The following is a 56,895-nucleotide window of genomic DNA, read 5'->3' on the forward strand; positions in this document are numbered from 1 at the left end:
TTTGCGTTATTCATCTTAATTGAACCGCCGTATACGGAACCGTACGTACGGTGGTGTGAGAGGTCGGGAGTTAATTCACTCCCTCCTACTCGATTAGTTTAAACATGGATAGAGTAGTAAATGAATAGTGGACTATAGTGTTCTAATTTTAGCAGTCGGAGCTGAACAGGCGTGAAAGCAATTAGATGAGCATTTAAATTGCGTGTTTTTTAATAGGCTGTGTATAATATATTCAAATATAGTCAAAGATAGTCAAAGTCAGTGATGCAAGCGAGGTGGAATTTGAAATGCGTAATATCTCTGACATAATAGAAGGTTATTTGAAAGAGGTTATCGAATTAGGTGGAGAAGGACATATTGAGATTAAACGGAGTGAAATTGCTGATAAATTTCAATGCGTACCCTCCCAAATTAATTATGTGATAAATACACGATTTACCGCAGAGCGTGGCTATTTAGTTGAAAGTAAACGTGGCGGTGGAGGATATATACGGATTTTGCGCGTCAAAGCTAGTTCAAAAGCAGATTTAATTAATCAAGTGATTAAGCAAGTAGATGATGGTGCTTCACAAACTATGACGGATGATTTAATTTTCCGTTTAATTGACGAAGGTGTAATTACAAAAAGAGAAGCTAAAATGATGTTAGCAGCTCTTGATCGTTCTGTGTTACGAATAAATTTACCGGTACGTGATGAGCTACGCGCGCGTATCCTACAAGCAATGCTACTGACTATAAAATATGACAAGCAATTGTAAAAGAGGTGCGAGGGTATGATTTGTGAAAACTGTAAACAAAGACCGGCCACTATCACGGTGACACAAATGAAGAATGGTAAAAAAACGACAAGGCATTTCTGTGAAGTGTGCAATAAACAACTTGATTCTTTCCATTTGAACCTCGACTTTAATGCCGATCCAATTTCAATGCATAAACTTTTTTCAAATTGGTTTGGTACACCGAGTTGGTCAGTTGCAGCACCAAATGTAAACGAACAGAAAGCACAGGAATATGAGAATTGTCCGGAATGTGGTATGACATATCATCAATTTTTGAATGAGGGTAAATTTAATTGCCCTAGCTGTTATGAAACTTTTAAGGAGCAGTTACCTCAGGTCTTAAAACGTTTGCATAATGGAGCCGTGGAACACGTTGGAAAAGTGCCAGGTTCTATTAATGAGTTGTATCAATTAAAAAGACAAATTGAGGCGATTCGTATGGACATGAAAGTGGCCATAGAGGAAGAGCGGTTTGAAGATGCAGCGACTATGCGGGATGATGTCCGTGCTCTTGAAAAAAAGTTACAAGTAGGAGGTGAGTCTCAAGATGAACATTGAGCACTTTTTACACAATCCAACAACTAATTGGATGCAAGAAGAAGGGCAATATGGTGATATCGTCATGAGCACTCGCATCAGATTAGCGCGTAACCTAACGGATTTCCGTTTTCCAAGAGCATTTTCTGATGAAGAGGCAATGCAAATTGATAAAGCTGTTTCAAATGTCTTGATTGATGCAGATGATGAGGAAGAACATTTTCAGTTCTCTTACTTTTCTTTGCATGACATGCCAGCTTTACAGCGTAAAGTATTAGTAGAAAAGCATTTAATCAGTCCTCAGCTAGCGGATAAGGAGAGAGTTGGATCGGTTTTATTGTCAAAAGATGAATCCATAAGCGTAATGATTAATGAAGAGGACCATATTCGTATTCAGTGTTTGCAGCCGGGGTTACAACTAGCAAAAGCGTATGAAAGTGCCGATCAAATTGATCGACTATTAGAGCATCATCTACCGTATGCTTTTGACGATACTTTTGGTTATTTGACAAGTTGCCCTACAAATACTGGAACAGGTTTAAGAGCATCTATTATGATGCATTTACCCGCATTAACGATGACGAACCAAATCAGTTCTCTCATAAGTACGATGCCACGACTTGGTATGGTTGTGAGAGGAATGTATGGTGAGGGAACGGAATCGGTCGGCAATTATTATCAAATTTCCAATCAAATCACACTTGGTAAGTCAGAAAAGGATATTTTATTAGATTTGCAAAGTGTAACTGAACAAATTATTCAAAAAGAGACAGAAGCACGTACAGCATTAATAGAGCATGCGTCAATTGCTTTAGCTGATCGTCTCAATCGTTCTTTGGGAAATTTACTATATGCCAGAATATTAACGAGCGAAGAAGCTGCAAATTGTTTATCTAACGTTCGTTTAGGCATATATTTGGGTATAATCCAGAATATACCTATCGCTGTTTTAAACGAGTGCATGCTTTATATGCAGCCGGGCTTTTTACAACAACATGCAGGTACTACACTTCAAGCAAATGAACGAGATGTGTATCGAGCAAGTTTGTTGCGAGAGCGATTGCAATGCAATAGAGAATTAAAAAAAGGTCATTCTGACGAAGAGGGAGAGGATTCTTATGATGTTTAATCGATTTACTCAACGCGCACAAAAGGTGCTTCAACTAGCACAAGAAGAAGCAATTCGTATGAAACACGAATCAATCGGTACAGAGCACATTTTACTTGGCTTAATTCGTGAAGGTGGCGGCATAGCGGCTAAAGCGCTTGAAGCAATTGATATTAGCTCTGAAATGATAGAAGAAGGCATTGAGGAGTTAGTGGGTATTGGTACAAAAGACGTTGGTCCAATCGTACACTACACACCTCGTGCAAAAAAAGTAATCGAACTATCTGTCGATGAATCACGTAAACTAGGTCACTCGTATATCGGTACAGAGCACTTATTATTAGCCCTTATTCGTGAAGGAGAAGGCGTAGCAGCACGTGTTTTAAATAATTCAGGAGTTAGTTTGAACAAGGCGCGTCAACAAGTGCTACAGCTACTAGGTAGCCATGATCATGCACAAAATGCAAATAGTGCTACACAAGCAGCAAGTACACCAACTTTAGATAGCTTGGCACGTGATTTGACTCAAGTTGCAAGAGATGGTAGCTTAGATCCAGTAATTGGACGGAGTAAAGAAATTACACGAGTTATTGAGGTATTATCTCGCCGTACCAAAAACAATCCAGTTCTAATTGGGGAACCAGGTGTAGGTAAAACGGCAATTGCTGAAGGCTTAGCTCAACAAATTGTCAACAATGAGGTACCTGAAATTTTACGTGATAAACGCGTTATGACACTTGATATGGGAACAGTTGTAGCGGGCACAAAATACCGTGGTGAATTTGAAGACCGTTTGAAAAAAGTAATGGATGAAATTCGCCAAGCTGGCAATGTTATTCTCTTTATAGATGAACTACACACATTAATTGGTGCAGGTGGAGCAGAAGGTGCTATTGATGCATCGAATATCTTAAAGCCATCTCTAGCTCGCGGAGAACTACAATGTATTGGTGCCACAACGTTGGATGAATACCGTAAATACATCGAAAAAGATGCTGCATTGGAACGCCGTTTCCAACCTATTCAAGTAGATGAACCAACTGTTGAAGAAGCCATCCAAATTATTAAAGGTTTGCGTGATCGTTACGAAGCGCATCACCGTGTGAAAATAACGGATGAGGCCATTGATGCTGCAGCAAAAATGTCAGACCGTTATATTTCAGACCGTTTCTTACCAGATAAGGCTATTGATTTAATCGATGAAGCAGGTTCTAAAGTACGGTTACGCTCTTATACAACTCCTCCAAACTTAAAAGAACTCGAGCAAAGGCTAGAAGCAATTCGTTCAGAGAAGAACGCATCTGTTCAAAGTCAAGAATTTGAAAAAGCTGCTTCGCTTCGCGATACTGAACAAAAGTTAAAAGAAGAATTAGAATCTACAAAGAAAACATGGAAAGAAAAACAGGGTAAAGAAGAATCTAAAGTAACTGTAAATGATGTTGCTGAAGTGGTTTCTGTCTGGACGGGAATACCAGTAGCGAAGTTAGCACAAGAGGAATCTGCTAAGTTACTTAATCTTGAAGACGATCTGCATAAACGTCTCATCGGTCAAACTGAGGCAGTTGAAGCCATCTCTAGAGCTATTCGTCGTGCACGCGCAGGGTTAAAAGATCCGAAGCGTCCAATTGGTTCATTTATTTTCCTTGGACCAACTGGTGTAGGTAAAACGGAACTTGCTCGTGCATTAGCAGAAGTAATGTTTGGTGATGAAGATTCTATGATTCGCGTTGATATGTCTGAGTATATGGAAAAACATTCGACTTCAAGACTTGTCGGTTCACCTCCAGGCTATGTTGGGTTTGAAGAGGGTGGACAGTTAACAGAAAAAGTCCGTCGTAAGCCTTATTCTGTAATCTTACTTGATGAAATTGAGAAAGCACATCCGGATGTCTTCAATATTCTATTGCAAGTATTAGAAGATGGTCGTCTAACAGATTCTAAAGGACGCGTAGTGGACTTTAGAAATACAGTTGTTATTATGACATCAAATGTAGGAGCTTCAGAACTTCAATATAGAAAATCACTCGGCTTTAGCTCTGCAAATGCAAAAGACATACACAAAGATAATAAGAGCGTTACGATGGCGGAATTGAAAAAAGCATTCCGTCCTGAGTTTTTAAACCGTATTGATGAAATGATTGTTTTCCATGCATTACAAAAAGAAGAATTAACAAAAATCGTTGCACTTATGGCAAAACAATTAACTAAGCGATTACAAGAACAACATATCGAACTAGAGTTATCTGACTTAGCTTTAGAGAAAATCGCTAAAGAAGGCTATGATCCACAATATGGTGCTCGTCCATTACGTCGAGCGTTACAAAAGCATGTTGAGGACCGTCTATCAGAAGAAATTTTAAAAGGTACTGTATTAACAGGCCAGCGTGTAACTTTCGATGTCGAGAATGATGAGTTTGTTGTTAATATTAAAGAGCTTGTAACAAAATAATTCACTCTAATGATGAAGTTAAGTATATTGCTACTTAATTCATCAAAAGTCAGAGCAAACAGGGCATTCCGAACAACATGTTTGGAGTGCCTTGTTTTATAATGGAGAGAACAATAGAAGTATCAGTGGGAGGAAATATGGTTAAAAAGAAAACGAAATTTTTATGTAATTCTTGTCGCTATGAATCACCTAAATGGATGGGGAGATGTCCAGGTTGTGGTGAATGGAATAAGATGGTGGAAGAAGTTGAAGTGATTTCTAAAGGGCCTAGAGGAGCGTTCCAACATTCATCAAGTACTTCTCAAAAGGCAATGCCGATTATTTCGATTGAAACAGAAGACGCACCGAGAGTTGAAACTGAACTAAATGAATTAAATCGTGTACTTGGTGGAGGAGTAGTTCCAGGTTCTTTAGTGTTAATTGGTGGTGATCCAGGAATCGGTAAATCTACACTGCTCTTACAAGTTTCAGCGTTACTTTCTAATAAAGGCCATCGGGTTCTCTATATTTCAGGTGAGGAATCCATCCGTCAAACAAAATTACGTGCAGAGCGACTGGGTGTAAAGTCTGCAGAGTTATATATTTACTCTGAAACGAATTTGGAGTTTTTAAACCAAACAATAGAAGAAGTCCAACCGAAATTTGTCATAGTTGACTCCATTCAAACCGTGCATCATCCAGAAGTAACATCTGCACCAGGTAGCGTCTCACAAGTACGTGAATGTACAGCTGAGTTGATGCGTATTGCTAAAACAAAAAATATTGCCATTTTCCTTGTTGGGCATGTAACAAAAGAAGGACAAATAGCAGGTCCGCGTATATTAGAGCATATGGTAGATACGGTTCTTTACTTTGAAGGGGAGCGTCATCATACGTATAGAATACTACGTAGTCAAAAAAACCGTTTTGGGTCAACAAATGAAATTGCCATCTTTGAGATGTTACAGGGTGGTTTAAAAGAAGTGTTAAATCCCTCAGAATTGTTCTTGCAAGAACGTTCGCAAGGGGCTGCGGGTTCTAGTGTCGTTGCTTCAATGGAAGGGACACGCCCAATTCTAGTTGAAATCCAAGCTTTAGTGACTCCTTCAAGTTTTAACTATCCGAAACGCATGGCTACAGGCATTGATCAAAATCGTGTGTCGTTATTGATGGCTGTACTTGAAAAACGTATGGGTATGCTGCTACAAGCCCAAGATGCGTATATTAAAGTGGCAGGTGGTGTAAAGTTAGATGAACCTGCAATTGATTTAGCAGTCTTAGCAAGTATTGTTTCAAGCTATCAAGACCGTGCCGTGAGTGCAGGAGACTGTGTTATAGGTGAAGTAGGTTTAACAGGTGAAGTTCGTCGCGTATCACGTGTAGAGCAACGTGTGCAAGAAGCTGCTAAGCTTGGCTTTAAACGTGCGATTGTTCCGGCTTCTAACCTAGGAGGTTGGGATTTTCCAGCAGGCATTGAAGTAGTGGGGGTAGAAACGGTAAACGATGCACTGAAACTTTGCTTCCGCGATTTACGATGAAATCAATGAAAGGGACGGCTAATTGGCCGTCTCTTTTTTAAAAAGATTGGTTATTGGTTTGTAATTGAGAGGCGTTTTCTTTTTCTATAGGTTTAGTAATAATTCCGAAAGGTTTACCTAAAGGTAAAAATTCAAATCCAAAATGTTTGTTCAAAACATTTGCACCAGCTCCGTATAGAGATAAGATTGCGATACTACCAAACTCAGAATAAGCAGCTAGAAGGTGCATACCGTGTTCCATGATGCCTAGCGAACTAAGTGATAAACCAGCGAACAAGAAATTGATTAAGAAGAAAATGAAGAATAGTACTTTATTTGTTTCTAAAGCACCGATGGTCATAAAGATTGTGAAAACAAGGTATCCTATGTATACGAACCCTAATTGATGTACATCAGCGCTTTCTTGAAAAGTTAATCCAAAGGTTCCCGATTGAACAAACCAAGATGTAGCTACTGCCATCCAAAAAAGTCCATAAGCTCCAAAAGCAGTAGTTCCGAATGTATTATTATGTTTAGAATCTAGTAGAGAGGCATAAAATTGTGCAATACCGCCTAGGAATATTGCCCAGGGAATGACTAGGCCTACACCTTCAGTCCATCCTAATTTTTGAGATGAAGCCACAAGTGTAACAATTGCTAGTCCGAAAAGCCCGATGCCCGATGGGTCTGCTGTTGTAATTTTAATATCCTTGGTTTGATTCATAACATTCCTCCTGTTCTGTGTTATGAATTTTCTATAATATGAAGATTGTAACCGGTTTCAAAGTATGTGACACAGCGATGTCACATTTGACTGAAGGATGGTCATTAACGGGAGGGGTTTCGGTTGTAAAGAGCATATTTTATTTAATTTATAAATAAATTTTTTGTGTAAAAATCCAATTTTTCTAGATTATTGATAGTGAAAAGCAGAAAATACACGTTATTTAATTGATTTAATTTGTACGAGGGGTTTGTCGAGCAAATAAAAGGGAAACTATGTATAATTAAAATTATAAAGGAGGTGTTCATATTGTTGAAAATAGTTATTCAAGTTGCTTTCTTATTTATCGGAGGTACGTTGGGTTTATTATTTTTACCGCCATTATACGAAATCATTCATTTATCCTCAAACCCATGGCTAAATAATCCGTATGTATCCGTTGCAATCGGCGCATTCGTTTTATTTGCATTTTCATTTCTATTTTCCGATTCCTGTGTCCGATTTATTCGTTGGATGGAAGATAAGTTATTGAAAGCTCCAGTTGGTGATTTGTTATTTGGTACATTGGGGTTAATTGTAGGATTAATTGTGGCGTATTTCATTGGCTTTGCAATTGATAGTATCCAAATACCTGTTATAACGACAGTAATACCAATATTATTGTCTATTGTTCTCGGGTATTTAGGATTCCAAGTAGGTTTTAAAAAACGTGATGAATTGCTTCAGGCGTTTTCAGCAGCTAGAGCAAGTAATTTATCTAAAAAGAAAAGCACTGATGAAGCGGTTCAAGAAACGCCAGAAACTTCTTATAAGCTGCTAGATACGAGTGTTATTATTGATGGGCGTATTGCTGATATTTCGAGAACTGGTTTTTTAGAAGGTACATTAGTCGTTCCACAGTTTGTATTAACAGAATTACAACATATTGCAGATTCGTCAGATACACTGAAACGTACCCGCGGTCGCCGAGGTCTTGATATTTTAAGGACTTTACAAGATGAACGAGCAACGGATATTTTAATTACAGAAGTGGATTTTGATGATATTCAAGAAGTAGATTTAAAATTAGTTCGTTTAGCAAAAAAAATGAGTGGACAAATTTTAACTAACGATTTTAATTTAAATAAAGTATGTGATCTCCACAATGTTGCTGTCCTGAATATTAATGACTTAGCCAATGCAGTGAAGCCTGTTGTTATTCCAGGTGAAGAAATGCATGTAGTTGTTATTAAGGATGGTAAGGAACACAATCAAGGTGTCGCTTATTTAGATGATGGTACAATGATTGTCGTTGAGGAAGGGAAATCCTATATTGGCCAAGCAATTGTAGTCGTTGTGACAAGTGTTTTACAAACTTCTGCTGGTCGTATGATTTTTGCTAAACCAAAAAATAATGGTAAAGCAGCTTAATAGAAAACAAAAAGAGACAGGGCATTTTGCCTTGTCCTTTTCCATGAGTAGGACGTGAAAATTTTGAAGCAATATGACGTTATTTTACCTGCGGCTGGTAGCGGTAAGCGTATGGGTGCGGGACATAACAAGTTGTTTTTAGAACTGCGTGAAAAGCCGATTTTAATTCACACACTTGAGGTCTTTGAACAGGACTTTGCATGTAAAGGTATTTGGTTAGCAGTGAAGCCTGAAGAGCGAGAATATATCGGGTCACTCCTTACAAAATATAATATTAAAAAAGTAAAAGCACTACCGGATGGTGGCGCAGAACGTCAAGATAGCGTTTATTCTTGCGTTAAAAAAATAGAAGATGGTGAAATTGTACTCGTTCATGATGCAGCTAGGCCATTTATCACAATTCCGGTTATTCATAGACTACTAGCTGTTGCGGAAGAAAAAGGTTCAGCAATTGCGGGGGTGCGTGCAAAAGATACGATGAAAACGGTGGAAAATGGGGTCATAGTAGAGACGGTTGACCGTTCAAACTTATGGATGATTCAAACACCTCAAGCATTCCAGTTTTCAATTTTACAAGAAGCTGAACAAGCCGCTGAAAAGGATCGATTTTTAGGAACAGATGAAGCTATGTTAGTCGAACGTTTAGGACAAGTCGTCCATATCGTTGAAAGTAGCTACGACAACGTAAAGATAACAACAAAAGAAGACTTAGTATTTGGAGAGGCTATTATAAGCCAACGTATAGGAGGATAACTATGTTTCGAGTAGGACAAGGATTTGATGTACATGCATTTGAAGAAGGTCGACCATTAATTATCGGAGGTATTACAATTCCTCACGAAAAAGGATTAGTAGGCCATTCAGATGCTGATGTTTTATTACACACAATAACAGACGCTGCTTTGGGGGCAATCGGTGAAGGGGATATTGGTCGTCATTTCCCAGACACAGATCCTGCATTTAAAGGTGCCGATTCAGCAAAGCTATTAGAATACATTTGGAAAATCGTTGAAAACAAAGGATACGTACTTGGTAACGTGGATTGTACAATTATGGCACAACGCCCTAAAATGGCACCGTATATTGAAACTATGCGTAATCGGATTGCGGAACTTTTGAATGCAGAACCTAACCAAGTGAATGTTAAAGCAACAACAACTGAAAAACTAGGATTCACAGGCCGCGAAGAAGGAGTCGCTTCAATGGCGACCATTTTACTAATAAAAAAATGACTTCCTTTAATTTTTAAACTGGCAGTGGTAAAATGAACGAAGTGGATTTTTGCAGGAAACTAGGAGGATTTTATCATGACTAAAAAAGTTCGTGTTCGTTATGCACCAAGCCCAACAGGACATTTACACATTGGTGGCGCACGTACAGCTTTATTTAATTACTTGTACGCTAGACACCATAATGGAGATTTCATCGTTCGTATTGAAGATACAGATATTGAGCGTAATATCGAGGGCGGCGAAGCTTCTCAATTAGATAATTTAAAATGGTTAGGTATGGAGTATGACGAATCAGTCGATATTGGTGGACCATACGCTCCATATCGTCAAATGGAACGTTTAGATATCTATCGTGACCATGCGAATCAATTAATTGAAAAAGGTATGGCTTACAAATGCTTCTGTACTTCAGAAGAATTAGAAGCTGATCGTGAAGTTCAAAAGTCAAGTGGTGTAGCTGCTCCAATGTACAATGGGAAATGCCGTCACTTATCTGCTGAAGAAGTCGCAGCTAAAGAGGCTGTTGGTGGTGAAGCGTTCACAATTCGTATGCGCGTCCCTGAAGGCGTTACATACAAATTCAACGATTTAGTTCGAGGTGAGGTATCATTTGAATCTAAAGACGTTGGTGACTGGGTACTTGTCAAAGCAAATGGTATCCCAACTTACAACTATGCAGTTGTATTAGATGATCACTTCATGGAAATGACACATGTATTCCGCGGTGAAGAGCATTTATCAAATACACCAAAACAATTAATGATTTTTGATGCGTTTGGTTGGGAAGCACCAAGCTACGGCCATATGACTTTAATTATTAATGAAAATCACAAAAAATTATCAAAACGTGATGAATCAATTATTCAATTCGTATCACAATATCGTGATCTTGGTTATTTACCAGAAGCAATGTTCAATTTCTTCGGTTTATTAGGTTGGTCACCAGAAGGTGAAGAAGAAATCTTCTCTAAAGAAGACTTTATCCGTCTATTTGATGAAAAACGTCTTTCAAAATCACCATCTATGTTTGATAAACAAAAATTAACATGGATGAACAACCAATACATTAAAAAATTATCACTTGAAGAAGTTGTAGACCTTGCGTTACCACATTTACAAAAAGCAGGTCTATTACCAGCTGAGTTAACTGAAGAACAACATGCTTGGGCATCTGATTTAATCGGCCTATATCATGAACAAATGAGCTTCGGTGCTGAAATTGTTGAGTTATCTCAATTGTTCTTTTCGGAGGAACTTGCATACAATGAAGAAGAAAAAGAAGTATTAGCTGGTGAACAAGTTCCTGAAGTAATGGCTTCATTCAAAGTACAATTAGAAGGATTAGAAGATTTTGAACCAGGAACTATTAAAGCGGCTATTAAAGCGGTACAAAAGGAAACTGGTCACAAAGGTAAAAATCTATTCATGCCTATCCGTGTCGCTACAACTGGTGAAATGCATGGCCCAGAACTTCCAAACTCAATCGCATTACTAGGTAAAGAAACTGTCATTAAACGTGTCGAACAATTTATTAAGTAATTTAGTTTGCTTTTTTCTAGCTTCATTGTAAAATGAAGCTACTATCGATATAAAAGCGTTGAAGAGGAGAAGTATGTAGAACAAGCTCTTTAGAGAGGACCATCACTGGCTGAAAGTGGTCTGAGCCAATGTAATACAGAAATGCACCTCTGAGCACTAAGCTGAACGTTGAGTAGGTTTAGTCGGTAAGTCACCGTTATAGACTTTAAGCGGGAAGTGTTTCTTAAATGCTTCCAACCAGAGTGGAACCGCGCATATCCAGCGTCTCTGTCCTATAGGGCAGAGGCGTTTTTATTTTGAAAAAAGAGGGGAGCTTTGAATATATGTTCAAAACTATAAGGGAAGATGTTGCGACGATTTTTGAAAATGATCCAGCTGCACGTAGCACCTTGGAAGTTGTGCTAACTTATTCTGGTTTGCACGCGGTATGGGGACACCGCGTTGCACATGCTTTTTACAAGCGGAAATTTTATTTCATGGCGCGTTTTATATCTCAAGTAAGTAGGTTTTTCACAGGGATTGAAATTCATCCAGGTGCCAAAATTGGCCGCCGTTTCTTTATTGACCATGGTATGGGGGTTGTTATTGGTGAGACTTGTGAAATCGGCAATGATGTTACCTTATACCAGGGAGTCACACTTGGTGGTACAGGGAAAGAGAAGGGTAAGCGCCATCCAACACTAGAAGATAATGTACTTGTTGCAACAGGTGCAAAGGTACTTGGTTCTATAACTGTCGGTGCAAATAGCAAAATCGGTGCAGGTTCTGTTGTGTTAAAAGCTGTACCACCTAATGCTACTGTCGTCGGTATTCCAGGGAAAATCGTCATTCAAGACGGTATCAAAGTAGAGAATAAGCAAAAACTAGATCACCAAAATATTCCGGATCCAGTAGAAGATCGCTGTTCAACTTTAGAAAATAGAATTGAAGAGCTTCAGCAACAAATTGGACTATGCAAAAAGGAGATGTAAATCACATGGCTGTTCAAATTTTTAACTCATTAACTCGACAAAAAGAGGATTTCGTTCCACTTGAAGAAGGAAAAGTGAAAATGTATGTATGTGGTCCTACTGTTTATAACTACATTCATATTGGTAATTCTCGTCCTGTAATTGTATATGATACAGTACGTCGTTACTTAACTTATAAAGGTTTTGAGGTTACGTATGTATCGAATTTTACAGACGTTGACGATAAAATTATTAAAGCGGCAAATGAGCTTGGAGAAGATGTATCTGATTTAACAAATCGCTTTATTCGAGCTTATTTTGAGGATATTACAGCGCTGGGCTGCCAAAAAGCAGATTCACATCCACGTGTTACAGAGCATATGGATCAAATTATTGAATTTATCGCGGTGTTAATTGAAAAAGGTTATGCTTACGAGTCTCAAGGAGACGTATATTATCGTCCACGTAAATTTGAAGGCTATGGTAAGCTTTCTCATCAGTCTGTAGATGACTTGAAAGTTGGAGCTCGTATTGAAACAGGTGACAAAAAAGAGGATGCTTTAGATTTTGCTCTTTGGAAAGCAGCTAAACCGGGTGAAATCTTCTGGGAAAGTCCTTGGGGCGAGGGTCGACCTGGCTGGCATATTGAATGTTCTGTAATGGTACATGAGCATTTTGGTGATACTATTGATATCCATGCAGGTGGGCAAGATTTAACATTCCCGCACCATGAAAATGAAATTGCTCAATCTGAGGCATATACAGGCAAACAATTTGCACGTTATTGGATGCATAATGGCTATATTAACATCGACAACGAAAAAATGTCTAAATCACTTGGTAACTTCATACTTGTGAATGATATTCGTAAGCAAATTGATCCTCAAGTATTGCGTTTCTTTATACTGTCAGTACACTACCGCAATCCAATTAACTTTGCGCAAGATTTAGTTGAAGCTGCAGCTGCGGGGTTGGAACGTATCCGTACTTCTTATAACAACTTGCAACATCGACTAACTGCAACAGCTAATTTAGGTGAGGAAAAAGACGAGTGGTTAGCAAGTATTGCTGAAGTAAAAGAACAGTTTGAAATTGCAATGGATGATGATTTCAACACAGCAAATGCAATTGCAGCACTATTTGAATTATCAGCAACTGCCAATAAATATTTACTTGAACAGAACACGAATGAAGAAGTATTAACGAAATTTGCCGATACTTTACGTGCATTGGCTGATGTGCTTGGTATTGAATTAAATGTAGTAGAAGAATTACTTGATGAAGAGATCGATGCGCTTATTGAAGAACGCATTCAAGCGCGTAAGGATCGTGACTTTAAACGTGCTGACGAAATTCGTGATCAACTAAAAGATATGAATATTATTTTAGAGGATACACGCCAAGGCATTAGATGGAAACGAGGTTAATGGCAGTGGGAGAGCTTCGTAACCAAGATGTCAAACAGTTAAATGCATTAGCATTAGCGTATATGGGAGATGCCGTATTGGAAATCGCAGTACGTGAGCATCTTCTACGCTCTGGACGTGTCAAACCGAATATTCTTCATAAAGAAGCTACTCATTACGTTTCTGCAAAGGCTCAATCAAGTGTTATTCACAGAATGATGGATGAAGAGTATTTTTCAGAAGAAGAAATGGCAGTCCTAAAACGCGGTCGCAATGCAAAATCAGGTTCGGTACCAAAGAATACCGATGTTCAAACATACCGCTATAGCTCGGCGTATGAAGCTGTAATTGGCAGCTTATATTTAACAGGTCAAATGGATAGAGTAAATGAAATAATCCAATATACAATTGATATTATTGAAGAATCAAAAGGAGTGTCAAAAGATGACGGAAGAACAGTCAAATGAGATGATTGCCGGGAAAAACCCGGTATTAGAGGCACTTCGTGCAGCAAGAGAAATGAATAAAATTTGGATTGCAGAAGGTGTTCAGCATGGTAGCTTGACAGAGCTTCTTGCATTAGCGAAAGAACAAGGAATTATCGTACAATTTGTTCCAAAGAAAAAATTAGATCAGTTAACAGATGCTAATCACCAAGGGATTGTGGCCTCTGTTGCGGCTTATAAATATGCTGAATTAGATGACTTATTTAAATTAGCAGAAAGTCGTGGAGAAGATCCGTTTTTCCTTATTCTCGATGAATTAGAAGATCCACATAATTTAGGTTCTATTATGAGAACGGCAGATGCTGTGGGTGCTCATGGTATTATTATTCCAAGACGCCGTGCAGTAGGTTTAACAGCGGTTGTTGCGAAAGCATCTACGGGTGCGATTGAACATATTCCGACTGTTCGTGTCAATAATCTTTCACAAACAGTAGATGAGTTGAAAAAACGCGGTGTTTGGATCGCTGGGACAGACGCAAAAGGCTCAGCAGACTATCGTAAAATGGATGCAACTTTGCCGCTAGCTGTCATTATCGGCAGTGAAGGAAAAGGTATGAGTCGTTTGTTGAAAGAAAAATGTGATTTCCTATACAATTTACCAATGGTCGGTCATGTTACATCACTAAATGCATCAGTTGCTGCTGCTTTATTGATGTACGAAGTATTGCGTAAACGCCAAGAAGTTTAAGGTGAATGCCATGGATATACTGTTGGTTGATGGTTATAACATTATTGGTGCTTGGGAAGAACTCCGAAGATTAAAAGAGCAAAGGCTAATAGATGCGAGAGACCGACTGGTAGAAATGATGGCAGAGTATAAGGCGTATTCTGGCTGGCGCGTCATTGTGATCTTTGACGCGTACCTCGTGCCAGGAATTGAAACAAAAAATGTGCAACATGACGTAGAAATTATATATACTAGAGCTAGAGAAACTGCGGATGAAAGAATTGAAAAACTTACTGCTTCTTTAAGTGGTAAAAGGGTCCGTATTTATGTAGCGACATCTGATATGACAGAACAAAATGTTATTTTCGGGCATGGAGCATTAAGAAAATCGGCTAGAGAATTAGAAATTGAAATGCAATCCACGCAATCTAAAATTACGCAAACAGTAAGAGATATTCAAGTGCAAAAGCCCAGTTCTAAGATACAATTAAGAGATGATATTGCTGCAAAGTTTGAGTTATGGCGAAGAGGAAATAAAATGAATGATTGACTGATATTTTCCAATTCCGTTATACTGTTTTTAACAATGCTAGCGCAATTGGAGTGATACTATTGATTATTAGCGATCATTTACACTTGAAGCAGCAACAACAATATGAGCAATATACTGACGAAGAGCTTGTGGGAATGGTCCATAGTGGTGATAGCGAAGCATTAGACTTCCTCATTACGAAGTATAAATCATTCGTTCGTATGAAAGTGAAGTCGTATTTTCTCATTGGTGCTGATAAAGAGGATATTGTGCAAGAAGGTATGATTGGGCTGTATAAAGCTATTCGCGATTTTAAAGGAGATAAGTTATCCTCTTTCAAAGCGTTCGCGGAACTTTGTATTACACGTCAAATCATCACTGCAATAAAAACTGCAACTAGACAAAAGCATATTCCACTTAATTCATACATCTCATTGGACAAACCGATTTTTGATGAAGAATCCCAACGCACGTTAATGGATGTGCTAACGGGTTCGGTTGTCGACGATCCAGAGGAGCTTATCATTCATCGTGAAGAATTTAGCTACATGGAAGAAAAAATTGGAGAAATATTAAGTGATCTTGAACGTCAGGTGTTGGCACTCTATTTAGATGGACAATCTTATCACGAAATTTCTGCTGAATTGAACAGGCATGTGAAGTCAATAGATAATGCCTTACAACGGGTAAAAAGGAAATTAGAACGTCATTTAGATATTGAGTGATTGCAAGAATGCTAGCTGTAGGCAAGTTGACAGTATTTGTGATAGGTGTTAGTCTTTATAAGGACAAATGCCGAAAAGGTGATAAAATGGCAAAAAAAGTCGTGCTTAGCTGTGAAAAGTGTGGTTCAAGAAACTATTCACTTCCTGCATCTAAAGACAGTACAACTGCAAGGATGGAACTGAAAAAATATTGTTCTCACTGTAATGAACATACATTACATAAACAAACTAGATAATACGATTCGCTTTGTATATATGATTTTATTCGGGGGTTAGTTAGATGGGTAAGATTAGTAACTTTTTCCGCGGTGTTATGTCGGAAATGCAAAAAACAAGCTGGCCTAAGCGTAAAGAACTTACGAAATACACAATTGTTGTAATTTCAACTTTACTTTTCATGGCTGCGTTTTTCATGTTAGTAGATTTAGGGATTTCTAAATTATTCCGCATGTATTTGGATTTATGATTGAATTAATGTTAATATTTTTGAAATGGCCCGTGAATGATCTGTAACGGGTTTTTTCATTTGCCTTTAGCGAAGGAGGGAAGGACGAGTAGTCCTATCTATTATGGAAAAAAATTGGTATGTAGTTCATACTTACTCTGGTTATGAAAATAAAGTTAAAGCAAACCTAGAAAAACGTGTTGAAACTATGGGTATGCAAGATAAAATTTTCCGTGTCATCATTCCTGAACAGCAAGAGACGGAAGTTAAAGATGGCCGCAAAAAAGAATATATGCGTAAGACATTCCCTGGTTATGTATTAGTGGAATTAATTATGACAGATGACGCATGGTATGTAGTGCGTAATACACCAGGTGTTACTGGATTTATCGGTTCATCAGGTGGTGGGGTAAAACCTACACCGTTATTACCTGAAGAAGTTGAATTCATTCTTAAACAAATGGGTATGCAAGAAAAATCACTTGAAATTGATTTCTCTATTGGCGATCTAGTTGAAGTGTTGGAAGGGCCTTTTGCTCATTTCCAAGGTAAGGTCGAAGAGATCGTTGCTGATAAAGGAAAAGTGAAAGTAACTATTGATATGTTCGGTCGCGAAACTAAAATGGAATTAGATTACGATCAAGTGTTAAAAGTATAATTGACAATTATACTTGCCTTAGAAAGTTAAAAGTGTTATCATTTCAAAGGTCAGACTGTGATTTTTTGGACTGGCATATTTATTTTTAATGTTATCGGAATAAGCCGACAGACAGATATTGAGTGGGAGGGGCAACCCAATTACCACATCACGGACTTAAGGAGGTGTGTCTCGTGGCTAAAAAAGTTATTAAAGTTGTAAAACTTCAAATCCCAGCTGGTAAAGCAAATCCAGCACCACCAGTAGGTCCTGCATTAGGTCAAGCAGGTGTTAACATCATGGGATTCTGTAAAGAATTCAACGCTCGTACTGCGGACCAAGCAGGTTTAATCATTCCAGTAGAGATTTCTGTATTTGAAGATCGTTCATTCACTTTCATTACAAAAACTCCGCCGGCAGCAGTTTTACTTAAAGTAGCAGCTGGTATCCAATCAGGATCAGGTGAACCTAACCGTAAAAAAGTAGCTACAGTGAAACGCGATAAAGTTCGCGAAATAGCTGAAACTAAAATGCCAGACCTTAACGCTGCAACAGTTGAAGCAGCTATGTTAATGGTTGAAGGTACTGCACGTAGCATGGGTATTGTTATCGAAGACTAATCCCATTACTTGATAGAAGTATTGTTTTTGAGGGTTGCGAATGTTTCTAATAGTCATATTTGAAACTCGCAGCCTTTATTCGTGGGAGGTTTATTCCGTTACAACCACAATCAAGGAGGAAATTTAAAATGGCTAAAAAAGGTAAAAAAATGCAAGATGCAGCTAAACTAGTAGACCGTACTCAAGTGTATTCTGTACAAGAAGCAGTTGAATTGGCTAAAAAAACAAGCACTGTTAACTTTGACGCAACTGTTGAAGTAGCATTTAACTTAAATATCGATACACGTAAAAATGACCAACAAATCCGTGGGGCAGTAGTACTTCCAAACGGAACTGGTAAAACTCAACGCGTATTAGTTTTCGCTAAAGGCGAAAAACTTAAAGAAGCTGAAGCAGCTGGTGCAGACTTTGCTGGTGATGCAGAATATATTGCTAAAATCCAACAAGGATGGTTTGACTTCGATGTAATCGTTGCAACTCCTGATATGATGGGTGAAGTTGGTAAATTAGGTCGCGTATTAGGACCGAAAGGCTTAATGCCAAACCCTAAAACTGGAACAGTTACTTTCGACGTTGCTAAAGCAATCGCTGAAATCAAAGCTGGTAAAGTTGAATACCGCGCTGATAAAGCTGGTATCGTTCACGCTCCAATCGGTAAAGCTTCATTCGAAGCTGACAAATTAGCAGAAAACTTATCAACTCTTGTTGATGTAATTCTTAAAGCTAAACCTGCTGCAGCTAAAGGTACTTACATGAAATCAGTACATGTAACAACTACAATGGGACCATCAATCAAAGTTGATGCTTCTACTTCAGTTGCTACAAAATAATTTTTGATTGACAAATGACATCATATTTTGATATGATGAACAACGTTGTGAATCATCCATTTGTACCGTAGACCGTAGGGGCAAGTAATTGCTTAATTATCCTACCGAGGACAAAGGAACTCAGACTCTTATTTAAGATGATGACTTTCCGCCTCTTTGTCTACATAGACAGGAGGCTTTTCTTTTGTTGGTATAAATGACCCATTCTTATAGGAGGTGTCAAGATGAACAAAGCAGTTGAAGCTAAACAAGCTGTCGTTCAAGAAATCGCTGACAAGTTCAAAAGCGCTGCATCCGTAGTAGTTGTTGACTATCGTGGTCTTACTGTTTCTCAAGTAACGGAACTACGTAAACAACTTCGCGAAGCTGGTGTTGAATTCAAAGTATACAAAAATACTTTGGTACGCCGTGCTACTGCAGAAGTTGAACAAGAAGAACTTAATGAATTCCTTACAGGTCCAAACGCAATCGCATTCTCAAATGAAGATGTTATTGCTCCTGCTAAAATCATTAATGACTTTGCAAAAGCTAACGAACAACTTGAAATTAAAGCTGGTCTTATCGAAGGTACATTTGCATCTGCTGAAGATGTTAAAGCATTGGCAGAACTTCCATCACGCGAAGGTCTACTTTCTATGCTATTATCTGTGCTTCAAGCACCAGTACGCAATTTCGCTCTTGCAACAAAAGCTGTTGCAGAACAAAAAGAAGAGCAAGGCGCTTAATTTTAAGCGTAGCTTAATCTTCACGGCATAATATGCCAAAACAAAACTAATATTCCGTATAGGAGGAAATTATAATGAACAATGAACAAATCTTAGAAGCTATCAAAGCTATGACAGTTCTTGAATTAAACGATTTAGTAAAAGCAATCGAAGACGAATTCGGTGTTACTGCTGCTGCTCCTGTAGCTGCTGCTGGTGCTGCTGCTGGTGCAGTAGAAGAAAAAACTGAATTTGATGTAATCCTTGCTTCTGCAGGCGATCAAAAAATCAAAGTAATCAAAGTGGTACGTGAAATCACTGGTCTTGGCTTAAAAGAAGCTAAAGAAGTAGTAGATAACGCTCCTAAAGCTCTTAAAGAAGGCGTTTCTGCAGCTGACGCTGAAGAAATCAAAGCTAAACTTGAAGAAGTTGGCGCTAACGTAGAAGTTAAATAATTTCTACTTTCTATTTGAAAAAAGCTCGTCAATTCTGACGAGCTTTTTCTTCATTTTACGTGATGGAGGGCATTTTCTTGTCAGAACATTATTATTCAAAAAAACCTCAAGTCGGAAGTAATCCGAGTAAATGGAAATTCACTCTTAGGGGATTTTCTTTTGTATTTGAAACAGATGCAGGGGTTTTTAGTAAAAGCGAAGTAGATTTTGGCTCCCGTGTGTTAATTGATAGTTTTGAATTGCCTAATGTTGAAGGGTGTATTTTGGATGTGGGCTGTGGCTACGGTCCGATCGGCTTGTCTATTGCAAAAAGTTATCCTGAACGAGTCATTCATATGATGGATGTTAACGAACGTGCGGTTTCATTAGCGAAGAGAAACGCTGAGGTGAACGGGGTACAAAATGTGCAGATTTTTGAGAGTGATGGACTTTCCGCTGTTCAAAAAGAACAAGTCGCTGCCGTTATGACAAATCCTCCGATCCGCGCGGGAAAAGATACAATTTTCCGTTTTTATGATCAAGCTTTTGAAAAGCTTGTGGACAACGGTGAGCTGTGGATAGTTATTCAGAAGAAGCAAGGTGCACCATCGACTATTGCGCACTTAGAAGAGAAATTTACTGAGGTAACGGTCGTGGATAAGAAAAAAGGCTATTGGATTATCAAAGCCAAAAAATAATTTGTTAAAGTTTATAGATTGACTTGACAAATTAGCTGTGATATTATAATAAAATGCAAAAATATTAATTTGAATACGTCTGTCCTTTTGTATAAAAACTATATGAATATGGATAGACTTTTCAAAGTTATGTTTGGTTAATCGAAAATGAGCTCTTTAACGAACTCGTTTTCTTTTTGTCTTTCGATATCATACACCATTTGTATGATTTCGCAAAGACCTATTATCGCTTTATTGAGGGGTGAATGAGTTGACAGGTCAACTAGTTCAGTACGGACAACACCGCCAGCGTAGAAGCTTTGCGCGTATTAATGAGGTGCTGGAACTTCCGAATCTAATTGAGATTCAAACCGCATCTAACGAGTGGTTTCTTGAAGAAGGTTTACGTGAAATGTTCCGCGATATTTCACCGATTGAAGACTTTACAGGGAATCTTTCACTTGAATTCGTCGACTACAGTCTCGGAGAACCGAAATATGATGTCGATGAATGTAAAGAACGCGATGTTACTTACGCTGCACCATTACGTGTAAAAGTACGTTTACACAACAAAGAAACAGACGAAGTGAAAGAACAGGAAGTATTTATGGGCGACTTCCCATTAATGACTGAAACTGGAACTTTTGTTATCAACGGCGCGGAACGCGTTATCGTTTCACAATTAGTTAGATCACCAAGTGTATACTATCACGATAAAACAGATAAAAACGGTAAAAAAGGCTTCGGCGCAACAGTTATTCCTAACCGTGGAGCATGGTTAGAATATGAAACAGACGCAAAAGATGTTGTCTATGTTCGTATCGACCGTACACGTAAATTACCTGTAACAGTACTTTTACGTGCATTAGGTTTTGCTTCAGACCAAGAAATCATCGAGCTTATCGGTGATAATGAATATTTACGTAATACTTTAGAAAAAGATAACACTGAAAGTACAGAGAAAGCGTTGTTAGAGATTTATGAACGTCTACGCCCAGGTGAACCACCTACGGTAGAGAGCGCTAAAAACCTCCTGTACTCACGTTTCTTTGACCCAAAACGCTATGACTTAGCTAATGTTGGTCGTTATAAAATGAACAAAAAGCTTGATATTAAAAATCGCCTATTCAATCAAACAGTGGCAGAGACACTAGTTGATCCTGAAACAGGTGAAATTTTAGTTGAAGCTGGAACATTAATCGACCGTCGTGTACTAGATCGTTTAATTCCCCATTTAGAAAAGGGTATTGGTTTCCAAACAATGTCTAAAGTTGCAGGCGTTTTAGAAGGCGACGTTTTAATTCAAGAAATTAAAATCTATGCTCCTAATGACGAAGCACAAAAAGAAATTAAGGTAATCAGTAATGCATACGTAGAAGAAGAAGTGAAACATATCACTCCTGCCGATGTAATTGCATCTGTATCTTACTTCTTCAACTTATTATATGGTGTTGGTAACACAGATGACATCGATCATTTAGGTAATCGTCGTTTACGTTCTGTTGGTGAATTATTACAAAATCAATTCCGTATTGGTTTATCTCGTATGGAACGTGTTGTACGTGAACGTATGTCGATTAACGATACTCAATCTATTGTTCCACAACAATTAATCAATATTCGTCCTGTAATTGCTTCTATCAAGGAATTCTTTGGTAGTTCTCAATTATCTCAATTCATGGACCAAACAAACCCATTAGCTGAATTAACGCACAAACGTCGTCTATCAGCATTAGGACCTGGTGGTTTAACTCGTGAACGTGCTGGTTTCGAAGTACGTGACGTTCACTACTCACACTATGGTCGTATGTGTCCAATTGAGACTCCTGAGGGTCCGAACATTGGTTTAATTAACTCACTTTCAAGCTTCGCGAAAGTAAATAAATTTGGTTTCATTGAAACACCTTACCGTCGCGTAGACCCTGAAACAGGTAAAGTTACTGGTCATATCGACTATTTAACTGCTGACGAAGAAGACAACTACGTAGTAGCACAAGCGAATTCAATCTTAAATCCAGATGGTTCATTTGCTAAAGAAGAAGTTGTAGGTCGTTTCCGTGGTGATAATACTATCTTCAAACGTGAAAACGTTGACTACATGGACGTATCACCAAAACAAGTCGTTTCTGCTGCGACAGCATGTATTCCTTTCTTAGAAAACGATGACTCTAACCGTGCTCTAATGGGAGCGAACATGCAACGTCAAGCTGTTCCGTTATTAAATCCAGAAGCGCCATTCGTTGGTACTGGTATGGAACACGTAGATGCACGTGATTCTGGTGCTGCAGTAGTTGCAAAATATCCAGGTATTGTTGAACATGTTGAGGCTCGCTCTATTCACATTCGTCGCATTGAAGAAATCGACGGCAAAGAAGTAAAAGGCGACTTAACTAAATATAAATTACAGAAATTCATTCGTTCTAACCAAGGTACAAGTTATAACCAACGTCCAATTGTTAAAGTTGGCGACCGCGTAAATCCACGTGATATTCTTGCTGATGGTCCTTCAATGGAATGTGGTGAGCTAGCACTTGGCCGTAACGTAGTAGTAGGTTTCATGACTTGGAACGGTTATAACTATGAAGATGCCGTAATCATGAGCGAACGTCTTGTTAAAGATGACGTTTACACATCTGTTCATATTGAAGAATATGAATCAGAGGCTCGTGATACTAAATTAGGACCTGAAGAAATCACTCGTGATATTCCGAATGTTGGTGAAGAAGCTTTACGCAACCTTGACGAACGTGGAATCATCCGTATTGGTGCTGAAGTTCATGACGGAGATATCCTTGTAGGTAAAGTAACTCCTAAAGGTGTAACTGAATTGACAGCTGAAGAACGCTTATTACATGCAATCTTCGGTGAAAAAGCACGTGAAGTACGTGATACATCACTACGTGTTCCTCATGGTGCCGGCGGTATTGTTCTTGATGTTAAAGTCTTCAACCGCGAAGATGGCGATGAATTACCTCCAGGCGTAAACCAACTTGTACGCGCATATATCGTTCAAAAACGTAAAATTCGCGTAGGAGATAAAATGGCCGGACGTCACGGTAACAAAGGTGTAATTTCTCGTATTCTTCCAGAAGAAGATATGCCATTCCTTCCAGACGGCACACCAATTGATATCATGTTAAACCCACTTGGTGTACCATCACGTATGAACATCGGTCAAGTATTAGAGCTACATTTAGGTATGGCAGCTCGCTACTTAGGCGTTCACATGGCAACACCAGTATTTGATGGTGCCAACGAAGAAGATGTTTGGGAAACGATGGAAGAAGCGGGTATGAACCGTGATGGTAAAACAATTCTTTATGATGGACGTTCAGGTGAACCATTTGATAACCGAGTATCTGTTGGTGTCATGTACATGATCAAACTTGCTCACATGGTTGATGATAAACTTCACGCACGTTCAACAGGACCATACTCATTAGTAACGCAACAACCGTTGGGTGGTAAAGCTCAATTCGGTGGACAACGTTTCGGTGAGATGGAGGTTTGGGCTCTTGAAGCTTATGGCGCTGCTTATACTCTTCAAGAAATCTTGACAGTTAAATCTGATGACGTTGTAGGTCGTGTGAAAACATACGAAGCAATTGTTAAAGGTGAAAGTGTTCCAGAACCAGGCGTTCCTGAATCATTTAAAGTATTAATTAAAGAACTTCAAAGTTTAGGTTTAGATGTGAAAATGCTAACAATTGACGACGAGGAAATTGAGCTTCGTGACATGGATGAAGATGAAGATCTTCAACCAGCAGACGCGCTTAATATCTTGCCAAGCGCTGATGAAGAAGCACCAGTAGGATCTGTTGAATAATTATAAATAACAAATAATTGAATGGCGGGCAGGTCCATTAGGGCTTGTCCAGCTTTCCAATTATCATTAAATCAATCGTCGAGCTAAGAATAAAGTCGAAAAGACTTCATACTAAAGGGAGGTAGGCTCCTTGATAGACGTTAATAATTTTGAGTATATGAAAATTGGTTTAGCTTCACCTGATAAAATCCGCTCATGGTCTTATGGAGAAGTAAAAAAACCAGAAACTATTAACTATCGTACACTCAAACCAGAAAAAGATGGTTTGTTCTGTGAACGAATTTTCGGACCTACAAAGGACTGGGAATGTCACTGCGGTAAGTACAAACGTGTACGTTATAAAGGCGTAGTTTGTGATCGTTGTGGAGTTGAAGTAACGCGTGCAAAAGTACGTCGTGAGCGCATGGGTCATATTGAATTAGCTGCTCCAGTCTCACACATTTGGTATTTCAAAGGAATTCCAAGCCGTATGGGGCTTATTTTAGATATGTCTCCACGTGCATTAGAAGAAGTAATCTACTTCGCTTCTTATGTTGTAGTAGAGCCTGGCGATACTGCACTTGAGAAAAAACAATTGCTTTCAGAAAAAGAATATCGCGCGTATCGTGAAAAATACGGCAATACATTCCAAGCTGCAATGGGCGCTGAAGCAATTAAACGTCTTTTACAAGAAATCGATCTTGATAAAGAAACAGAATCTTTAAAAGAAGAACTTAAAACTGCACAAGGTCAACGTCGTACTCGTGCAATTAAACGATTAGAAGTTGTTGAATCATTCCGTCATTCTGGTAACCGTCCAGATTGGATGATTTTAGACGTACTACCTGTTATTCCACCAGAGCTTCGTCCAATGGTGCAATTAGATGGTGGACGTTTTGCAACAAGTGACTTGAATGATTTATATCGTCGAGTTATTAACCGTAACAACCGTTTAAAACGTCTTCTTGATCTTGGAGCACCTGGGATTATCGTTCAAAACGAGAAACGTATGCTTCAAGAAGCAGTAGATGCTTTAATCGATAATGGTCGTCGTGGCCGTCCTGTAACTGGTCCAGGTAACCGTCCATTAAAATCTCTTTCTCATATGTTGAAAGGTAAACAAGGTCGTTTCCGTCAAAACTTACTTGGTAAACGTGTTGACTATTCAGGTCGTTCGGTAATCGTTGTAGGACCTAGCTTGAAAATGTATCAATGTGGTTTACCGAAAGAAATGGCAATCGAATTGTTCAAACCTTTCGTTATGAAAGAACTTGTTGAGCGCGGTCTTGCTCACAACATTAAATCAGCAAAACGTAAAATTGAACGTATGCACTACGAAGTGTGGGATGTTTTAGAAGATATCATTCGTGAACACCCAGTATTACTTAACCGTGCACCAACTCTTCATAGACTTGGTATTCAAGCTTTCGAACCAACTTTAGTTGAAGGGAAAGCGATCCGCCTTCACCCACTAGTATGTACAGCATATAATGCTGACTTTGATGGTGACCAAATGGCGGTCCACGTTCCTCTATCAGCAGAAGCACAAGCGGAAGCACGTTTATTAATGCTTGCAGCTCAAAATATCTTGAACCCTAAAGATGGTAAACCTGTTGTTACACCATCTCAAGATATGGTACTAGGTAACTACTACCTAACTCTTGAACGTAAAGGTGCTCGAGGCGAAGGCGCTGTATTTTATGGTCCTGAGGAATTGATGGTTGCTTATGAAAACCATGAAGTTCACTTGCATACACGTATCGCTATTAAAGCTTCATCATTAAATAATCAAACATTTACAGAAGAGCAAAATAGCAAGCTGATATTAACTTCAGTTGGTAAGGTTATATTTAATGAAATTTTACCGGAATCGTTCCCGTACATTAATGAACCAACAATTACTAACTTGCAAGTTGAAACACCAGCGAAATATTTTGTTCCTACAAATACAGATGTTAAGAAATACTTATCAGAGGTTGATCCAGTTAAACCATTCACTAAGAGCTATTTAGGTAAAGTTATTGCTGAAGTATTTGCAAACTTCCACATTACTGAAACTTCTAAAATGCTTGACCGTCTTAAAGATCTTGGGTTCAAATATGCAACAAAAGCTGGTATTACAATCGGTATCTCGGATATCTTAGTATTACCGGACAAACAAGAAATTCTTGAAGAGGCTCAAGAAAAAGTTGATAAAGTATTGAAACAGTTCCGTCGTGGTTTAATTACAGAAGAAGAACGTTACGATCGTGTAATCTCTTATTGGAGTGCAGCGAAAGACGTAATCCAAGAGAAACTTATGAAATCATTAGATAGCTTTAACCCTATCTTCATGATGAGTGACTCTGGAGCCCGTGGTAACGCATCTAACTTTACTCAACTTGCTGGTATGCGTGGTCTGATGGCCAACCCGGCTGGTCGTATTATTGAACTTCCAATTAAATCTTCATTCCGTGAAGGTTTAACAGTATTGGAATACTTCATCTCTACTCATGGTGCGCGTAAAGGTCTTACCGATACAGCACTTAAAACGGCCGATTCAGGTTACCTTACTCGTCGTCTAGTTGACGTAGCACAAGATGTTATTGTCCGCGAAGATGACTGTGGTACTGACCGTGGTTTAACAATAGGTTCATTAAAAGAGGGTACAGAAGTAATCGAAGCTCTTGAAGAACGTATTCTTGGCCGTTATGTTAAGAAAACTATTCGTCATCCAGAAACAAATGAAGTTATGGTTGAGAGAAATGCATTAGTAACGCCAGAACTTGCTCGTAAAGTAATTGAAGCTGGAATTGAAGAAGTAACAATCCGTTCAGCATTTACATGTAACACTAAACATGGTGTATGTAAAAAATGTTACGGCATGAACTTAGCAACTGGTGACAAAGTGGAAGTCGGTGAAGCTGTTGGTATCATTGCAGCCCAATCTATCGGTGAACCAGGTACACAGTTAACAATGCGTACTTTCCATACAGGTGGGGTAGCAAGTAGCGATATTACACAAGGTCTTCCACGTATCCAAGAGATTTTCGAAGCGCGTAACCCTAAAGGTCAAGCGGTTATTACGGAAATTAATGGTACTGTAGTAGACATTGATGAAATTCGTGAAGGCCAAAAAGAAATTACAATTCAAGGTGCAGTAGAAACTCGTAAGTATTTAGCTCCTTATAATGGTCGTATAATAGTACATGTTAACGATCAAGTTCACCAAGGACAGACGCTTACTGAAGGTTCTATCGATCCAAAAGAATTAATTAAAGTAACCGATGTAGCAACAGTTCAAGAATACTTATTGAAAGAAGTTCAAAAAGTATATCGTATGCAAGGTGTAGAAATTGGAGACAAACATATCGAAGTAATGGTTCGCCAAATGCTTCGTAAAGTACGTGTAATTGAAGCTGGTGAAACAGATGTACTTCCTGGTTCATTACTTGATATTCACCAATTCTCTGAAGCCAATGCAGAGGCGTTGTTAAATGGAAAACTTCCAGCAACTTGTCGCCCTCTTATCCTTGGTATCACTAAAGCATCTCTTGAAACTGAATCATTCTTATCTGCAGCATCATTCCAAGAAACAACTCGTGTGTTAACGGATGCAGCTATTAAAGGTAAGCGTGATGAGCTTCTAGGACTGAAAGAAAATGTTATCTTAGGTAAACTTGTTCCAGCTGGTACAGGTATGCAACGATATCGCCAAATCAAAATCGAGGACAGCGAAATTGAAGATACTGACGCAGTTTTAGCAGAATAATAAAAAGGACCGGGAAGAAGAGGTTTTCCCTTCTTCTCGGAATTTTTATGATTTTAATTGACAATAAATACATTGAGTGATAATATATTTTAGGTTGATAGTTGATTGTCTATCATTTCGGAGGATATGCAAATGTCTTATGAAAAAGTCAAAAAGGCTAAAAAAACAATCATCGGTACTAAGCAAGCAGTAAAAGCAATGTGTACTGGTCATGTTACTGAAATTTTCGTTGCTCTAAATGCAGATGATCGAATTGCCACGCATGCGGTGCAATTTGCACAAAAAAATGGTGTTCCCATTGTATTTGTAGACTCGAAAAAAGAACTTGGTAGAGCCTGCGGAATTCAAGTAGGTGCTGCAGTTGTTGCAATTACTGAATGATGGTTTTTGTGTATGATACACAAAGACTTTGTTTTTTACCTAAAAATGAACCACCTGGATGTGTGGATTTAAACTGAAGATATGAAGGGAGGAAAAACCGATGCCTACAATTAACCAATTAGTACGTAAGCCTCGCCAATCCAAAAGTAAGAAATCAAACTCACCAGCGTTAAACAAAAGTTATAACAGCTTCCAAAAAGCTTTAACTGATGTTAACTCACCACAAAAACGCGGTGTATGTACACGTGTTGGTACAATGACGCCTAAAAAACCTAACTCAGCGTTACGTAAATACGCTCGTGTACGTTTAACAAACCAAATCGAGGTTAACGCTTATATTCCTGGTGAAGGCCACAACTTACAAGAACACAGTGTTGTACTTATCCGTGGAGGTCGTGTAAAAGACTTACCAGGTGTACGTTATCACATCGTTCGTGGTGCGCTTGATACTGCTGCAGTATCTGGCCGTATGCAATCTCGTTCTCTATATGGTGCTAAAAAACCAAAAGAAAAAAAATAATTAAAAATTAAGCTCTAATCGAAAGGAGGAAAACACATGCCTCGTAAAGGTCCTGTTTCCAAACGTGACGTGTTACCAGATCCAATTTATAATTCAAAACTAGTAACTCGTTTAATCAATAAAATGATGGTAGATGGTAAAAGAGGTACTTCTCAAAAGATTTTATACGGTGCGTTCGAATTAGTTCAAGAACGTTCTGGTAATAATCCAATCGAAGTATTTGAAGCTGCATTAAACAATGTAATGCCAGTTCTTGAAGTTCGTGCTCGCCGTGTAGGTGGTACTAACTATCAAGTACCAGTAGAAGTACGTCCAGAACGTCGTACAACTCTTGGTCTTCGTTACCTAGTAAACTACTCTCGTCTTCGTGGCGAAAAAACTATGGAAGAACGTCTAGCTAACGAAATTCTAGATGCTTCTAACAACACTGGTGCGTCAGTTAAAAAACGTGAAGATATGCACAAAATGGCAGAAGCAAATAAAGCATTTGCTCACTACCGTTGGTAATATAAAATCGGCTTAACCCCAATATGGAAGGAGAAATTTCCTATGAAACGCGAATTCTCACTTGAGAATACTCGTAATATTGGGATCATGGCTCACATTGATGCTGGTAAAACAACAACAACTGAGCGTATCCTTTATTACACTGGTAAGATTCACAAAATCGGTGAAACTCATGAAGGTGCTTCTCAAATGGACTGGATGGAGCAAGAGCAAGAACGTGGTATTACAATCACTTCTGCTGCGACAACAGCCCAATGGGAAGGCCACCGTGTAAATATCATCGATACTCCTGGACACGTAGACTTCACTGTAGAAGTAGAACGTTCATTACGCGTACTTGACGGTGCTGTAACAGTACTTGATGCTCAATCTGGTGTTGAGCCTCAAACTGAAACTGTATGGCGTCAAGCTACAACATACGGTGTTCCACGTATTGTATTCATTAACAAAATGGATAAAACAGGAGCGGATTTCTTATATTCTGTAGGAACTCTTCATGAACGTTTACAAGCAAACGCTCACCCTGTTCAATTACCAATCGGCGCTGAAGATGAGTTCTCTGCAATCATCGACTTAGTTGAAATGAAAGCTACTTTCTACGGCGACGAAAAAGGTACAGCAGTAACTGAAGGAGAAATTCCTGAAGAACATCGTGCACAAGCTGAAGAATACCGTGAAAAATTAATCGATGCTGTTGCAAGTGTTGATGAAGAAATCATGGAAAAATATTTAGAAGGCGAAGAAATTACTATTGCTGAACTTAAAGCGGCTATTCGTCGTGCTACGATCGCAGTAGAATTTTACCCAGTAATCTGTGGTACAGCATTCAAACACAAAGGCGTACGCCCTATGTTAAATGCAGTTATCGATTACTTACCATCTCCATTAGATGTACCAGCAATCAAAGGTACAGATATTGATGGTGACGTGGAATTAGAACGTCATTCTTCTGATGAAGAGCCATTCTCAGCTCTTGCATTCAAAGTTATGACTGACCCATTCGTAGGTAAATTAACTTTCTTCCGTGTGTACTCTGGAACATTAGATTCAGGTTCATACGTACAAAACTCTTCTAAAGGTAAACGTGAACGCGTAGGTCGTATCCTACAAATGCATGCTAACTCTCGTGAAGAAATCTCTAAAGTGTATGCTGGGGACATCGCAGCAGCAGTAGGTCTTAAAGATACTACTACTGGTGATACTCTATGTGACGAGAAAAACCTAGTTATTCTTGAATCAATGGAATTCCCTGAGCCAGTAATCTCACTTTCTGTAGAACCAAAATCTAAAGCAGACCAAGATAAAATGGGTCAAGCTTTACAAAAACTACAAGAAGAAGATCCAACTTTCCGTGCTCACACTGACACTGAAACTGGTCAAACAATCATCTCTGGTATGGGTGAGCTTCACCTTGATATCTTAGTTGACCGTATGCGCCGTGAATTCAAAGTAGAAGCTAACGTAGGTGCTCCAATGGTATCTTACCGTGAAACATTCCGTAGCTCTGCAAAAGTTCAAGGTAAATTCACTCGCCAATCTGGTGGTCGTGGACAATACGGAGACGTTACGATTGAGTTCTCTCCGAATGAAGAAGGTAAAGGCTTTGAATTCGAAAACGCTATCGTTGGTGGTGTAGTACCTCGTGAATACATTCCTGCAGTAGAAGCGGGTCTTCGTGACTCTCTTGACCGCGGTGTAGTTGCTGGATACCCACTAATCGACATTAAAGCGAAATTAGTATTCGGTTCTTACCATGACGTTGACTCGAATGAGATGGCGTTCAAAATTGCTGCATCTATGGCTCTTAAAGAAGCTTCGAAACAATGTGACGCTGTTATCTTAGAACCAATGATGAAAGTTGAAGTTGTAATTCCAGAAGAATATCTTGGTGATATCATGGGTAACATTACTGCTCGTCGCGGACGCGTTGAGGGTATGGATGCTCGCGGTAACTCTCAAGTAGTACGTGCTATGGTTCCGCTATCTGAAATGTTCGGATATGCTACAACTTTACGTTCTGGTACACAAGGTCGCGGTGTATTCTCTATGACATTTGACCATTATGAAGAAGTACCAAAATCAATTGCTGCAGAAATCATCAAAAAAAATAAAGGTGAATAATTTCTAAGTTGAATTTTCACTCTAATTAAAGTATAAATAACTTGTATGCTATATATGGAAGAGGATAGGGCCCTATTCTCTGAAATATATGACTATAAAACTAAAATTATAAACATTATTGAGGAGGCATTTTCTAATGGCTAAAGAAAAATTTGACCGTTCTAAAACGCATGCTAACATTGGTACAATCGGACACGTTGACCATGGTAAAACAACTTTAACTGCTGCAATCGCTACAGTTCTTTCTAAAAAAATGGGTGGAGAAGCTAAGTCATACGCTGATATCGACAACGCTCCAGAAGAAAAAGAACGTGGTATCACAATCAATACTTCTCACGTAGAATACGAAACTGATACTCGTCACTATGCACACGTTGACTGCCCAGGACACGCTGACTATGTTAAAAACATGATCACAGGCGCTGCTCAAATGGATGGCGGTATCTTAGTAGTATCTGCTGCTGATGGTCCAATGCCACAAACTCGTGAACACATCCTTTTATCTCGTCAAGTAGGTGTTCCATACCTAGTAGTATTCATGAACAAATGTGATATGGTTGACGACGAAGAACTACTTGAATTAGTAGAAATGGAAGTTCGTGACCTATTATCTGAATATGATTTCCCAGGCGATGATCTTCCTGTAATTAAAGGTTCTGCTCTTAAAGCTCTTGAAGGCGAAGCAGAATGGGAAGCAAAAATCGTTGAATTAATGGACGCTGTTGATTCTTACATCCCAACTCCAGAACGTCAAACTGACAAACCATTCATGATGCCAGTAGAGGATGTATTCTCTATCACTGGTCGTGGTACAGTTGCAACTGGCCGTGTTGAACGTGGTCAAGTTAAAGTCGGCGATGTTGTAGACATCGTTGGTATTGCTGAAGAAGCTAAACAAACAACTGTAACAGGTGTTGAAATGTTCCGTAAATTATTAGACTACGCTGAAGCTGGAGACAACATTGGTGCTCTTCTTCGTGGTGTAGCTCGTGAAGATATCCAACGTGGACAAGTACTTGCTAAACCAGGTTCAATCACTCCACACACAGACTTCAAAGCTGAAGTTTATGTTCTTTCTAAAGAAGAGGGTGGACGTCATACTCCATTCTTCTCAAACTACCGTCCTCAGTTCTACTTCCGTACAACTGACGTAACTGGTGTTTGTAATCTTCCTGAAGGCGTAGAAATGGTTATGCCTGGAGATAACATCGAAATGACTGTTTCTTTGATCTCTCCTATCGCTCTTGAAGAAGGTACTAAGTTCTCTATCCGTGAGGGTGGACGTACTGTAGGCGCTGGCGTTGTAGCTTCAATCACTAAGTAATTTCTATTACTAGTTATAAAAACCATCTCGTGACGACGAGATGGTTTTTTTATATAAACTTTTAAAGTCTTCCTTTTATTGGCGAAAACTTTTTTTATTTTATGCTATTTCTTGTACAATATAATATGAGAGGGTGGAAAATGGTGAAAGTTTTTATAATTGAAGACGATCAGGCTATTTTTGAAATTATTAGAGAACGCTTTAGTCAATGGTCAATGGAAGTTACAAAACCTGCTGATTTCTATAAAGTGATGGAATGCTTTCATGATGAAGCTCCGCAGCTAGTAATAATTGATATTCAGTTGCCTTCCTTTGATGGTTTTCATTGGTGTCGTGAGATTCGTCATATTTCAAAAGTGCCGATAATTTTCTTGTCTTCACGTGATCATCCGATGGATCAAGTTATGGCTATGCAAATGGGCGCAGATGATTTCATACAAAAACCGTTTAATATGGATGTACTATTAGCTAAAGTGCAAGCCATTATACGGAGAACTTATGATTATAAGCAAGAACGACTACATAGTACATTATGGAATGGAGCTACCATTGATTATTCAAGAAGTACCATTGTGCAACAAGACCGTTCAGTTGAATTAACTAAAAATGAATTATTTATTTTAAGAATTTTAATTGAACATATAAATCAGATTGTATCTCGTGATGAATTAATGAGAAAGCTATGGGATGATGAACGTTTTGTTAATGATAATACATTATCAGTAAATGTAAATCGTTTACGCATGAGGCTTGAAGAAATTGGATTGGAAGAAGTCATTCTTACAAAAAAAGGACTGGGCTATATGGCAATCGTGAAGGAGGTCTGATTAGTAATGCTGTTAATATTTCTTAAGGAAAGAAGGTCGTGGATACTTTTTTTTATTGTCATTCAGCTGTGGTTGAATTTAATTCTTTTTTTAGATATTGGATTAACTAGTGTATCAACAGTTTATCTTAATTTAACTAATACAGCTCTATTTCTGCTTTTTTTATCATGGCGATATATAGAAGAAACCAAATCAATTCGTAGACTTAAATATTTCCTGGGAAATGACTTGGATATAGAGAGTGCTCTACCTGTCTCTTCAGAAAAACTATCCAGTTTTGAAACAGTATATTTTGAAGTGATCGAAAATATAGAGTTAAAATGGCGAGAACAATTAAATAGAGTGCATGTTGAGTCTTCAGAAGATCAGGATAGAGCAATAGGGTGGATACACGAAGTGAAAACGCCATTAACTGCTATGAAGCTTATGATTGACTCATTAGATGATAATACTTTAAAGAATCGCCTTGAAATAGAATGGTTGAGAATCCATTTGTTACTGGATCAAGAATTACATCATATTCGACTATCTTCAATAGAGAATGACAATAGGATGGAGATTGTATCGATTAGACAAACAACACTTAGAGAGATTAAGAATTTACAAACGTGGTGTATTGAGAAGGGTATAGGCTTTGATATTGAAAATCTCGATGCTGAAGTACTAACTGATCAAAAGTGGACATCCTTTATTATCCGTCAATTGCTTTCAAATGCAGTGAAATATAGTAATGATAATTCAGATATACAGGTATACGCATCAAAGGATTCAGATGGTCATGTATATCTATATATTAAAGACTCGGGTACAGGAATTAGCCAAGCTGACTTGCCACGTATTTTTAATAAGTCTTTTACTGGTACAATTGGTCGACATCAGACTGCATCAACTGGTATGGGATTATATTTGGCCAAAAACGCAGCATCAAAATTAGGTATCCAAATTTTTGTACAGTCTGAAGAGAACGTAGGAACAGTCTTTTCCTTACGTTTCCCTTTGAAAAATGAATTCGTTAAAATCATGAGTAGATGACGAAAATGTCACCTACTCTTTTTGTTTGTCATGTTAATCAAACGATTCTTTTTCAAAAACTATATAGAATGGTTATATAAGCGAGAGGGAGGAATTGTGTTGGTTATTTTAAAAGCGCGTAAAGTCAAAAAAGTATATGGACGTAAATTAACTGCTCAAGAAGTATTGAAGGGTATTGATATAGAAGTTAATGAAGGGGAATTTGTTGGTATCATGGGGCCATCGGGTTCTGGAAAGACTACTTTGTTAAATGTTCTTTGTTCCATTGATCATGCAACTGAAGGTGTTATTGAAATCGAAGGCAATGATTTAAGAAAGATGAAAGAAAAGGAACTATCCAAGTTTCGTCGTGAACAATTAGGTTTCATCTTCCAAGACTATAACTTATTAGATACATTAACTGTGAAAGAAAATATATTGTTACCACTATCTATTAGTAAAGTATCAAAATCTGAAGCTGAAAGTCGTTTTAACACTCTAACAAAGTTATTAGATATTCGTGAATTGGCTAATAAATACCCAAATGAAATTTCAGGTGGACAAAAACAAAGGACATCTGCAGCACGTGCGCTTATTTCAAAGCCATCAATCGTTTTTGGAGATGAGCCAACAGGTGCGCTAGATTCAAAATCAGCTACAGCTCTACTTGAGAACTTAGCTACTATAAATGAAAAGCAACGTGTGACCATTATGATGGTTACTCATGATCCAGTCGCAGCAAGTTTTTGTAGCCGAGTGTTGTTCTTGAAAGACGGTCAGCTTTACACAGAGTTATATAAAGGTGAAAAGAACCGTAAAATGTTCTTCCAAGAAATTATGAATACGCAAGGTGTTTTAGGCGGTGACGGTTATGACGATTAGTCAACTCGTACTCCGAAGTATGAAAAAGAATATTACACATTATTATTTATACTTTTTTGCATTAATTTTTAGTGTGACATTGTACTTTTCGTTCGTGACTTTGCAGTTTAACCCGAGTATTTTAGAGATGACGAAAGACAGTCCTACAGGAACAGCGGGATTTAAAGCTGCTTCGGTAATGTTAGTATTCATCGTGACGTTTTTTGTAATTTACGCTAATCATCTGTTTATGAAGCGTAGAAGTAAAGAAATTGGTTTATATCAATTGATTGGTATGTCTAAAGGTATTGTTGTGCGGTTATTATCCATTGAAAACATCTTATTGTGGATTGGTGCAACAGCCATTGGTGTAAGTATTGGTTTTTTAACGTCACGTGTATTTGCGATGATTCTATTGAAGCTAATTACTAAAGATGCTCTTGTGGAAATTGCATTTTCTTCACAGGCACTCATTCAGACATTTATCGTCTTTTTGGTGCTACTAGTATTAATAACTATTCAAACCATCTTTGTAATTCGTCGTTCAACTCTGCTTGATTTGTTCTCTGCAAGTAAAAAAGGCGATACGAGAGTAAAGCGTTTTGGACCGTTTCAAATGCTTTTAGGTCTTATAGGCTTAGTACTAATCATCTTTGGATATTATAAATCAACGCATTTATTTGATTTTGATTCTGCTACTATTAATCAGTTAGTTATTAAGATGATTACAATATTAGCTTCGACTATTATAGGGACGTTCTTCGTTTTCCGTTTCTCAGTATCTTTAATTATGAATATAATTCGTAAAGGGAAGAAGGGACATTTATCATTAACTGACGTATTGGCATTAACACCTATCATGCACCGTATGAAAGGTAATGCAAAGTCTTTAACGCTTATTACAGTAATGACTGCTGTTGCTTTAGCTATTATGTCATTATCTTATATTGCGTACTATTCAGCAGGTGCAAGTGCAAAGCAATTTGTTCCTTTTGACGTCATTACATTAAATGAACAAAATAAAACGTTTGAAGAACAACTTCGAAAAGAAAATATAAACTATAAAAGATATGAGTTTTCTTTATTAAATGTAGATATTGATATTTCCAACTTGATGGAGAAACCATTAACAAGTGAGATTAAAAAAAACATAAAACTAGATTCAATCGTGACAAAGTTAAGCGATATGAAGAAAATCTACCCCGAAGCAAATTTAAAAGAGGGGGAAGCGTATCTAGTTGGATATAGTGGGATGCTTGCAGAATTAATGCCATTAGAAATTGGCAAATCAATGACAGTGCATACTCGAGAAGGTAAAAATAAACTAACAATGATAGGACTTGAAAAAAGAGGGATTATTACAAGTCAACTTTCATATGGCAGTGCAGCTATCGTTGTCACAGACCAATATTTTGATAAGCTAGTAACAGATAAGGAAATTAAAAAGAATTCCATCTGGTATGAGCAGGAAGGTTACTCTTTTAAAGAGGAAGATTTGAAGAGGGTTCATGAAATCTATAGCAAGGCAACCAATGAAGGGACATTTACTACTAAAGATATAAAAGGCAAAGAAAAGCAGTTTTTTGCATCAACTCAAGAAGGTAATAAAAATGATGCATTAGAATTATGGGGTAATGTCATTTTCATTACAGCTTTCCTTGGCCTTGCATTCTTGCTAGCAACAGGTAGCGTTTTATACTTTAAGCAAATGTCTGATGCAGAAGATGAAAGAGAGTCTTATACAGTTCTTCGTAAAATCGGCTTTACAAAGTCAGAGATTATGAAAGGGATTTATATGAAGCAGGCTTTTAACTTTGGTGTACCACTGTTAATCGGCTTACTACACAGTTATTTTGCAGTTAAATCAGGTTGGATGCTATTTGGTACAGAGTTAACAACTCCATTAATCATAACAATGAGTATTTATGCGTTACTCTATTCAGTATTTGCTTTGTTATCTGTTACGTACTACCGTAAAGTAGTGAATGAAAGTTTATAATTATAGAAGAAATCTCACGTAGATTATTTACTACGTGAGATTTTTTTATTGACACTGATAGCTAATCTATCTATAATTACTTTATCAAACTAGAGAACTAGAGTATGAAAGCGAAGTGGAGAGTATGAATGCTGTGATTATAGCAATAGCTGTTATGTTGATATTAAGCTTATTACGTATAAATGTAGTACTTTCTCTTGTGTTAGGTGCATTTGCAGGGGGCCTAACAAGTGGTATGGGGATTACTAAAACCGTAGAGACGTTTACAGAAGGTCTAGGAGCAGGAGCAACGATTGCTTTAAGTTACGGGTTATTAGGTGGTTTTGCAATCGCCATTTCAAAAACAGGAATTCCAGAGTTAATGATTGCATCTATTTTAAAACTTCTAAATAAAAATGGTGAAAGTAATAGAAATGGGCTAGTGAAGGCTTTAATATTTCTTTTAATCTTTGCGATGGCTGTTTTTTCTCAAAACTTAATCCCAATTCATATAGCTTTTATACCGTTATTAATTCCACCAATTTTAAAAATATTAAATATGCTTGAAGTAGATCGCCGAATCATTGCTACGATTATTGCGGTAGGTTTAGTCGGTACATATAGTTTTGTACCAGCAGGATTCGGTTCTATTTTCCAAGAGATTATAGCAACTCAAGTAACAAAAGCTGGAATGAATGTATCAGTAAATGACGTTCCTATAGCAATGGCTATCCCGGTATTTGGTATGATTGTTGGTTTAGTTATCGCTTTTTTCTTTTATAGAAAACCACGACGTTATGAAGAAACAGATGTTAATACTGATTCTATTGAATTAAAGGTTAGTAAAAGAGTGATTTTCTCAACTATCTTGGCATTAATTGTTTCTCTATATACACAGATTACGACAGATTCTATGATTGTAGGTGCGTTTGCAGGTATTACGGCCATGTATGTAACTGGAGCATTAAAATGGAGAGAAGCGGATGAGGTCTTAACAGATGGTATGCGTATGATGTCATTTATCGGTTTCGTTATGATAGCAGCAAATGGATTTGCTGCTGTTATTAATGCAACAGGGGATATAGATACCTTAATTACCGGTTCTCTAAGTATTTTAGAGGGTAATGCTAGCCTAGCGGTATTTGTTATGCTAATCATCGGATTAATCGTAACAATGGGAATTGGCTCGTCATTTGCAACGATTCCTATCATCGCAACATTATTTGTACCATTATCTGTAGAACTAGGATTAAGTCCATTAGCGATTATGTGTCTGATTGGAACAGCGGGTGCTTTAGGGGATGCTGGATCACCTGCATCAGATTCGACTCTTGGACCAACAGCTGGGTTGAATGTTGATGGACAGCACAATCATATTTGGGATACATGTGTACCGACATTTATCTTCGTGAATATCCCACTAATAATCTTTGGTTGGATTGCTTGTGTATTCTTCTTATAATAGTAAAGATGTGATTCTTATTGAATTGCATCTTTTTTTATACCAAAATATTTGCAATTTAGAAGTTTATTTTATATACTTGGAATCTGCTGAAGAGCAAAATGTGAAGGTAACATAGAATAAATGTGACACTGAAAAGAGTTTAGCAAAAAGACTTGCTTATTCTTTTTTTTATGTGTATAATATCAAATGTTGGTCTTCGACTGCGATGAAGCGGGAGGTTGCCGACACACCCGGCCGCATTGCCATGGCGCGTGTGACGGAGAAATTTCCGTGGAGAATGTCTAGGAAATAGGCGAAAAGGAGGGAAAGTAATGGCAAAACAAAAAATCCGTATCCGTTTGAAAGCATATGATCACAGAATTCTTGATCAATCTGCTGAGAAAATTGTGGAAACTGCTAAACGTTCAGGTGCAAGTGTATCAGGTCCGATTCCACTTCCAACTGAAAAATCGGTGTACACAATTCTGCGTGCCGTTCATAAGTACAAAGATTCTCGTGAGCAATTCGAGATGCGTACTCATAAACGTCTGATCGATATCGTTAACCCAACACCACAAACTGTTGACGCGTTAATGAAACTTGATTTACCATCTGGCGTTGATATTGAAATCAAACTTTAATGGTAAAAATGAAAATAGAAAAACAATAATCACAGGAGGTGTGACAAATGACCAAAGGAATCTTAGGTAGAAAAATCGGTATGACGCAAGTTTTTGCTGAGAACGGTGATTTAATCCCTGTAACTGTAGTTGAAGCTACTCCAAACGTAGTTCTTCAAAAGAAATCAGTTGATACAGATGGCTACGAAGCAATCCAAATTGGTTTTGAAGATAAGCGCGAAAAGCTTTCTAATAAACCTGAAAAAGGACACGTAGCTAAAGCAAGCACTGCTCCTAAGCGCTTCATCCGCGAAATCCGCGATGTAAACTTAGCTGAGTACGAGGTTGGTCAAGAAGTCAAAGTTGAAATTTTCGCAGAAGGCGATGTAGTAGATGTAACAGGTGTTACTAAAGGTAAAGGTTTCCAAGGTGTTATTAAACGCCACGGACAATCTCGTGGTCCTATGGCCCACGGTTCTCGTTACCACCGTCGTCCTGGTTCAATGGGTCCAGTTGCTCCGAACCGCGTATTCAAACAAAAGAAATTACCTGGTCAAATGGGTGGCGGAGTTGTTACAATCCAAAATTTACAAATTGTAAAAGTTGACGTTGAACGCAACTTACTACTTATTAAAGGTAATGTTCCTGGTTCTCGTAAAGCATTAGTAACAGTGAAAGCTGCTATTAAAGCTAACTAACTTACCGAAGAAAGGAGGAAACAGGAATGACAAAAGTATCTTTGCTTAGTCAAACGGGTTCTTCTGTTGGTGAAATCGAATTAAACGATGCAATCTTCGGAATCGAACCAAACCAAAACGTGTTATTCGACGCAGTAATCGCTCAACGCGCTTCATTACGTCAAGGTAACCATAAAGTTAAAAACCGTTCTGAAGTTGCTGGTGGTGGTCGTAAACCATGGAAGCAAAAAGGAACAGGTCGTGCTCGTCAAGGTTCTATCCGCTCTCCACAATGGCGTGGTGGTGGTGTAGTATTCGGTCCAGTACCTCGTAGCTACAGCTACAAACTACCGAAAAAAGTTCGTCGTTTAGCACTTAAATCAGCTTTATCTGCTAAAGTATTAGAAACTAATTTCTTAGTACTAGACACTCTTAAACTAGACGCGCCAAAAACTAAAGATTTCGTAAAAGTTCTTAAAGATCTTTCAATCGAATCTAAAGCATTATTCGTAACTGCTAATTTAGATGAAAACGTAGCATTATCTGCTCGTAACATCCAAGGCGTTACTGTTGTACCAGCTGCTGGTATCAACGTACTTGATCTTTTAGGTCACGAAAAAGTAGTTTTCACTAAAGCTGCTGTAGAAAAAGTTGAGGAGGTGCTTGGTTAATGGAAGCACGTGATATTTTAAAACGTCCTGTCATTACTGAGCGTTCTTCAGAACTAATGGCAGAAAACAAATATACATTTGAAGTTGACACTCGTGCCAACAAAACTGAAGTTAAAGACGCTGTTGAAGCTATCTTTGGAGTTAAAGTTGAGAAAGTAAACATCATGAACTACAAAGGTAAATACAAACGCGTTGGTAAATTCGGTGGTTACACAAACAAACGCCGTAAAGCAATTGTTAAATTAGTTGCTGGCAACGAAATCGAATTATTCGAAATGTAATTTTCGTTCATAATTGAACAATAAAGAAGGAGGGAACTCAAATGGCGATTAAAAAGTATAAGCCTACCTCAAATGGTCGTCGTAACATGACGTCATCTGACTTTGCTGAAATCACAACTAACAAGCCTGAGAAATCATTGTTAGAACCGACTAAACGCAAAGCTGGTCGTAATAACCAAGGTAAAATCACTGTTCGTCATAATGGTGGTGGTCATAAACGCCAATACCGTGTCATCGATTTCAAACGTTTGAAAGATGGCATTCCAGGACGCGTTGCTACTATCGAATATGATCCAAACCGTTCTGCAAACATCGCATTAATTAATTATGCAGATGGTGAAAAACGCTACATCCTAGCACCTAAAGGTCTAGTTGTAGGAATGACAATTTTATCAGGTGCAGATGTTGATATTAAAGTAGGTAACGCGTTACCACTTGAAAATATCCCAATGGGTACTACAATCCATAACATCGAAATGAAACCTGGTAAAGGTGGACAATTAGTACGTTCTGCTGGTACATCAGCTCAAATCCTTGGTAAAGAGGGTAAATACGTAATAGTTCGTCTTCAATCTGGTGAAGTTCGTATGATCCTTGCTACTTGCCGCGCTACAATTGGTCAAGTTGGTAACGAACAACACGAATTAATCAACATCGGTAAAGCAGGTCGTACTCGTTGGTTAGGCAAACGCCCAACTGTACGTGGATCTGTAATGAACCCGAACGATCACCCACACGGTGGTGGTGAAGGACGTTCTCCAATCGGACGTAAATCACCAATGACTCCATGGGGTAAACCAGCTCTTGGTTACAAAACTCGTAACAAGAAAAATAAATCCGACAAACTTATCATTCGTCGTCGTAAAAAATAAAGTGATTAGACTGCGGTTCGTTGAAAGAACCGTAGTGGGATCACGGAGGGAGGCTCCAATATGGGTCGCAGCTTGAAAAAAGGACCTTTTGTCGATGACCACTTAATGAAAAAAGTGGAAGCACAAGAGGCTTCTGAGAAAAAACAAGTTATCAAGACTTGGTCTCGCCGTTCTACAATCTTCCCGAATTTTATCGGACTAACTATCGCTGTATATGATGGACGTAAACATGTTCCTGTATACGTGACTGAAGATATGGTAGGTCATAAACTAGGTGAGTTCGCACCAACACGCACATATAAAGGTCATGGTGCAGATGATAAGAAAACATCAGTACGCTAATATGAGGGGAGGTAAATCCTGATGCAAGAAGCTAAAGCTATTGCTCGCACAGTTCGCATTGCTCCTCGTAAAGTCCGCTTAGTGGTTGATTTAATCCGAGGCAAGCAAATTGGCGAAGCGGTTGCAATTTTACGTCACACTCCAAGAGCAGCGTCTCCTGTAGTTGAAAAAGTACTAAAATCTGCAGTTGCAAATGCTGAACATAACTATGATTTAGATGTAAATAACTTGGTTATTTCAGAAGTATTCGTTGATGAAGGTCCAACGTTAAAACGTTTCCGTCCACGCGCACAAGGACGTGCAAGCGCAATTAACAAACGTACAAGCCACATTACTCTAGTGGTATCTGAGAAGAAGGAGGGATAATACGTGGGTCAAAAAGTACATCCAATAGGATTACGTGTTGGTGTCATTCGTGATTGGGAATCTAGATGGTACGCTGAAAAAGAGTACGCTACTTTACTTCATGAAGACATTAAAGTACGTAAATACATTGAAACAAGCTTAAAAGAAGCTTCAGTTTCTAAAGTAGAAATCGAACGCGCTGCAAACCGTGTTAATATTACAATTCACACTGCGAAACCAGGTATGGTAATTGGTAAGGGCGGTACTGAAGTGGAATCACTTCGTAAAAACCTTGGCAAGATCACTGGTAAACGCGTTCACATCAATATTGTTGAAATCAAACGTGCAGATCTTGACGCTAAATTGGTAGCAGAAAACATTGCTCGCCAATTAGAAAACCGTGTATCATTCCGTCGTGCACAAAAACAAACTATTCAACGCACAATGCGTGCAGGCGCTAAAGGGATTAAAACTCAAGTATCTGGTCGTCTAGGCGGCGCTGATATCGCGCGTGCTGAACATTATAGTGAAGGAACTGTTCCGCTTCATACTCTTCGTGCTGACATTGATTATGCTCATGCAGAAGCTGACACTACTTATGGTAAATTAGGTGTTAAAGTATGGATTTACCGCGGTGAAGTCCTTCCAGTGAAGAAGAACTCTGAGGAAGGAGGCAAATAATATGTTATTGCCAAAACGCGTAAAATACCGTCGTGTACACCGCGGAAAAATGCGTGGAGAAGCGAAAGGCGGTAAAGAAATTGCATTCGGCGAATTCGGTTTACAAGCAACTGAAGCTAGCTGGATCACTAACCGTCAAATCGAATCTGCTCGTATCGCGATGACTCGTTACATGAAACGTGGCGGTAAAGTTTGGATTAAAATCTTCCCACATAAACCATATACGAAAAAGCCTCTAGAAGTTCGTATGGGTTCAGGTAAAGGTGCTCCTGAGGGATGGGTAGCAGTAGTTAAACCAGGAAAAATTATGTTCGAAATCGGAGGCGTTTCTGAGGAAATCTCTCGTGAAGCACTTCGTTTAGCATCTCATAAACTTCCTGTGAAATGTAAGATCGTTAAACGTGAAGAAATTGGTGGTGAATCTAATGAAAGCTAATGAAATCCGTGAACTTACAACAGCAGAGATCGAAACTAAAGTAAAATCACTGAAAGAAGAGCTTTTTAACCTTCGCTTCCAATTGGCGACTGGTCAATTAGAAAACACAGCTCGCATCCGCGAAGTACGCAAAGCAATTGCGCGTATGAAAACTGTGATTCGTGAAAGAGAAATCAGTGCAAATAACTGATAAAGGAGGTTTGCAGCATGACTGAGCGTAATCAACGCAAAGTTTACACTGGCCGTGTAGTTTCAGATAAAATGGATAAAACTATCTCAGTTTTAATCGAAACACACAAAAAGCACAAGCTTTATGGCAAACGTGTAAAATACTCTAAGAAATTCAAAGCGCATGATGAAAACAACGAAGCAAAAGTTGGAGATATCGTCCGCATTATGGAAACTCGTCCGCTATCAGCTACTAAACGTTTCCGTTTGATTGAAGTAGTAGAAAAAGCGGTTATTATCTAATTAAATTTCGGAACTAACAACGTCCGAAGGGAGGTAACCTAAGTGATCCAACAAGAAACCCGTTTAAAAGTTGCTGACAACTCAGGTGCGAAAGAAGTATTAACTATCAAAGTACTTGGTGGTTCTGGACGTAAAACAGCGAACATCGGCGATGTAATCGTATGTACTGTCAAGAAAGCAACACCAGGTGGCGTTGTCAAGAAGGGTGAAGTAGTAAAAGCTGTAATCGTTCGTACGAAAAGCGGCGTTCGTCGTAAAGACGGTACTTACATCAAATTCGATGAAAACGCATGTGTAATCATCAAAGATGACAAATCACCACGCGGAACTCGTATTTTCGGACCTGTAGCACGTGAACTACGTGACAACAGCTTCATGAAAATCGTATCTTTAGCTCCGGAAGTTCTTTAATTTTCATGAAAGTGCCAATCAAGGAGGTGCGACAGAATGCATGTTAAAAAAGGCGACAAGGTAAAGGTTATTTCAGGTAAAGAAAAAGGCAAAACAGGTATCATTCTTGCTGCTTTCCCTAAAAATGATCGTGTACTAGTTGAAGGTGTAAACATCGTCAAAAAACACGTGAAACCTAACCAAGTTAACCCACAAGGTGGAATTGTCAGCCAAGAGGCAGCAATTCACGTTTCGAACGTAATGCTAATCGATCCAAAATCTGGCGAGCCGACTCGCGTAGGTTATAAAATCGAAGATGGCAAAAAAGTTCGTGTAGCAAAAAAATCAGGTGCTGTAATCGATAAATAAGTTATAGAGAAGGGAGGTACAAACACATGAGCCGCCTAAAAGAAAAATTTGTAAACGAAGTTTCACCTGCTCTTATGAGCAAGTTTGAATATACATCAGTTATGCAAGTTCCTAAAGTTGACAAAATCGTTATTAACATGGGTGTTGGTGACGCAGTTCAAAACTCTAAAGTTCTTGACTCAGCTGTTGAAGAATTAGCATTAATCACAGGTCAAAAACCTGTTGTAACTAAAGCTAAAAAATCTATCGCAGGTTTCCGTCTTCGTGAAGGAATGCCAATCGGTGCGAAAGTTACATTACGCGGTGAGCGTATGTATGACTTCTTGGATAAACTAATCGCTGTTTCTCTTCCACGTGTACGTGACTTCCGTGGTGTTTCTAAAAAAGCATTTGACGGTCGCGGTAACTATACTCTTGGTGTTAAAGAGCAATTAATCTTCCCAGAAATCGACTACGATAAAGTTTCTAAAGTACGCGGTATGGATATCGTTATCGTAACTACTGCGAACTCTGATGAAGAAGCTCGCGAGTTACTAACTCAATTCGGTATGCCGTTCCAAAAGTAATAAAACAAGGAGGGCGAAAACGTGGCTAAAAAATCAATGATCGTTAAACAACAACGCACGCAAAAGTTTAAAGTGCAAGAATACACTCGTTGTGAACGCTGTGGGCGTCCACACTCTGTATACCGCAAATTTAAACTTTGCCGTATTTGTTTCCGAGAACTTGCATATAAGGGACAAATTCCTGGCGTGAAAAAAGCCAGCTGGTAATCCCCTAATTTGGGAAGGAGGTAAATGTAATGACAATGACAGATCCGATTGCAGATATGCTTACACGCATTCGTAATGCTAACATGGTCCGTCACGAGAAATTAGAGGTTCCGGCTTCTAACATCAAAAAAGAGATCGCTGAAATTCTTAAGCGTGAAGGTTTTGTACGTGACGTTGAGTATGTAGAAGATGACAAACAAGGTATCATCCGTATCTTCTTAAAATATGGCCAAGAAAACGAACGTGTTATTACAGGATTAAAACGTATTTCTAAACCAGGTTTACGCGTTTATGCGAAAACTAATGAAGTACCTAAAGTGTTGAACGGACTAGGAATCGCTTTAGTTTCAACTTCAAATGGTTTATTAACTGATAAAGAAGCTCGCGCTAAACAAGTTGGCGGAGAAATCTTAGCTTACGTTTGGTAATTAGCAACAAAAGAATGGAGGTGCAACATTAATGTCTCGCGTAGGTAAAAAACCAATCGAGGTACCTGCAACAGTAACTGTAACTATCGCTGCTGATAACACTGTAACTGTTAAAGGACCAAAAGGTGAACTTGTTCGCTCTTTTAACAAAGATATGAAAATTGAACAAGAAGGTAACGTGATCACAGTATCTCGTCCTTCTGAATCAAAAGACCACCGTACTAACCATGGTACAACTCGTGCTCTTTTAGCAAACATGATTACTGGTGTTTCTGAAGGATTTGAACGTGCACTTGAATTAGTTGGTGTAGGTTACCGTGCTCAATTACAAGGAACTAAACTTGTATTGAACGTAGGTTACTCACACCCAGTTGAGTTCACACCTGAAGAAGGAGTAACTATTGAAGTTCCTTCAAACACTAAAGTTATCATTAAAGGGATTAGCAAAGAACGTGTTGGAGCTCTTGCTTCAAACATCCGTCAAGTGCGTCCGCCAGAGCCTTATAAAGGCAAAGGGATCCGTTATGAAGGCGAATTCGTTCGTCGTAAAGAAGGTAAAACAGGTAAATAATGCTGCTTAAAGCATTAGAAAGGAGTGACCTCTGTGATTACGAAACAAGATAAAAATCAAGTTCGTAAAAAACGTCATGCGCGCGTGCGTTCTAAAATTACTGGTACTGCTGAATGTCCACGTTTAAACGTATTCCGTTCAAACAAACACATTTACGCACAAATTATCGATGATTCTAAAGGCCTAACACTAGTAAGTGCTTCAACTATGGATAAAGAGTTTGAAGGAACTGCTGGTAACTTAGAAGCTGCTACAAAAATCGGTGAAATTATCGCTAAAGGCGCTGCGGAAAAAAACATCAAAGCTGTTGTATTTGACCGTGGTGGTTACTTATATCATGGACGTGTGAAAGCTTTAGCTGAAGCTGCACGTGCTAATGGTTTAGAATTTTAATAAGAAGGAGGTACACATTTCATGAGTCGCATTGACGCAAACAAACTAGAACTTGAAGAACGCGTTGTTACGATCAACCGCGTTGCTAAGGTTGTTAAAGGTGGACGTCGTTTCCGCTTCACTGCACTAGTAGTGGTTGGAGACCGTAACGGCCATGTTGGTTTCGGTACAGGTAAAGCTCAGGAAGTACCTGATGCAATTCGCAAAGCAGTAGAAGATGCGAAGAAAAACTTGATCGAAGTTCCACGTGTTGGTGGTACAACACCACACTTAATCATGGGCCGCTTCGGTGCAGGTAACATCATGATTAAACCTGCTGCTCCTGGTACAGGAGTTATCGCTGGTGGACCAGTTCGTGCTGTATTAGAACTTGCTGGTATCACTGATATTCTTTCAAAATCACTTGGTTCAAATACGCCAATTAACATGGTTCGCGCTACTGTTAGAGGTTTATCTGAACTTAAACATGCTGAAGAAGTTGCAAAACTTCGCGGTAAATCAGTAGAAGAACTATTAGGTTAAGGGGGGAAATAATATGTCAACTAAATTACAAATTACCCTTACTAAAAGTTTAATCGGTACTAAACCTGCTCAACGTAAAACAATCGAAGCGCTTGGCTTACGTAAAGTAAATCATACTGTTGAACATCCAGATAACGTGGCTGTTCGCGGTGCGATCACGAAAGTAGCACACTTAGTTACTGTTACAGAGATTTAATTCAAAAATCAATAACAAGGAGGTGCCACCCAAATGAAACTTCATGAGTTAGAACCAGCTTTAGGTTCACGTAAAGAGCGTAACCGCGTAGGTCGTGGTATCGGTTCTGGTAACGGTAAAACTTCTGGTAGAGGTCATAAAGGTCAAAAAGCTCGTTCTGGCGGCGGCGTTCGTCCAGGATTTGAAGGCGGTCAAAACCCATTGTTCCGTCGTTTACCTAAACGTGGATTTACGAACATTAATCGTAAAGAATACGCTATCGTAAACCTTGACGCTTTAAATCGTTTTGAAGACGGCACAGAAGTAACACCAGCTTTATTAATCGAAACTGGTGTTGTGAGCAACGAGAAAGCTGGAATCAAAGTTCTTGGTAATGGAACTGTTGAGAAAAAGCTTACTGTTAAAGCTCATAAATTCTCAGCTTCTGCTAAAGAAGCAATTGAGAATGCCGGCGGACAAATCGAGGTGATTTAATGTTTCAAACAATCTCTAACTTTATGCGCGTGAGAGATATTAGAAATAAAATCATTTTCACTCTTTTGATGTTGGTCGTATTCCGTCTTGGTACGTTTATACCGGTACCAAACGTCGACGCTAATGTATTAAAAGCCTCTGATCAAAATAGTTTAGTTGGTTTCTTAAATACATTTGGTGGAGGAGCTTTGAAAAACTTCTCGATTTTTGCTATGGGTATAATGCCTTACATTACGGCTTCAATTATAGTTCAGCTATTGCAAATGGATGTTGTCCAAAAGTTCACTGAGTGGTCAAAACAAGGTGAAGTTGGTCGACGTAAAATCGCTCAATTTACACGTTACTTCGCAATTATCCTTGCATTTATTCAATCAATCGCAATGTCTTACGGTTTCAACCGTATGTATGGCGGTTCATTGATTAAAGACGAGGGTGTTATGACGTACTTAACAATTGCGATTGTGTTAACTGCTGGTACTGCATTTTTACTTTGGTTAGGTGAGCAAATTACTGAAAAAGGTGTCGGAAATGGTATTTCCATTATCATCTTCGCAGGTATCGTAGCTGCATTGCCAAACAGTGTGAATCAAATTTATGCTTCGCAATTCGAGAATGCGGGAGAGCAATTGTTCATCCGTATTATCGTGATGGCTCTTATTGTATTGGCCGCTCTTGTTATTGTAGTAGGTGTTATTTACGTTCAACAAGCTTTGCGTAAAATTCCTATTCAATATGCAAAACGTGCTGGTGCTCAAAGAGGTGCACAACAATCTCATTTACCATTGAAAGTAAATGCAGCTGGGGTTATCCCAGTAATCTTCGCTGTTGCGTTTATCGTAACGCCTAGAACAATTGCGACTTTCTTTGGAGATAATAAAGCAACTCGGTTCATTGAAACAACGTTTAATTATTCTCAACCAGTTGGGATGATGATTTATGTATCGTTAATTGTAGCGTTTGCATATTTCTATGCGTTCGTTCAAGTGAATCCTGAAAAAGTTGCAGATAACCTGAAGAAACAGGGTGCCTATATTCCGGGTATTCGCCCAGGTAAAAGTACTCAAGATTATCTAACAACTGTTTTATATCGCTTAACGTTTGTAGGTGCGATCTTCTTGTCGCTTGTTGCGATCCTTCCGATCATTTTCATTAATGTTGCGAAGCTTCCAGAATCGGCACAAATTGGCGGTACTAGTTTACTAATCGTTGTCGGTGTTGCACTGGAAACGATGAAACAATTAGAATCACAACTTGTGAAGCGTCACTACAAAGGTTTCATGAAATAATGTTGGTTTTTAGGGACGGTTTTCGTTCCTTAAACCTTCACAATAACTTGAGGGGGCTCTCTCTGTATGAATATCGTTTTGATGGGTTTGCCTGGTGCTGGTAAAGGCACTCAAGCAGATAAAATTGTTGAGAAGTACGCAATCCCTCATATTTCTACAGGCGATATGTTCCGTGCAGCTATTAAAGGTGGTACGGAATTAGGTCTTTTAGCGAAATCGTTTATTGATAAAGGTGCTCTTGTACCTGATGAAGTGACGATTGGTATCGTTCGCGAACGCTTAAGCCAACCTGATTGTGATCAAGGCTTCCTACTAGATGGTTTCCCACGTACTATTGAACAAGCTGATTCATTAGATAATATTTTATCTGATTTAGGTAAGAAGATAGAGTATGTAGTAAATATTCAAGTAGAACAAGAAGAATTGATTAAACGTTTAACAGGTCGTCGTATCTGTAAAGTATGTGGCTCTGCTTATCACTTAGTGTTTAATCCTCCAAAAGAGGAAGGCATTTGTGATAAAGACGGAGGAGAACTTTATCAAAGAGCAGACGATAATCCAGAAACGGTTACTAACCGTCTGGAAATAAATATCAAACAAACACAACCTTTACTTGATTTTTATCAAGCTAAAGATGTATTAACAAATATCAACGGACAGCAAGATATCTCTGATGTATTTGCTGACGTAGATGCTCTATTACAGGGCAGCCGCAACTAATACCCGAATCCCGGGTGCAGATAACTGCCTCCGCGGGGAGTATGCGGTAGCAACGGAAATGTATTTTCGAGAGCTGCAAAAGCATATTGTGCCCGGTCTATGCACTGATGAATTAGATGTATCGGTATATGGGATACCCTTTGTCCTTGATGCAATCCTAGTTCTGAAAGGGTATAATGGGTTTCGTGGAAGCATCTATGTAAACGGGTATGGAAGGATCTTATCCAAGGCAATTCCGGATGGGCGTGTTGACATGAGGGAAACAGGGTTCAAACGGGGAGTCAATTCCATGGGTTGTAAGAAGCGAAACCTGATGAGCGTCTTTCGAACATCTCTCATACAATCCAAACATATGTTGAGACGAGTCGCTTCTTTCATGAAAGAAACACACTTGAAGCAAATTCCGTTTGATTTGAAGATGGGAACCTGAATTGCATATAGAAGGGAGACAGGGTCGATGGCGAAAGACGATGTAATTGAAATCGAAGGCACAGTTGTTGAGACTTTGCCAAACGCGATGTTTAAGGTAGAATTAGAAAATGGTCATACAGTTCTTGCTCATGTATCGGGCAAAATTCGTATGCACTTTATTCGCATCTTGCCTGGAGATAAAGTAACAATTGAGTTATCTCCATATGACTTAACTCGCGGTCGTATCACATACCGTTTTAAATAATCTTTTGCACTCCGGACCACTAAGGAGGTTAGGTTAGATGAAAGTGAGACCATCTGTGAAACCGATCTGCGAAAAATGTAAAGTTATTCGCCGACGCGGTAAAGTAATGGTAATCTGTGAAAATCCTAAACACAAACAAAAACAAGGTTAATTTGAAGGAGGTGCACAACGTATATGGCACGTATTGCTGGTGTTGACATTCCTCGCGACAAACGCGTTGTAATTTCATTAACTTACATTTACGGAGTAGGTAACACTACTGCTAAGCAGGTTCTTGCTGGTGCAGGTGTTTCTGAAAGTACTCGAGTTCGCGATCTTACTGAAGACGAACTTAACAAAATCCGTGAACAATTAGACACATATAAATTAGAAGGTGATCTTCGTCGTGAGATCTCTCTAAACATCAAACGTTTGATGGAAATCGGATCTTTCCGTGGTATCCGTCACCGTCGCGGTTTACCTGTTCGCGGTCAAAATACGAAGAACAATGCGCGTACGCGTAAAGGTCCTCGTAAAACTGTAGCGAACAAGAAAAAATAATCGGTAAAGGAGGTTTCTTCTTAACATGGCACGTAAACAACAATCTCGTAAACGTCGTGTGAAAAAGAATATCGAATCTGGTATTGCTCACATCCGTTCTACATTTAATAATACAATTGTAACCATCACTGACATGCAAGGTAACGCTGTTTCTTGGTCAAGTGCAGGTGCTCTAGGATTCCGTGGTTCTCGTAAATCAACTCCTTTTGCTGCACAAATGGCTGCTGAAACTGCTGCTAAAACATCAATCGAGCATGGTTTAAAAACTTTAGAAGTAACTGTTAAGGGTCCTGGTGCAGGTCGTGAAGCTGCTATTCGTGCACTTCAAGCTGCAGGTTTAGACGTTACAGCAATTAAAGATGTAACTCCAGTTCCACATAACGGTTGCCGCCCACCAAAACGTCGTCGTGTATAATTGATGAATCTCAATCTATTGATTGAGAATCTCATTTCTTGTACAAACTGAATTGTGCAAACACATGATTGATTAGACATTCGATTTTATGTAGGAAATAAAAATCATACATTCGATGTTTTGAAGGAGGGTAAATTTGAATGATCGAAATTGAAAAACCAAAGATTGAAACCGTTGAGATCAGCGATGATGCCAAATACGGCAAGTTTGTTGTAGAACCACTTGAACGTGGATATGGAAACACTTTGGGAAATTCTTTACGTCGTATCCTTCTGTCTTCTTTACCAGGAGCTGCTGTTACTTCAATCCAAATTGACGGCGTACTACACGAATTCTCTACTATTGAGGGCGTTGTAGAAGATGTTGCATCAATTATTTTGAACATTAAAAAGCTAGCTTTAAAAATCTATTCTGATGAAGAAAAAGTCATTGAAATAGATTTCAAAGGTGACGGAGTAGTAACTGCTGCGGATATCACGCATGACAGTGACGTTGAAGTGTTAAACCCAGATCTATATATTGCAACTATTGCTAAAAATGGTCATCTTCGTATGCGTATGTATGCGCAACGTGGACGTGGTTACACTCCTGCTGATCAAAACAAACGCGAGGATCTTCCAATTGGCGTGATCCCGATCGACTCTATTTACACTCCAGTTTCACGCGTCAACTTCCAAGTAGAAAATACTCGTGTTGGACAATCGTCTGATTTCGATAAACTTTCTCTTGATGTATGGACAGATGGTAGCATCGGTCCTAAAGAGGCGATTTCGCTCGGAGCAAAAATATTAACCGAGCACTTAAATATCTTCGTTGGTTTAACAGACGAGGCACAAACTGCTGAAATCATGGTTGAAAAAGAAGAAGACCAAAAAGAAAAAGTCTTAGAGATGACTATCGAAGAGCTTGATCTTTCGGTTCGTTCTTACAACTGTTTAAAACGAGCAGGTATCAACACTGTTCTTGAACTTGCTAACAAGTCTGAGGACGACATGATGAAAGTTCGTAACCTAGGACGTAAATCATTAGAAGAAGTAAAAGCGAAGTTAGAAGAGCTTGGTTTAGGGTTACGCGAAGAAGACTAAGCGAACTTTTATATAAAAGACTGATCAGTTATTGAACAAAGGAGGGAAACATCCATGGGTTACAGAAAACTTGGACGTACAAGTTCTCAACGTAAAGCGATGTTACGCGATTTAGCGACTGACTTAATCATCAATGAGCGCATTGAAACAACAGAAACTCGTGCTAAAGAATTACGTTCGGTTGTTGAGAAAATGATTACTTTAGGCAAACGCGGAGACTTGCATGCTCGTCGTCAAGCAGCTACATTTATTCGTCGTGAATTAGCTACTACAACTGACGCTGAAGGCAATGAATCAACAGTTTACGCTTTGCAAAAATTGTTCGATGATGTAGCACCACGCTACGCTGAACGCCAAGGCGGTTATACACGCATTATGAAAATGGGACCTCGCCGCGGTGACGGTGCGCCTGTAGTTGTGATTGAACTAGTTTAATCATACGATGTGGAGGAGGGTGTTTGGTTCATAGCTATTTGAACTGCACCCTCTTTTTTTAAAAATTAGAATTAAGATTTATACGACAAATTTAAAAGCAGAGTGTTATGATGAGCGGACATAGTGCCGTCTCGTTTAGCTCTACGCACCTCATTCACTCTTAAAGTCTGAGCAACTTTAAGAACGGAGATACGAAACAAAGCGCATTTCTCTGAATGGGGTGCGCGCTTTTTTATTTAAATTGGAAGAGCACTTGCTCCTGTCCACTAAATATTGGTAATGAAAAGAATCGACTTTCGCCATATTGAGCAAAAGTCGTATTTTTCTAATATAGAATCTTTTCAGCTAGTATTAATACATAAAACAGTGTAAGTTAGAGAGAACAGCAGAGCGAAGTTGAGCGAGAGGAGTTTAGAGCAAATGGATGAAATCTTATCACTGGATCACATAACATTTACATATTCCCCGGACGAACCGGATACTAAGAACGCGGTTGAAGACGTATCTTTTACTGTCCAAGAAGGCGAATGGATAGCAATCGTTGGCCATAACGGATCTGGCAAATCAACTATCGCACGCCTTATGAACGGCTTATTGTTTCCACAAGAAGGAACGATTAAGGTTATGAATGAGTCATTAACAGAAGAAAACCTATGGGATATAAGATCTCAAATGGGTATGGTGTTTCAAAACCCTGATAATCAGTTTGTAGGAGCGACAGTGCAGGATGATGTAGCATTCGCACTTGAGAATAATGGAATACCATATAAAGAAATGGTCGAACGTGTACATGAAGCACTGAAACAGGTAAAAATGGATCAGTTTTTAAATCATGAGCCACAGCACTTATCAGGTGGGCAAAAGCAACGTGTAGCAATTGCAGGTGCTCTTGCATTAAAACCGAGATTATTGATTTTGGATGAAGCGACATCAATGTTAGACCCTCAAGGTCGTGCTGAAGTACTTGCTACTGTACAAGCATTACGTGAGGAGACCGGATTAACTGTCCTATCAATTACGCATGATTTAGAAGAAGCTATTTTAGCTGACCGTATGTTATTTATGAATGGTGGCAAGAAATTTGCTGAAGGAACACCATCTGAAATTTTCGCTTTAGGCGACCAATTAGTAGAGCTTGGTTTAGATCTACCATTTGCTATGAAGCTAACGAAGCTTTTGAACGAAAATGGTGTAAAGCTTTTAGGCGAGCACATGACAGAAGAAGAGCTGGTGAATGACTTATGGAAATCCAACTTCAAAAAGTAAGTTATGCTTATGCACAAGGGACGCCTTTTGAAAAAAGAGCGTTATTTGATGTTGAATTGGCTATTCCTTCAGGTAGCTATCAAGCAATTATAGGTCATACGGGTTCAGGGAAGTCTACGATTTTACAACATCTAAATGCACTTTTAAAACCTACAGAAGGTACTATACAAATCGGGGACAGAACTATTACAGCTGGTAAAAAGGCGAAGGATTTAAAATCGGTTCGTCAAAAAGTAGGGATTGTATTTCAATTTCCCGAACATCAGTTATTTGAAGAAACGGTTTTAAAAGATATTATTTTTGGTCCTATGAATTTTGGTGTCTCTGAAGAAGAAGCGATAAAACGTGCGCAGCAACTAATCGAGCTCGTAGGGTTATCACATACGGTACTTGATAAGTCCCCCTTTGATTTATCGGGTGGTCAAATGCGACGTGTTGCTATTGCAGGGGTGCTCGCTATGGAACCAGAAGTAATTGTCCTTGATGAGCCGACAGCTGGACTTGATCCGCGAGGTCGTAAAGAAATTATGAATTTATTCCTACAACTACACAAGGAAAAGAATTTAACGACAATTCTTGTGACACATAGTATGGAAGATGCGGCACGGTATGCAGATCGAATTGCGATTATGCATGAAGGCAAATGCGTATTAACAGGGAGTCCGGAAGAAATCTTCGGAAATGCTGAGCAATTGGCGAAGTATCGATTAGAGCCGCCGCGTATTGTACGCTTTCAGAGAGCGTTAGAAGAGAAGATGGGCCGTAAGTTACCAATACTTTGTCTAACGGAAGAAGAGCTTGCTTCTGCGATTGCGGTAGCTGTTAGAGAGGAGCGTGCGGGTCAATGATGGAGAAAATGATTTTTGGCCGCTTTATGCCAGGGGAATCCTTCGTTCATAAATTAGATCCCCGCTCGAAACTTTTATTTGTGTTCTCATTTATCATTATCGTATTTTTAGCGAACAACCCTGTGACATATGCAGCTCTGCTTGTCTTTACATTACTTGTTATTTTTGTTTCAAGGATTAAATTATACTTTTTAATAAATGGCTTGAAGCCGGTTATTATCTTAATGGCATTTACATTCTTACTTCATATTTTCTTTACTAAAGAAGGCAATTTACTTTATCATTGGAAGTTTATCAGTATATATGAAGAAGGTTTGAAACAAGGTATTTTCATTTCTATTAGATTTTTAGTATTAGTATTTATGACATCAATTTTGACGCTAACAACTTCACCTATTTCGATTACAGATGGTTTAGAAGTGCTTTTAAATCCATTCAAAAAATTAAAATTGCCTGTGCATGAGTTAGCACTAATGATGTCAATATCACTTCGTTTCATTCCAACATTAATGGATGAAACTGATAAAATTATGAAGGCACAAATGGCGCGCGGATCGGATCTTAGTACTGGACCAATCAAAGAACGCGTAAAAGCTGTTGTACCACTGCTAGTACCACTCTTCGTTAGCGCATTTAAACGTGCTGAGGATTTGGCGACGGCAATGGAAGTACGTGGTTATCGTGGCGGAGAAGGCCGCACACGCTATCGCCAATTGAAGTGGGATAGTAAGGATATATTAGCGATTCTGTTACTTGTAGCCATGACAGCATTATTAATAACCCTTCGTAGTTAATGAATGAGGAGATTGCATAACGATGAAAAGAAGAATGAAAGCTACAATCACATATGATGGAACGAATTTCTCTGGTTACCAAGTGCAACCGGAGAAACGTACTGTGCAAGAAGAGCTTCAAAAAGTGCTTACCGTCATGCATAAAAATGAGATTGTCCAGGTGACAGCGAGTGGAAGAACAGATGCTAAAGTGCATGCAACTGGCCAAGTTATCCATTTTGACACTACACTGTCCATTCCTCTTGATCGTTATGCACAAGCAATAAACGTTCAATTACCGAGAGACATCCGAATTGTTCAAATAGAAGAGGTGTCTGATGACTTTCACGCAAGGTTTAGCGTACATGGTAAGCGTTATCGCTATATTTGGTCTTGTGAAGC

General features: G+C 38.7%; 69 protein-coding genes and 2 other annotated features (1 of these 71 only partly in view). Of the genes, 68 read left to right on the plus strand and 1 reads right to left on the minus strand.

What is annotated here, in order from left to right; genetic code table 11:
• The first annotated feature begins 287 nt into the window (after positions 1-287).
• The 5 genes from ACQKMD_RS12970 (at position 288) to radA (ending at position 6,390) form a co-directional block, all read left to right on the plus strand.
• Positions 288-758, plus strand: a complete 471-nt coding sequence (locus tag ACQKMD_RS12970; RefSeq protein WP_427752558.1) for a CtsR family transcriptional regulator — start codon at positions 288-290, stop codon at positions 756-758.
• Between the two features lie 66 nt (positions 759-824).
• Entirely contained in the window at positions 825-1,337 is a 513-nt protein-coding gene (locus tag ACQKMD_RS12975; RefSeq protein WP_427752559.1) for a UvrB/UvrC motif-containing protein, read from the plus strand.
• A complete protein-coding gene (locus tag ACQKMD_RS12980) occupies positions 1,327-2,445 on the plus strand; it encodes a protein arginine kinase (RefSeq protein ID WP_427752560.1) in 1,119 nt (372 codons plus the stop codon). Before ACQKMD_RS12975 ends, ACQKMD_RS12980 begins: the two co-directional genes overlap by 11 nt.
• Positions 2,435-4,873, plus strand: coding sequence for an ATP-dependent Clp protease ATP-binding subunit (locus ACQKMD_RS12985; RefSeq protein WP_427752561.1), 2,439 nt, complete (start codon positions 2,435-2,437; stop codon positions 4,871-4,873). Before ACQKMD_RS12980 ends, ACQKMD_RS12985 begins: the two co-directional genes overlap by 11 nt.
• 137 nt (positions 4,874-5,010) lie before the next feature.
• Positions 5,011-6,390 (plus strand): DNA repair protein RadA, encoded by a 1,380-nt coding sequence (gene radA / locus ACQKMD_RS12990; RefSeq protein ID WP_427752619.1) that lies wholly within the window; start codon positions 5,011-5,013, stop codon positions 6,388-6,390.
• A gap of 37 nt (positions 6,391-6,427) precedes the next feature.
• On the opposite strand, the gene ACQKMD_RS12995 is transcribed toward radA, so the two are convergent.
• Positions 6,428-7,093 carry an acetate uptake transporter gene (locus tag ACQKMD_RS12995; RefSeq protein ID WP_427752562.1) on the minus strand — a complete coding sequence of 222 codons (666 nt, stop codon included), beginning with the start codon at positions 7,091-7,093 and terminating at the stop codon, positions 6,428-6,430.
• Between the two features lie 309 nt (positions 7,094-7,402).
• On the opposite strand from ACQKMD_RS12995, the gene ACQKMD_RS13000 reads away from it, so the two are divergent.
• From ACQKMD_RS13000 to truA, 63 genes are all read left to right on the plus strand, one after another.
• Positions 7,403-8,503: a PIN/TRAM domain-containing protein gene (locus ACQKMD_RS13000; protein ID WP_427752563.1), complete on the plus strand. Its 1,101-nt coding sequence runs from the start codon at positions 7,403-7,405 to the stop codon at positions 8,501-8,503.
• Between the two features lie 63 nt (positions 8,504-8,566).
• Positions 8,567-9,256 (plus strand): 2-C-methyl-D-erythritol 4-phosphate cytidylyltransferase, encoded by a 690-nt coding sequence (ispD, locus tag ACQKMD_RS13005; RefSeq protein ID WP_427752565.1) that lies wholly within the window; start codon positions 8,567-8,569, stop codon positions 9,254-9,256.
• Positions 9,257-9,258: 2 nt separating this feature from the next.
• Positions 9,259-9,735: a 2-C-methyl-D-erythritol 2,4-cyclodiphosphate synthase gene (gene ispF / locus ACQKMD_RS13010; protein ID WP_427752566.1), complete on the plus strand. Its 477-nt coding sequence runs from the start codon at positions 9,259-9,261 to the stop codon at positions 9,733-9,735.
• Between the two features lie 75 nt (positions 9,736-9,810).
• Positions 9,811-11,274: a glutamate--tRNA ligase gene (gene gltX / locus ACQKMD_RS13015; RefSeq protein WP_427752568.1), complete on the plus strand. Its 1,464-nt coding sequence runs from the start codon at positions 9,811-9,813 to the stop codon at positions 11,272-11,274.
• A gap of 49 nt (positions 11,275-11,323) precedes the next feature.
• Positions 11,324-11,546 (plus strand) — a binding site (T-box leader).
• A gap of 51 nt (positions 11,547-11,597) precedes the next feature.
• Positions 11,598-12,245, plus strand: a complete 648-nt coding sequence (gene cysE, locus ACQKMD_RS13020; protein ID WP_427752570.1) for a serine O-acetyltransferase — start codon at positions 11,598-11,600, stop codon at positions 12,243-12,245.
• Positions 12,246-12,250: 5 nt separating this feature from the next.
• Positions 12,251-13,651: a cysteine--tRNA ligase gene (gene cysS / locus ACQKMD_RS13025; protein ID WP_427752571.1), complete on the plus strand. Its 1,401-nt coding sequence runs from the start codon at positions 12,251-12,253 to the stop codon at positions 13,649-13,651.
• A gap of 5 nt (positions 13,652-13,656) precedes the next feature.
• The gene (locus ACQKMD_RS13030) at positions 13,657-14,097 is read left to right on the plus strand and encodes a Mini-ribonuclease 3 (RefSeq protein WP_427752573.1); all 441 of its coding nucleotides are present in this window, start codon (positions 13,657-13,659) and stop codon (positions 14,095-14,097) included.
• A complete protein-coding gene (gene rlmB / locus ACQKMD_RS13035; protein WP_427752574.1) occupies positions 14,075-14,824 on the plus strand; it encodes a 23S rRNA (guanosine(2251)-2'-O)-methyltransferase RlmB in 750 nt (249 codons plus the stop codon). The genes ACQKMD_RS13030 and rlmB overlap by 23 nt, the downstream gene beginning before the upstream one ends.
• Positions 14,825-14,834: 10 nt before the next feature.
• The gene (locus ACQKMD_RS13040; RefSeq protein WP_427752575.1) at positions 14,835-15,353 is read left to right on the plus strand and encodes an NYN domain-containing protein; all 519 of its coding nucleotides are present in this window, start codon (positions 14,835-14,837) and stop codon (positions 15,351-15,353) included.
• Between the two features lie 62 nt (positions 15,354-15,415).
• The gene (gene sigH / locus ACQKMD_RS13045) at positions 15,416-16,060 is read left to right on the plus strand and encodes an RNA polymerase sporulation sigma factor SigH (RefSeq protein WP_193738000.1); all 645 of its coding nucleotides are present in this window, start codon (positions 15,416-15,418) and stop codon (positions 16,058-16,060) included.
• 86 nt (positions 16,061-16,146) lie between these two features.
• Positions 16,147-16,296, plus strand: coding sequence for a 50S ribosomal protein L33 (rpmG, locus tag ACQKMD_RS13050; RefSeq protein WP_083446300.1), 150 nt, complete (start codon positions 16,147-16,149; stop codon positions 16,294-16,296).
• 44 nt (positions 16,297-16,340) lie between these two features.
• Entirely contained in the window at positions 16,341-16,526 is a 186-nt protein-coding gene (gene secE, locus ACQKMD_RS13055; protein WP_038179025.1) for a preprotein translocase subunit SecE, read from the plus strand.
• 103 nt (positions 16,527-16,629) lie between these two features.
• The gene (nusG, locus tag ACQKMD_RS13060) at positions 16,630-17,163 is read left to right on the plus strand and encodes a transcription termination/antitermination protein NusG (protein ID WP_038179027.1); all 534 of its coding nucleotides are present in this window, start codon (positions 16,630-16,632) and stop codon (positions 17,161-17,163) included.
• Between the two features lie 173 nt (positions 17,164-17,336).
• On the plus strand, positions 17,337-17,762 hold the full coding sequence (gene rplK, locus ACQKMD_RS13065; protein WP_038179029.1) for a 50S ribosomal protein L11: 426 nt from the start codon (positions 17,337-17,339) through the stop codon (positions 17,760-17,762).
• A gap of 128 nt (positions 17,763-17,890) precedes the next feature.
• Positions 17,891-18,592, plus strand: a complete 702-nt coding sequence (gene rplA, locus ACQKMD_RS13070) for a 50S ribosomal protein L1 (RefSeq protein WP_427752576.1) — start codon at positions 17,891-17,893, stop codon at positions 18,590-18,592.
• Between the two features lie 47 nt (positions 18,593-18,639).
• Positions 18,640-18,784 (plus strand) — a sequence feature (ribosomal protein L10 leader region).
• A gap of 32 nt (positions 18,785-18,816) precedes the next feature.
• Positions 18,817-19,317 (plus strand): 50S ribosomal protein L10, encoded by a 501-nt coding sequence (gene rplJ, locus ACQKMD_RS13075; RefSeq protein ID WP_427752577.1) that lies wholly within the window; start codon positions 18,817-18,819, stop codon positions 19,315-19,317.
• Between the two features lie 74 nt (positions 19,318-19,391).
• Positions 19,392-19,751 carry a 50S ribosomal protein L7/L12 gene (gene rplL, locus ACQKMD_RS13080; RefSeq protein ID WP_427752578.1) on the plus strand — a complete coding sequence of 120 codons (360 nt, stop codon included), beginning with the start codon at positions 19,392-19,394 and terminating at the stop codon, positions 19,749-19,751.
• A gap of 77 nt (positions 19,752-19,828) precedes the next feature.
• Positions 19,829-20,428, plus strand: coding sequence for a class I SAM-dependent methyltransferase (locus ACQKMD_RS13085; RefSeq protein ID WP_427752579.1), 600 nt, complete (start codon positions 19,829-19,831; stop codon positions 20,426-20,428).
• Between the two features lie 241 nt (positions 20,429-20,669).
• Positions 20,670-24,233 carry a DNA-directed RNA polymerase subunit beta gene (gene rpoB, locus ACQKMD_RS13090; RefSeq protein WP_427752580.1) on the plus strand — a complete coding sequence of 1,188 codons (3,564 nt, stop codon included), beginning with the start codon at positions 20,670-20,672 and terminating at the stop codon, positions 24,231-24,233.
• Between the two features lie 130 nt (positions 24,234-24,363).
• On the plus strand, positions 24,364-27,963 hold the full coding sequence (gene rpoC / locus ACQKMD_RS13095) for a DNA-directed RNA polymerase subunit beta' (RefSeq protein WP_427752582.1): 3,600 nt from the start codon (positions 24,364-24,366) through the stop codon (positions 27,961-27,963).
• A 132-nt stretch (positions 27,964-28,095) separates the two neighbouring features.
• Complete coding sequence (locus tag ACQKMD_RS13100) at positions 28,096-28,344, plus strand: ribosomal L7Ae/L30e/S12e/Gadd45 family protein (protein WP_427752583.1); 249 nt, start codon at positions 28,096-28,098, stop codon at positions 28,342-28,344.
• A gap of 100 nt (positions 28,345-28,444) precedes the next feature.
• Positions 28,445-28,864: a 30S ribosomal protein S12 gene (rpsL, locus tag ACQKMD_RS13105; RefSeq protein WP_427752584.1), complete on the plus strand. Its 420-nt coding sequence runs from the start codon at positions 28,445-28,447 to the stop codon at positions 28,862-28,864.
• Positions 28,865-28,900: 36 nt separating this feature from the next.
• On the plus strand, positions 28,901-29,371 hold the full coding sequence (rpsG, locus tag ACQKMD_RS13110; protein WP_427752585.1) for a 30S ribosomal protein S7: 471 nt from the start codon (positions 28,901-28,903) through the stop codon (positions 29,369-29,371).
• Positions 29,372-29,413: 42 nt separating this feature from the next.
• Entirely contained in the window at positions 29,414-31,492 is a 2,079-nt protein-coding gene (gene fusA / locus ACQKMD_RS13115) for an elongation factor G (RefSeq protein WP_427752587.1), read from the plus strand.
• 136 nt (positions 31,493-31,628) lie between these two features.
• The gene (gene tuf / locus ACQKMD_RS13120) at positions 31,629-32,816 is read left to right on the plus strand and encodes an elongation factor Tu (protein WP_427752588.1); all 1,188 of its coding nucleotides are present in this window, start codon (positions 31,629-31,631) and stop codon (positions 32,814-32,816) included.
• A gap of 140 nt (positions 32,817-32,956) precedes the next feature.
• The gene (locus ACQKMD_RS13125; protein WP_427752589.1) at positions 32,957-33,643 is read left to right on the plus strand and encodes a response regulator transcription factor; all 687 of its coding nucleotides are present in this window, start codon (positions 32,957-32,959) and stop codon (positions 33,641-33,643) included.
• Between the two features lie 228 nt (positions 33,644-33,871).
• Positions 33,872-34,675, plus strand: a complete 804-nt coding sequence (locus ACQKMD_RS13130) for a sensor histidine kinase (RefSeq protein WP_427752590.1) — start codon at positions 33,872-33,874, stop codon at positions 34,673-34,675.
• A 99-nt stretch (positions 34,676-34,774) separates the two neighbouring features.
• The gene (locus ACQKMD_RS13135; protein ID WP_427752591.1) at positions 34,775-35,536 is read left to right on the plus strand and encodes an ABC transporter ATP-binding protein; all 762 of its coding nucleotides are present in this window, start codon (positions 34,775-34,777) and stop codon (positions 35,534-35,536) included.
• On the plus strand, positions 35,526-37,514 hold the full coding sequence (locus ACQKMD_RS13140) for an FtsX-like permease family protein (RefSeq protein WP_427752592.1): 1,989 nt from the start codon (positions 35,526-35,528) through the stop codon (positions 37,512-37,514). Before ACQKMD_RS13135 ends, ACQKMD_RS13140 begins: the two co-directional genes overlap by 11 nt.
• A 124-nt stretch (positions 37,515-37,638) precedes the next feature.
• Positions 37,639-38,955: a Na+/H+ antiporter family protein gene (locus tag ACQKMD_RS13145; RefSeq protein ID WP_427752593.1), complete on the plus strand. Its 1,317-nt coding sequence runs from the start codon at positions 37,639-37,641 to the stop codon at positions 38,953-38,955.
• 314 nt (positions 38,956-39,269) lie between these two features.
• Positions 39,270-39,578, plus strand: a complete 309-nt coding sequence (rpsJ, locus tag ACQKMD_RS13150; RefSeq protein WP_004233624.1) for a 30S ribosomal protein S10 — start codon at positions 39,270-39,272, stop codon at positions 39,576-39,578.
• 47 nt (positions 39,579-39,625) lie between these two features.
• Positions 39,626-40,255: a 50S ribosomal protein L3 gene (gene rplC, locus ACQKMD_RS13155; RefSeq protein WP_427752594.1), complete on the plus strand. Its 630-nt coding sequence runs from the start codon at positions 39,626-39,628 to the stop codon at positions 40,253-40,255.
• A 26-nt stretch (positions 40,256-40,281) separates the two neighbouring features.
• Complete coding sequence (gene rplD, locus ACQKMD_RS13160) at positions 40,282-40,905, plus strand: 50S ribosomal protein L4 (RefSeq protein WP_427752596.1); 624 nt, start codon at positions 40,282-40,284, stop codon at positions 40,903-40,905.
• The gene (gene rplW, locus ACQKMD_RS13165; protein ID WP_427752597.1) at positions 40,905-41,186 is read left to right on the plus strand and encodes a 50S ribosomal protein L23; all 282 of its coding nucleotides are present in this window, start codon (positions 40,905-40,907) and stop codon (positions 41,184-41,186) included. The genes rplD and rplW overlap by 1 nt, the downstream gene beginning before the upstream one ends.
• Positions 41,187-41,227: 41 nt before the next feature.
• Positions 41,228-42,058: a 50S ribosomal protein L2 gene (gene rplB, locus ACQKMD_RS13170; protein WP_427752599.1), complete on the plus strand. Its 831-nt coding sequence runs from the start codon at positions 41,228-41,230 to the stop codon at positions 42,056-42,058.
• A gap of 60 nt (positions 42,059-42,118) precedes the next feature.
• Positions 42,119-42,400, plus strand: a complete 282-nt coding sequence (rpsS, locus tag ACQKMD_RS13175) for a 30S ribosomal protein S19 (protein ID WP_038179075.1) — start codon at positions 42,119-42,121, stop codon at positions 42,398-42,400.
• A 21-nt stretch (positions 42,401-42,421) separates the two neighbouring features.
• Positions 42,422-42,766, plus strand: a complete 345-nt coding sequence (gene rplV / locus ACQKMD_RS13180) for a 50S ribosomal protein L22 (RefSeq protein WP_038179077.1) — start codon at positions 42,422-42,424, stop codon at positions 42,764-42,766.
• Positions 42,767-42,769: 3 nt separating this feature from the next.
• Positions 42,770-43,426, plus strand: coding sequence for a 30S ribosomal protein S3 (gene rpsC, locus ACQKMD_RS13185; RefSeq protein WP_038179079.1), 657 nt, complete (start codon positions 42,770-42,772; stop codon positions 43,424-43,426).
• Between the two features lies 1 nt (position 43,427).
• Positions 43,428-43,862 (plus strand): 50S ribosomal protein L16, encoded by a 435-nt coding sequence (gene rplP / locus ACQKMD_RS13190; RefSeq protein WP_427734157.1) that lies wholly within the window; start codon positions 43,428-43,430, stop codon positions 43,860-43,862.
• Complete coding sequence (gene rpmC / locus ACQKMD_RS13195; RefSeq protein ID WP_038179082.1) at positions 43,852-44,052, plus strand: 50S ribosomal protein L29; 201 nt, start codon at positions 43,852-43,854, stop codon at positions 44,050-44,052. Before rplP ends, rpmC begins: the two co-directional genes overlap by 11 nt.
• 17 nt (positions 44,053-44,069) lie before the next feature.
• Entirely contained in the window at positions 44,070-44,333 is a 264-nt protein-coding gene (gene rpsQ, locus ACQKMD_RS13200) for a 30S ribosomal protein S17 (RefSeq protein WP_427752600.1), read from the plus strand.
• 42 nt (positions 44,334-44,375) lie between these two features.
• Positions 44,376-44,744, plus strand: a complete 369-nt coding sequence (rplN, locus tag ACQKMD_RS13205; protein ID WP_038179086.1) for a 50S ribosomal protein L14 — start codon at positions 44,376-44,378, stop codon at positions 44,742-44,744.
• A gap of 36 nt (positions 44,745-44,780) precedes the next feature.
• On the plus strand, positions 44,781-45,092 hold the full coding sequence (gene rplX / locus ACQKMD_RS13210; RefSeq protein ID WP_427752601.1) for a 50S ribosomal protein L24: 312 nt from the start codon (positions 44,781-44,783) through the stop codon (positions 45,090-45,092).
• A gap of 26 nt (positions 45,093-45,118) precedes the next feature.
• Positions 45,119-45,658 (plus strand): 50S ribosomal protein L5, encoded by a 540-nt coding sequence (rplE, locus tag ACQKMD_RS13215; RefSeq protein ID WP_427752602.1) that lies wholly within the window; start codon positions 45,119-45,121, stop codon positions 45,656-45,658.
• 21 nt (positions 45,659-45,679) lie between these two features.
• The gene (gene rpsN / locus ACQKMD_RS13220) at positions 45,680-45,865 is read left to right on the plus strand and encodes a 30S ribosomal protein S14 (protein WP_008406949.1); all 186 of its coding nucleotides are present in this window, start codon (positions 45,680-45,682) and stop codon (positions 45,863-45,865) included.
• Positions 45,866-45,894: 29 nt separating this feature from the next.
• Entirely contained in the window at positions 45,895-46,293 is a 399-nt protein-coding gene (rpsH, locus tag ACQKMD_RS13225) for a 30S ribosomal protein S8 (RefSeq protein ID WP_038179093.1), read from the plus strand.
• 31 nt (positions 46,294-46,324) lie between these two features.
• The gene (rplF, locus tag ACQKMD_RS13230; protein WP_427752603.1) at positions 46,325-46,864 is read left to right on the plus strand and encodes a 50S ribosomal protein L6; all 540 of its coding nucleotides are present in this window, start codon (positions 46,325-46,327) and stop codon (positions 46,862-46,864) included.
• Between the two features lie 33 nt (positions 46,865-46,897).
• A complete protein-coding gene (gene rplR, locus ACQKMD_RS13235; protein WP_427752604.1) occupies positions 46,898-47,257 on the plus strand; it encodes a 50S ribosomal protein L18 in 360 nt (119 codons plus the stop codon).
• A gap of 21 nt (positions 47,258-47,278) precedes the next feature.
• Entirely contained in the window at positions 47,279-47,779 is a 501-nt protein-coding gene (gene rpsE, locus ACQKMD_RS13240; RefSeq protein ID WP_038179099.1) for a 30S ribosomal protein S5, read from the plus strand.
• A 13-nt stretch (positions 47,780-47,792) separates the two neighbouring features.
• The gene (rpmD, locus tag ACQKMD_RS13245; protein ID WP_038179101.1) at positions 47,793-47,975 is read left to right on the plus strand and encodes a 50S ribosomal protein L30; all 183 of its coding nucleotides are present in this window, start codon (positions 47,793-47,795) and stop codon (positions 47,973-47,975) included.
• 33 nt (positions 47,976-48,008) lie between these two features.
• Entirely contained in the window at positions 48,009-48,449 is a 441-nt protein-coding gene (gene rplO / locus ACQKMD_RS13250) for a 50S ribosomal protein L15 (protein ID WP_427752606.1), read from the plus strand.
• Positions 48,449-49,735: a preprotein translocase subunit SecY gene (secY, locus tag ACQKMD_RS13255; RefSeq protein ID WP_427752607.1), complete on the plus strand. Its 1,287-nt coding sequence runs from the start codon at positions 48,449-48,451 to the stop codon at positions 49,733-49,735. The genes rplO and secY overlap by 1 nt, the downstream gene beginning before the upstream one ends.
• 66 nt (positions 49,736-49,801) lie before the next feature.
• Positions 49,802-50,455: an adenylate kinase gene (locus ACQKMD_RS13260; protein WP_427752608.1), complete on the plus strand. Its 654-nt coding sequence runs from the start codon at positions 49,802-49,804 to the stop codon at positions 50,453-50,455.
• Between the two features lie 457 nt (positions 50,456-50,912).
• Positions 50,913-51,131, plus strand: coding sequence for a translation initiation factor IF-1 (gene infA, locus ACQKMD_RS13265; RefSeq protein WP_038179110.1), 219 nt, complete (start codon positions 50,913-50,915; stop codon positions 51,129-51,131).
• Between the two features lie 37 nt (positions 51,132-51,168).
• Positions 51,169-51,282: a 50S ribosomal protein L36 gene (rpmJ, locus tag ACQKMD_RS13270; protein ID WP_000868344.1), complete on the plus strand. Its 114-nt coding sequence runs from the start codon at positions 51,169-51,171 to the stop codon at positions 51,280-51,282.
• 23 nt (positions 51,283-51,305) lie between these two features.
• Complete coding sequence (gene rpsM, locus ACQKMD_RS13275; RefSeq protein ID WP_038179120.1) at positions 51,306-51,671, plus strand: 30S ribosomal protein S13; 366 nt, start codon at positions 51,306-51,308, stop codon at positions 51,669-51,671.
• Between the two features lie 25 nt (positions 51,672-51,696).
• Positions 51,697-52,086, plus strand: a complete 390-nt coding sequence (gene rpsK / locus ACQKMD_RS13280; RefSeq protein ID WP_053418552.1) for a 30S ribosomal protein S11 — start codon at positions 51,697-51,699, stop codon at positions 52,084-52,086.
• Positions 52,087-52,226: 140 nt separating this feature from the next.
• A complete protein-coding gene (locus ACQKMD_RS13285) occupies positions 52,227-53,171 on the plus strand; it encodes a DNA-directed RNA polymerase subunit alpha (protein ID WP_038179123.1) in 945 nt (314 codons plus the stop codon).
• A 54-nt stretch (positions 53,172-53,225) separates the two neighbouring features.
• Positions 53,226-53,606, plus strand: a complete 381-nt coding sequence (gene rplQ, locus ACQKMD_RS13290; protein WP_038179125.1) for a 50S ribosomal protein L17 — start codon at positions 53,226-53,228, stop codon at positions 53,604-53,606.
• A 420-nt stretch (positions 53,607-54,026) separates the two neighbouring features.
• Positions 54,027-54,872 carry an energy-coupling factor ABC transporter ATP-binding protein gene (locus tag ACQKMD_RS13295; RefSeq protein WP_427752609.1) on the plus strand — a complete coding sequence of 282 codons (846 nt, stop codon included), beginning with the start codon at positions 54,027-54,029 and terminating at the stop codon, positions 54,870-54,872.
• The gene (locus ACQKMD_RS13300; RefSeq protein ID WP_427752610.1) at positions 54,848-55,720 is read left to right on the plus strand and encodes an energy-coupling factor ABC transporter ATP-binding protein; all 873 of its coding nucleotides are present in this window, start codon (positions 54,848-54,850) and stop codon (positions 55,718-55,720) included. Before ACQKMD_RS13295 ends, ACQKMD_RS13300 begins: the two co-directional genes overlap by 25 nt.
• Entirely contained in the window at positions 55,717-56,514 is a 798-nt protein-coding gene (locus ACQKMD_RS13305) for an energy-coupling factor transporter transmembrane component T family protein (protein WP_427752611.1), read from the plus strand. Before ACQKMD_RS13300 ends, ACQKMD_RS13305 begins: the two co-directional genes overlap by 4 nt.
• A 22-nt stretch (positions 56,515-56,536) precedes the next feature.
• Positions 56,537-56,895: the beginning of a tRNA pseudouridine(38-40) synthase TruA gene (gene truA / locus ACQKMD_RS13310; protein ID WP_427752612.1), read on the plus strand. 391 nt of this gene lie beyond the right edge of the window; 359 of the gene's 750 nt are visible here — the first part of the coding sequence; the start codon lies at positions 56,537-56,539; its stop codon lies beyond the right edge, outside the window.

It is taken from the genome of Viridibacillus sp. NPDC096237 (genome assembly GCF_050278625.1).
Classification (GTDB): domain Bacteria; phylum Bacillota; class Bacilli; order Bacillales_A; family Planococcaceae; genus Viridibacillus.

What these genes read in the sequence shown, in the direction of transcription:
- cysE (WP_427752570.1), top strand. Translation starts at nt 11,598, where the DNA reads ATGTTCAAAACTATAAGGGAAGATGTTGCGACGATTTTTGAAAATGAT.
- rplA (WP_427752576.1), top strand. Translation starts at nt 17,891, where the DNA reads ATGGCTAAAAAAGGTAAAAAAATGCAAGATGCAGCTAAACTAGTAGAC.
- rplP (WP_427734157.1), top strand. Translation starts at nt 43,428, where the DNA reads ATGTTATTGCCAAAACGCGTAAAATACCGTCGTGTACACCGCGGAAAA.
- rpsJ (WP_004233624.1), top strand. Translation starts at nt 39,270, where the DNA reads ATGGCAAAACAAAAAATCCGTATCCGTTTGAAAGCATATGATCACAGA.
- ACQKMD_RS13300 (WP_427752610.1), top strand. Translation starts at nt 54,848, where the DNA reads ATGGAAATCCAACTTCAAAAAGTAAGTTATGCTTATGCACAAGGGACG.
- ACQKMD_RS12995 (WP_427752562.1), bottom strand. Translation starts at nt 7,093, where the DNA reads ATGAATCAAACCAAGGATATTAAAATTACAACAGCAGACCCATCGGGC.
- rplV (WP_038179077.1), top strand. Translation starts at nt 42,422, where the DNA reads ATGCAAGAAGCTAAAGCTATTGCTCGCACAGTTCGCATTGCTCCTCGT.
- rpsK (WP_053418552.1), top strand. Translation starts at nt 51,697, where the DNA reads ATGGCACGTAAACAACAATCTCGTAAACGTCGTGTGAAAAAGAATATC.
- ACQKMD_RS13100 (WP_427752583.1), top strand. Translation starts at nt 28,096, where the DNA reads ATGTCTTATGAAAAAGTCAAAAAGGCTAAAAAAACAATCATCGGTACT.
- ACQKMD_RS13125 (WP_427752589.1), top strand. Translation starts at nt 32,957, where the DNA reads ATGGTGAAAGTTTTTATAATTGAAGACGATCAGGCTATTTTTGAAATT.
- rplQ (WP_038179125.1), top strand. Translation starts at nt 53,226, where the DNA reads ATGGGTTACAGAAAACTTGGACGTACAAGTTCTCAACGTAAAGCGATG.
- rplX (WP_427752601.1), top strand. Translation starts at nt 44,781, where the DNA reads ATGCATGTTAAAAAAGGCGACAAGGTAAAGGTTATTTCAGGTAAAGAA.
- ACQKMD_RS12975 (WP_427752559.1), top strand. Translation starts at nt 825, where the DNA reads ATGAAGAATGGTAAAAAAACGACAAGGCATTTCTGTGAAGTGTGCAAT.
- rplL (WP_427752578.1), top strand. Translation starts at nt 19,392, where the DNA reads ATGAACAATGAACAAATCTTAGAAGCTATCAAAGCTATGACAGTTCTT.
- rplF (WP_427752603.1), top strand. Translation starts at nt 46,325, where the DNA reads ATGTCTCGCGTAGGTAAAAAACCAATCGAGGTACCTGCAACAGTAACT.
- cysS (WP_427752571.1), top strand. Translation starts at nt 12,251, where the DNA reads ATGGCTGTTCAAATTTTTAACTCATTAACTCGACAAAAAGAGGATTTC.
- ACQKMD_RS13305 (WP_427752611.1), top strand. Translation starts at nt 55,717, where the DNA reads ATGATGGAGAAAATGATTTTTGGCCGCTTTATGCCAGGGGAATCCTTC.
- rpsL (WP_427752584.1), top strand. Translation starts at nt 28,445, where the DNA reads ATGCCTACAATTAACCAATTAGTACGTAAGCCTCGCCAATCCAAAAGT.
- rpmC (WP_038179082.1), top strand. Translation starts at nt 43,852, where the DNA reads ATGAAAGCTAATGAAATCCGTGAACTTACAACAGCAGAGATCGAAACT.
- rpsE (WP_038179099.1), top strand. Translation starts at nt 47,279, where the DNA reads ATGAGTCGCATTGACGCAAACAAACTAGAACTTGAAGAACGCGTTGTT.
- ispF (WP_427752566.1), top strand. Translation starts at nt 9,259, where the DNA reads ATGTTTCGAGTAGGACAAGGATTTGATGTACATGCATTTGAAGAAGGT.
- rplD (WP_427752596.1), top strand. Translation starts at nt 40,282, where the DNA reads ATGACAAAAGTATCTTTGCTTAGTCAAACGGGTTCTTCTGTTGGTGAA.
- ACQKMD_RS13145 (WP_427752593.1), top strand. Translation starts at nt 37,639, where the DNA reads ATGAATGCTGTGATTATAGCAATAGCTGTTATGTTGATATTAAGCTTA.
- rlmB (WP_427752574.1), top strand. Translation starts at nt 14,075, where the DNA reads ATGACGGAAGAACAGTCAAATGAGATGATTGCCGGGAAAAACCCGGTA.
- radA (WP_427752619.1), top strand. Translation starts at nt 5,011, where the DNA reads ATGGTTAAAAAGAAAACGAAATTTTTATGTAATTCTTGTCGCTATGAA.
- ACQKMD_RS13040 (WP_427752575.1), top strand. Translation starts at nt 14,835, where the DNA reads ATGGATATACTGTTGGTTGATGGTTATAACATTATTGGTGCTTGGGAA.
- rpsS (WP_038179075.1), top strand. Translation starts at nt 42,119, where the DNA reads ATGGGTCGCAGCTTGAAAAAAGGACCTTTTGTCGATGACCACTTAATG.
- rpsH (WP_038179093.1), top strand. Translation starts at nt 45,895, where the DNA reads ATGACAATGACAGATCCGATTGCAGATATGCTTACACGCATTCGTAAT.
- ACQKMD_RS13260 (WP_427752608.1), top strand. Translation starts at nt 49,802, where the DNA reads ATGAATATCGTTTTGATGGGTTTGCCTGGTGCTGGTAAAGGCACTCAA.
- infA (WP_038179110.1), top strand. Translation starts at nt 50,913, where the DNA reads ATGGCGAAAGACGATGTAATTGAAATCGAAGGCACAGTTGTTGAGACT.
- rplE (WP_427752602.1), top strand. Translation starts at nt 45,119, where the DNA reads ATGAGCCGCCTAAAAGAAAAATTTGTAAACGAAGTTTCACCTGCTCTT.
- rpsM (WP_038179120.1), top strand. Translation starts at nt 51,306, where the DNA reads ATGGCACGTATTGCTGGTGTTGACATTCCTCGCGACAAACGCGTTGTA.
- ACQKMD_RS12980 (WP_427752560.1), top strand. Translation starts at nt 1,327, where the DNA reads ATGAACATTGAGCACTTTTTACACAATCCAACAACTAATTGGATGCAA.
- ACQKMD_RS13285 (WP_038179123.1), top strand. Translation starts at nt 52,227, where the DNA reads ATGATCGAAATTGAAAAACCAAAGATTGAAACCGTTGAGATCAGCGAT.
- tuf (WP_427752588.1), top strand. Translation starts at nt 31,629, where the DNA reads ATGGCTAAAGAAAAATTTGACCGTTCTAAAACGCATGCTAACATTGGT.
- rplJ (WP_427752577.1), top strand. Translation starts at nt 18,817, where the DNA reads ATGAACAAAGCAGTTGAAGCTAAACAAGCTGTCGTTCAAGAAATCGCT.
- rpmD (WP_038179101.1), top strand. Translation starts at nt 47,793, where the DNA reads ATGTCAACTAAATTACAAATTACCCTTACTAAAAGTTTAATCGGTACT.
- secY (WP_427752607.1), top strand. Translation starts at nt 48,449, where the DNA reads ATGTTTCAAACAATCTCTAACTTTATGCGCGTGAGAGATATTAGAAAT.
- rplO (WP_427752606.1), top strand. Translation starts at nt 48,009, where the DNA reads ATGAAACTTCATGAGTTAGAACCAGCTTTAGGTTCACGTAAAGAGCGT.
- ACQKMD_RS13140 (WP_427752592.1), top strand. Translation starts at nt 35,526, where the DNA reads ATGACGATTAGTCAACTCGTACTCCGAAGTATGAAAAAGAATATTACA.
- ACQKMD_RS12970 (WP_427752558.1), top strand. Translation starts at nt 288, where the DNA reads ATGCGTAATATCTCTGACATAATAGAAGGTTATTTGAAAGAGGTTATC.
- rplB (WP_427752599.1), top strand. Translation starts at nt 41,228, where the DNA reads ATGGCGATTAAAAAGTATAAGCCTACCTCAAATGGTCGTCGTAACATG.
- fusA (WP_427752587.1), top strand. Translation starts at nt 29,414, where the DNA reads ATGAAACGCGAATTCTCACTTGAGAATACTCGTAATATTGGGATCATG.
- rpmJ (WP_000868344.1), top strand. Translation starts at nt 51,169, where the DNA reads ATGAAAGTGAGACCATCTGTGAAACCGATCTGCGAAAAATGTAAAGTT.
- rplC (WP_427752594.1), top strand. Translation starts at nt 39,626, where the DNA reads ATGACCAAAGGAATCTTAGGTAGAAAAATCGGTATGACGCAAGTTTTT.
- rpsG (WP_427752585.1), top strand. Translation starts at nt 28,901, where the DNA reads ATGCCTCGTAAAGGTCCTGTTTCCAAACGTGACGTGTTACCAGATCCA.
- rpmG (WP_083446300.1), top strand. Translation starts at nt 16,147, where the DNA reads ATGGCAAAAAAAGTCGTGCTTAGCTGTGAAAAGTGTGGTTCAAGAAAC.
- ACQKMD_RS13295 (WP_427752609.1), top strand. Translation starts at nt 54,027, where the DNA reads ATGGATGAAATCTTATCACTGGATCACATAACATTTACATATTCCCCG.
- secE (WP_038179025.1), top strand. Translation starts at nt 16,341, where the DNA reads ATGGGTAAGATTAGTAACTTTTTCCGCGGTGTTATGTCGGAAATGCAA.
- ACQKMD_RS12985 (WP_427752561.1), top strand. Translation starts at nt 2,435, where the DNA reads ATGATGTTTAATCGATTTACTCAACGCGCACAAAAGGTGCTTCAACTA.
- rpsQ (WP_427752600.1), top strand. Translation starts at nt 44,070, where the DNA reads ATGACTGAGCGTAATCAACGCAAAGTTTACACTGGCCGTGTAGTTTCA.
- nusG (WP_038179027.1), top strand. Translation starts at nt 16,630, where the DNA reads ATGGAAAAAAATTGGTATGTAGTTCATACTTACTCTGGTTATGAAAAT.
- rplW (WP_427752597.1), top strand. Translation starts at nt 40,905, where the DNA reads ATGGAAGCACGTGATATTTTAAAACGTCCTGTCATTACTGAGCGTTCT.
- gltX (WP_427752568.1), top strand. Translation starts at nt 9,811, where the DNA reads ATGACTAAAAAAGTTCGTGTTCGTTATGCACCAAGCCCAACAGGACAT.